This is a genomic window from Nocardioides ginsengisoli (genome assembly GCF_039537225.1).
Classification (GTDB): Bacteria; Actinomycetota; Actinomycetes; order Propionibacteriales; family Nocardioidaceae; genus Nocardioides; species Nocardioides ginsengisoli.
In genome coordinates this window covers 195,792-251,620 of the sequence record NZ_BAABAC010000024.1, presented here as the reverse complement: position 1 = coordinate 251,620, position 55,829 = coordinate 195,792, and the positions used below count along the sequence as shown (strand labels likewise).

At 73.1% G+C, this 55,829-nt stretch carries 56 protein-coding genes and 1 pseudogene (1 of these 57 only partly in view); 32 read left to right on the top strand and 25 right to left on the bottom strand.

The genetic code is table 11. The features are described from left to right. The 6 genes in view from AB4880_RS14450 to AB4880_RS14425 are tightly spaced (at most 24 nt apart) and all read left to right on the top strand, a layout consistent with a single transcriptional unit that may run on beyond the window. Positions 1–1,836: the 3' portion of a PEP-utilizing enzyme gene (locus AB4880_RS14450; RefSeq protein ID WP_367919912.1), read on the top strand. Its footprint begins 15 nt before the window's first position; the window shows 1,836 of its 1,851 coding nt (coding positions 16–1,851); its start codon lies off the left edge, out of view; the stop codon is at positions 1,834–1,836. A 4-nt stretch (positions 1,837–1,840) separates the two neighbouring features. Further along, positions 1,841–2,644 (top strand): SDR family NAD(P)-dependent oxidoreductase, encoded by an 804-nt coding sequence (locus tag AB4880_RS14445; protein ID WP_367919911.1) that lies wholly within the window; start codon positions 1,841–1,843, stop codon positions 2,642–2,644. Positions 2,645–2,668: 24 nt separating this feature from the next. Then, on the top strand, positions 2,669–2,989 hold the full coding sequence (locus AB4880_RS14440; RefSeq protein ID WP_367919910.1) for a 2Fe-2S iron-sulfur cluster-binding protein: 321 nt from the start codon (positions 2,669–2,671) through the stop codon (positions 2,987–2,989). Positions 2,990–2,992: 3 nt separating this feature from the next. Continuing rightward, positions 2,993–4,270 carry an NAD(P)/FAD-dependent oxidoreductase gene (locus AB4880_RS14435; protein WP_367919909.1) on the top strand — a complete coding sequence of 426 codons (1,278 nt, stop codon included), beginning with the start codon at positions 2,993–2,995 and terminating at the stop codon, positions 4,268–4,270. Then, the gene (locus AB4880_RS14430; protein ID WP_367919908.1) at positions 4,267–4,947 is read left to right on the top strand and encodes an HD domain-containing protein; all 681 of its coding nucleotides are present in this window, start codon (positions 4,267–4,269) and stop codon (positions 4,945–4,947) included. Before AB4880_RS14435 ends, AB4880_RS14430 begins: the two co-directional genes overlap by 4 nt. After that, positions 4,944–6,410, top strand: coding sequence for an aldehyde dehydrogenase (locus AB4880_RS14425; RefSeq protein WP_367919907.1), 1,467 nt, complete (start codon positions 4,944–4,946; stop codon positions 6,408–6,410). The genes AB4880_RS14430 and AB4880_RS14425 overlap by 4 nt, the downstream gene beginning before the upstream one ends. 15 nt (positions 6,411–6,425) lie before the next feature. Here AB4880_RS14425 and AB4880_RS14420 read toward each other — a convergent pair whose 3' ends face one another. Next, complete coding sequence (locus tag AB4880_RS14420; RefSeq protein ID WP_367919906.1) at positions 6,426–7,181, bottom strand: IclR family transcriptional regulator; 756 nt, start codon at positions 7,179–7,181, stop codon at positions 6,426–6,428. A gap of 67 nt (positions 7,182–7,248) precedes the next feature. Between AB4880_RS14420 and pcaH the strand changes: the two genes are divergently transcribed. The 6 genes from pcaH to AB4880_RS14390 are packed head-to-tail and all read left to right on the top strand — an operon-like array spanning position 7,249 to position 12,068. Next, positions 7,249–8,028, top strand: coding sequence for a protocatechuate 3,4-dioxygenase subunit beta (gene pcaH / locus AB4880_RS14415; protein ID WP_367919905.1), 780 nt, complete (start codon positions 7,249–7,251; stop codon positions 8,026–8,028). Further along, positions 8,021–8,578: a protocatechuate 3,4-dioxygenase subunit alpha gene (pcaG, locus tag AB4880_RS14410; RefSeq protein ID WP_367919904.1), complete on the top strand. Its 558-nt coding sequence runs from the start codon at positions 8,021–8,023 to the stop codon at positions 8,576–8,578. The genes pcaH and pcaG overlap by 8 nt, the downstream gene beginning before the upstream one ends. Beyond that, positions 8,575–9,723 (top strand): lyase family protein, encoded by a 1,149-nt coding sequence (locus tag AB4880_RS14405; RefSeq protein ID WP_367919903.1) that lies wholly within the window; start codon positions 8,575–8,577, stop codon positions 9,721–9,723. The genes pcaG and AB4880_RS14405 overlap by 4 nt, the downstream gene beginning before the upstream one ends. Then, positions 9,716–10,462, top strand: a complete 747-nt coding sequence (locus AB4880_RS14400) for an alpha/beta fold hydrolase (RefSeq protein ID WP_367919902.1) — start codon at positions 9,716–9,718, stop codon at positions 10,460–10,462. The genes AB4880_RS14405 and AB4880_RS14400 overlap by 8 nt, the downstream gene beginning before the upstream one ends. Next, entirely contained in the window at positions 10,459–10,893 is a 435-nt protein-coding gene (gene pcaC / locus AB4880_RS14395) for a 4-carboxymuconolactone decarboxylase (protein WP_437440503.1), read from the top strand. The genes AB4880_RS14400 and pcaC overlap by 4 nt, the downstream gene beginning before the upstream one ends. Next, the gene (locus AB4880_RS14390; protein WP_367919901.1) at positions 10,890–12,068 is read left to right on the top strand and encodes a 4-hydroxybenzoate 3-monooxygenase; all 1,179 of its coding nucleotides are present in this window, start codon (positions 10,890–10,892) and stop codon (positions 12,066–12,068) included. The genes pcaC and AB4880_RS14390 overlap by 4 nt, the downstream gene beginning before the upstream one ends. On the opposite strand, the gene AB4880_RS14385 is transcribed toward AB4880_RS14390, so the two are convergent. Genes AB4880_RS14385 through AB4880_RS14370 form a run of 4 tightly spaced genes read right to left on the bottom strand, consistent with a single transcriptional unit; the run spans position 12,047 to position 14,994 of the window. Next, positions 12,047–12,277 (bottom strand): YgaP family membrane protein, encoded by a 231-nt coding sequence (locus tag AB4880_RS14385; protein WP_367919900.1) that lies wholly within the window; start codon positions 12,275–12,277, stop codon positions 12,047–12,049. The genes AB4880_RS14390 and AB4880_RS14385 overlap by 22 nt on opposite strands. Beyond that, positions 12,274–12,450, bottom strand: a complete 177-nt coding sequence (locus AB4880_RS14380) for a DUF8730 family Cys-rich protein (protein ID WP_367919899.1) — start codon at positions 12,448–12,450, stop codon at positions 12,274–12,276. The genes AB4880_RS14385 and AB4880_RS14380 overlap by 4 nt, the downstream gene beginning before the upstream one ends. A 3-nt stretch (positions 12,451–12,453) precedes the next feature. Then, positions 12,454–12,843 (bottom strand): carboxymuconolactone decarboxylase family protein, encoded by a 390-nt coding sequence (locus tag AB4880_RS14375; protein WP_367919898.1) that lies wholly within the window; start codon positions 12,841–12,843, stop codon positions 12,454–12,456. 24 nt (positions 12,844–12,867) lie between these two features. Further along, the gene (locus AB4880_RS14370) at positions 12,868–14,994 is read right to left on the bottom strand and encodes an MMPL family transporter (RefSeq protein WP_367919897.1); all 2,127 of its coding nucleotides are present in this window, start codon (positions 14,992–14,994) and stop codon (positions 12,868–12,870) included. A 106-nt stretch (positions 14,995–15,100) separates the two neighbouring features. Between AB4880_RS14370 and AB4880_RS14365 the strand changes: the two genes are divergently transcribed. Continuing rightward, positions 15,101–15,520 (top strand): DUF302 domain-containing protein, encoded by a 420-nt coding sequence (locus tag AB4880_RS14365; RefSeq protein ID WP_367919896.1) that lies wholly within the window; start codon positions 15,101–15,103, stop codon positions 15,518–15,520. After that, the gene (locus tag AB4880_RS14360; RefSeq protein ID WP_367919895.1) at positions 15,517–15,777 is read left to right on the top strand and encodes a metal-sensitive transcriptional regulator; all 261 of its coding nucleotides are present in this window, start codon (positions 15,517–15,519) and stop codon (positions 15,775–15,777) included. The genes AB4880_RS14365 and AB4880_RS14360 overlap by 4 nt, the downstream gene beginning before the upstream one ends. Positions 15,778–15,865: 88 nt before the next feature. Here the strand turns inward: AB4880_RS14360 and AB4880_RS14355 are convergent, their stop codons facing one another. The 6 genes from AB4880_RS14355 to AB4880_RS14330 all read right to left on the bottom strand — a co-directional run bounded on the left by AB4880_RS14355 (position 15,866) and on the right by AB4880_RS14330 (position 23,898). After that, positions 15,866–16,489 carry an alpha/beta hydrolase gene (locus AB4880_RS14355; RefSeq protein ID WP_367919894.1) on the bottom strand — a complete coding sequence of 208 codons (624 nt, stop codon included), beginning with the start codon at positions 16,487–16,489 and terminating at the stop codon, positions 15,866–15,868. Continuing rightward, positions 16,482–17,771, bottom strand: a complete 1,290-nt coding sequence (locus tag AB4880_RS14350; RefSeq protein ID WP_367919893.1) for a cryptochrome/photolyase family protein — start codon at positions 17,769–17,771, stop codon at positions 16,482–16,484. Before AB4880_RS14350 ends, AB4880_RS14355 begins: the two co-directional genes overlap by 8 nt. 33 nt (positions 17,772–17,804) lie before the next feature. Next, on the bottom strand, positions 17,805–19,217 hold the full coding sequence (locus AB4880_RS14345; protein ID WP_367919892.1) for a phytoene desaturase family protein: 1,413 nt from the start codon (positions 19,215–19,217) through the stop codon (positions 17,805–17,807). Positions 19,218–19,323: 106 nt separating this feature from the next. Further along, complete coding sequence (locus AB4880_RS14340) at positions 19,324–20,589, bottom strand: PucR family transcriptional regulator (protein WP_367919891.1); 1,266 nt, start codon at positions 20,587–20,589, stop codon at positions 19,324–19,326. A gap of 64 nt (positions 20,590–20,653) precedes the next feature. Beyond that, the gene (locus AB4880_RS14335) at positions 20,654–22,123 is read right to left on the bottom strand and encodes a class I adenylate-forming enzyme family protein (RefSeq protein ID WP_367919890.1); all 1,470 of its coding nucleotides are present in this window, start codon (positions 22,121–22,123) and stop codon (positions 20,654–20,656) included. Continuing rightward, complete coding sequence (locus tag AB4880_RS14330) at positions 22,120–23,898, bottom strand: DUF3556 domain-containing protein (RefSeq protein ID WP_367919889.1); 1,779 nt, start codon at positions 23,896–23,898, stop codon at positions 22,120–22,122. The genes AB4880_RS14335 and AB4880_RS14330 overlap by 4 nt, the downstream gene beginning before the upstream one ends. Before the next feature lie 192 nt (positions 23,899–24,090). Here AB4880_RS14330 and AB4880_RS14325 point away from each other — a divergent pair, with 192 nt between their 5' ends. The 5 genes from AB4880_RS14325 to AB4880_RS14305 all read left to right on the top strand — a co-directional run bounded on the left by AB4880_RS14325 (position 24,091) and on the right by AB4880_RS14305 (position 31,434). Continuing rightward, entirely contained in the window at positions 24,091–25,158 is a 1,068-nt protein-coding gene (locus AB4880_RS14325) for a glucose 1-dehydrogenase (RefSeq protein ID WP_367919888.1), read from the top strand. Next, positions 25,152–27,023 (top strand): glycoside hydrolase family 15 protein, encoded by a 1,872-nt coding sequence (locus tag AB4880_RS14320; protein ID WP_367919887.1) that lies wholly within the window; start codon positions 25,152–25,154, stop codon positions 27,021–27,023. Before AB4880_RS14325 ends, AB4880_RS14320 begins: the two co-directional genes overlap by 7 nt. Positions 27,024–27,151: 128 nt before the next feature. Then, a complete protein-coding gene (locus AB4880_RS14315) occupies positions 27,152–28,663 on the top strand; it encodes an MFS transporter (protein WP_367919886.1) in 1,512 nt (503 codons plus the stop codon). Positions 28,664–28,720: 57 nt separating this feature from the next. Next, a complete protein-coding gene (locus AB4880_RS14310) occupies positions 28,721–30,175 on the top strand; it encodes a DUF1800 domain-containing protein (RefSeq protein ID WP_367919885.1) in 1,455 nt (484 codons plus the stop codon). 5 nt (positions 30,176–30,180) lie between these two features. Further along, on the top strand, positions 30,181–31,434 hold the full coding sequence (locus AB4880_RS14305) for a DUF1501 domain-containing protein (RefSeq protein WP_367919884.1): 1,254 nt from the start codon (positions 30,181–30,183) through the stop codon (positions 31,432–31,434). A 930-nt stretch (positions 31,435–32,364) separates the two neighbouring features. On the opposite strand, the gene AB4880_RS14300 is transcribed toward AB4880_RS14305, so the two are convergent. Genes AB4880_RS14300 through AB4880_RS14275 form a run of 6 tightly spaced genes read right to left on the bottom strand, consistent with a single transcriptional unit; the run spans position 32,365 to position 36,604 of the window. Continuing rightward, positions 32,365–32,748 (bottom strand): DUF1304 domain-containing protein, encoded by a 384-nt coding sequence (locus tag AB4880_RS14300; RefSeq protein ID WP_367919883.1) that lies wholly within the window; start codon positions 32,746–32,748, stop codon positions 32,365–32,367. Next, entirely contained in the window at positions 32,745–33,581 is an 837-nt protein-coding gene (locus tag AB4880_RS14295) for an SDR family oxidoreductase (RefSeq protein ID WP_367919882.1), read from the bottom strand. The genes AB4880_RS14300 and AB4880_RS14295 overlap by 4 nt, the downstream gene beginning before the upstream one ends. Next, positions 33,578–34,486: an ABC transporter substrate-binding protein gene (locus tag AB4880_RS14290; RefSeq protein WP_367919881.1), complete on the bottom strand. Its 909-nt coding sequence runs from the start codon at positions 34,484–34,486 to the stop codon at positions 33,578–33,580. The genes AB4880_RS14295 and AB4880_RS14290 overlap by 4 nt, the downstream gene beginning before the upstream one ends. After that, complete coding sequence (locus AB4880_RS14285; RefSeq protein ID WP_367919880.1) at positions 34,483–35,151, bottom strand: ABC transporter permease; 669 nt, start codon at positions 35,149–35,151, stop codon at positions 34,483–34,485. Before AB4880_RS14285 ends, AB4880_RS14290 begins: the two co-directional genes overlap by 4 nt. Beyond that, on the bottom strand, positions 35,148–35,795 hold the full coding sequence (locus tag AB4880_RS14280; RefSeq protein ID WP_367919879.1) for an ABC transporter permease: 648 nt from the start codon (positions 35,793–35,795) through the stop codon (positions 35,148–35,150). The genes AB4880_RS14285 and AB4880_RS14280 overlap by 4 nt, the downstream gene beginning before the upstream one ends. Then, on the bottom strand, positions 35,792–36,604 hold the full coding sequence (locus AB4880_RS14275) for an ABC transporter ATP-binding protein (RefSeq protein WP_367919878.1): 813 nt from the start codon (positions 36,602–36,604) through the stop codon (positions 35,792–35,794). The genes AB4880_RS14280 and AB4880_RS14275 overlap by 4 nt, the downstream gene beginning before the upstream one ends. Positions 36,605–36,825: 221 nt before the next feature. Here AB4880_RS14275 and AB4880_RS14270 point away from each other — a divergent pair, with 221 nt between their 5' ends. Next, the gene (locus AB4880_RS14270) at positions 36,826–37,305 is read left to right on the top strand and encodes an SRPBCC family protein (RefSeq protein ID WP_367919877.1); all 480 of its coding nucleotides are present in this window, start codon (positions 36,826–36,828) and stop codon (positions 37,303–37,305) included. Positions 37,306–37,317: 12 nt separating this feature from the next. On the opposite strand, the gene AB4880_RS14265 is transcribed toward AB4880_RS14270, so the two are convergent. From AB4880_RS14265 to AB4880_RS14250, 4 genes are all read right to left on the bottom strand, one after another. Then, on the bottom strand, positions 37,318–37,725 hold the full coding sequence (locus AB4880_RS14265; RefSeq protein ID WP_367919876.1) for a nuclear transport factor 2 family protein: 408 nt from the start codon (positions 37,723–37,725) through the stop codon (positions 37,318–37,320). Continuing rightward, positions 37,722–39,764, bottom strand: coding sequence for an FAD-dependent oxidoreductase (locus AB4880_RS14260; protein ID WP_367919875.1), 2,043 nt, complete (start codon positions 39,762–39,764; stop codon positions 37,722–37,724). The genes AB4880_RS14265 and AB4880_RS14260 overlap by 4 nt, the downstream gene beginning before the upstream one ends. Continuing rightward, positions 39,761–40,354: a PadR family transcriptional regulator gene (locus tag AB4880_RS14255; RefSeq protein WP_367919874.1), complete on the bottom strand. Its 594-nt coding sequence runs from the start codon at positions 40,352–40,354 to the stop codon at positions 39,761–39,763. Before AB4880_RS14255 ends, AB4880_RS14260 begins: the two co-directional genes overlap by 4 nt. Before the next feature lie 98 nt (positions 40,355–40,452). Further along, positions 40,453–41,304 carry an SDR family oxidoreductase gene (locus AB4880_RS14250; protein ID WP_367919873.1) on the bottom strand — a complete coding sequence of 284 codons (852 nt, stop codon included), beginning with the start codon at positions 41,302–41,304 and terminating at the stop codon, positions 40,453–40,455. A 104-nt stretch (positions 41,305–41,408) separates the two neighbouring features. Here AB4880_RS14250 and AB4880_RS14245 point away from each other — a divergent pair, with 104 nt between their 5' ends. The 6 genes from AB4880_RS14245 (at position 41,409) to sigJ (ending at position 47,185) form a co-directional block, all read left to right on the top strand. Then, positions 41,409–41,732, top strand: coding sequence for an ArsR/SmtB family transcription factor (locus AB4880_RS14245; RefSeq protein ID WP_367919872.1), 324 nt, complete (start codon positions 41,409–41,411; stop codon positions 41,730–41,732). Beyond that, complete coding sequence (locus tag AB4880_RS14240) at positions 41,729–42,712, top strand: TIGR03086 family metal-binding protein (protein WP_367919871.1); 984 nt, start codon at positions 41,729–41,731, stop codon at positions 42,710–42,712. Before AB4880_RS14245 ends, AB4880_RS14240 begins: the two co-directional genes overlap by 4 nt. A gap of 10 nt (positions 42,713–42,722) precedes the next feature. Continuing rightward, on the top strand, positions 42,723–43,169 hold the full coding sequence (locus tag AB4880_RS14235; RefSeq protein WP_367919870.1) for an SRPBCC family protein: 447 nt from the start codon (positions 42,723–42,725) through the stop codon (positions 43,167–43,169). 171 nt (positions 43,170–43,340) lie between these two features. Beyond that, positions 43,341–45,497 carry a DEAD/DEAH box helicase gene (locus AB4880_RS14230; RefSeq protein ID WP_367919869.1) on the top strand — a complete coding sequence of 719 codons (2,157 nt, stop codon included), beginning with the start codon at positions 43,341–43,343 and terminating at the stop codon, positions 45,495–45,497. 43 nt (positions 45,498–45,540) lie between these two features. Then, entirely contained in the window at positions 45,541–46,284 is a 744-nt protein-coding gene (locus AB4880_RS14225; protein WP_367919868.1) for an SDR family oxidoreductase, read from the top strand. Between the two features lie 4 nt (positions 46,285–46,288). Next, on the top strand, positions 46,289–47,185 hold the full coding sequence (gene sigJ, locus AB4880_RS14220) for an RNA polymerase sigma factor SigJ (RefSeq protein WP_367919867.1): 897 nt from the start codon (positions 46,289–46,291) through the stop codon (positions 47,183–47,185). On the opposite strand, the gene AB4880_RS14215 is transcribed toward sigJ, so the two are convergent. The 3 genes from AB4880_RS14215 to AB4880_RS14205 are packed head-to-tail and all read right to left on the bottom strand — an operon-like array spanning position 47,172 to position 48,842. After that, positions 47,172–47,591, bottom strand: a complete 420-nt coding sequence (locus AB4880_RS14215; RefSeq protein ID WP_367919866.1) for a globin domain-containing protein — start codon at positions 47,589–47,591, stop codon at positions 47,172–47,174. The genes sigJ and AB4880_RS14215 overlap by 14 nt on opposite strands. Before the next feature lie 4 nt (positions 47,592–47,595). Further along, the gene (locus AB4880_RS14210) at positions 47,596–48,255 is read right to left on the bottom strand and encodes a Pr6Pr family membrane protein (protein WP_367919865.1); all 660 of its coding nucleotides are present in this window, start codon (positions 48,253–48,255) and stop codon (positions 47,596–47,598) included. After that, complete coding sequence (locus AB4880_RS14205; protein ID WP_367919864.1) at positions 48,255–48,842, bottom strand: TetR/AcrR family transcriptional regulator; 588 nt, start codon at positions 48,840–48,842, stop codon at positions 48,255–48,257. Before AB4880_RS14205 ends, AB4880_RS14210 begins: the two co-directional genes overlap by 1 nt. Positions 48,843–48,918: 76 nt before the next feature. Here AB4880_RS14205 and AB4880_RS14200 point away from each other — a divergent pair, with 76 nt between their 5' ends. The 3 genes from AB4880_RS14200 (at position 48,919) to AB4880_RS14190 (ending at position 52,161) form a co-directional block, all read left to right on the top strand. After that, positions 48,919–50,346: an MFS transporter gene (locus AB4880_RS14200; RefSeq protein ID WP_367919863.1), complete on the top strand. Its 1,428-nt coding sequence runs from the start codon at positions 48,919–48,921 to the stop codon at positions 50,344–50,346. 194 nt (positions 50,347–50,540) lie between these two features. Next, positions 50,541–51,800 carry a DUF445 domain-containing protein gene (locus AB4880_RS14195; RefSeq protein ID WP_367919862.1) on the top strand — a complete coding sequence of 420 codons (1,260 nt, stop codon included), beginning with the start codon at positions 50,541–50,543 and terminating at the stop codon, positions 51,798–51,800. Between the two features lie 127 nt (positions 51,801–51,927). Beyond that, a complete protein-coding gene (locus AB4880_RS14190) occupies positions 51,928–52,161 on the top strand; it encodes an RNA-binding S4 domain-containing protein (protein ID WP_367919991.1) in 234 nt (77 codons plus the stop codon). 65 nt (positions 52,162–52,226) lie between these two features. Here AB4880_RS14190 and AB4880_RS14185 read toward each other — a convergent pair whose 3' ends face one another. Then, positions 52,227–52,598: an FKBP-type peptidyl-prolyl cis-trans isomerase gene (locus AB4880_RS14185; protein ID WP_367919861.1), complete on the bottom strand. Its 372-nt coding sequence runs from the start codon at positions 52,596–52,598 to the stop codon at positions 52,227–52,229. A gap of 139 nt (positions 52,599–52,737) precedes the next feature. Between AB4880_RS14185 and AB4880_RS14180 the strand changes: the two genes are divergently transcribed. The 3 genes and pseudogenes from AB4880_RS14180 to AB4880_RS14170 all read left to right on the top strand — a co-directional run. Next, complete coding sequence (locus AB4880_RS14180; RefSeq protein WP_367919860.1) at positions 52,738–53,556, top strand: PP2C family protein-serine/threonine phosphatase; 819 nt, start codon at positions 52,738–52,740, stop codon at positions 53,554–53,556. After that, positions 53,553–54,728, top strand: coding sequence for an FHA domain-containing protein (locus tag AB4880_RS14175; RefSeq protein ID WP_367919859.1), 1,176 nt, complete (start codon positions 53,553–53,555; stop codon positions 54,726–54,728). Before AB4880_RS14180 ends, AB4880_RS14175 begins: the two co-directional genes overlap by 4 nt. Further along, positions 54,725–55,829 (top strand): annotated as a pseudogene (locus AB4880_RS14170) (serine/threonine-protein kinase); the annotation flags it as partial. The gene AB4880_RS14175 and the pseudogene AB4880_RS14170, both read left to right, overlap by 4 nt.

Here is a 55,829-nt window from a genome sequence, read left to right as displayed (position 1 = left end):
CCGACCCCGGGAATGGGCACCGCCCCCGCGATGAAGTCCTTCCCCAAGCCGTCCGAGCTGCCCGTCCCCGAGGGCGCCGAGGGCTGGGAGAAGCTCTACCCCTACAACCTGGTCTTCCAGAACCTGAGCGGCGCCGAGGACGAGAAGTTCTGGTTCTGCGACAGCCAGCACTGGCCGACGGTTTTCAAGCCCTTCGAGACCATCGGCGGCGAGTTCGCGGTCAAGTGCCTCGGGCAGTACAACACCCGCCACCTGCTCATCCCGCCGGCCAACGGCATCGAGTTCAAGATCCACCTCGGCTACCTCTACATGTCGCCGGTCCCGGTGCCGGAGGAGCAGATCCCCGCGCGGGTGCCGGAGTTCGAGCGCCGGGCGGGCCACTACTTCCAGAACTGGAACGAGCTCCTCGACGCGTGGCGGGTCAAGGTCCGCGGCACGATCGACGAGATGGAGGCGCTGCGCTTCGAGCCGCTGCCCGCCATGGTGCCCTTCGACGACATCGTCGCCGGCGTCGCCAAGGACGGCTCCGAGGTGCTGATGGAGAGCTATGACCGGCTGATCCAGCTCTGCTACCAGAACTGGCAGTACCACTTCGAGTTCCTCAACCTCGGCTACCTGGCCTACCTCGACTTCTTCGGCTTCTGCAAGGAGGCCTTCCCCGGCATCCCCGACCAGGCCATCGCGAAGATGGTCCAGGGCGTCGACATGGAGCTCTTCCGGCCCGACGACGAGCTCAAGAAGCTCGCCACCCTGGCCGTGGAGAAGGGCATGCAGGCGGCCTTCGCCGACACCGACGACGTGGCCGGCACGCTCGCCCGGGTCGGCGAGCACGACGGCGGCCCGGCCTGGCTGGCGGCGTACGAGGCGGCGCAGGACCCGTGGTTCAACTTCACCGTCGGCAACGGCTTCTACGGCCACGACAAGTACTGGCTGGAGCACCAGGAGATCCCGCTCGGCTACATCAAGGACTACATCCGGCGGCTCGACGAGGGCCAGGAGATCATGCGCCCGGTCGCCGAGCTGACGGCCGAGAAGGACCGGATCGTCGCGGAGTACCGCGAGCTGCTGGACGGCGAGGCGCTCGCGACCTTCGACGCCAAGCTGGGCCTGGCGGCGACGGCGTACCCGTACGTCGAGAACCACAACTTCTACATCGAGCACTGGACGATGGGCGTCTTCTGGCGCAAGGTCCGCGAGCTCGGCCGGGTGTTCGCCGCGGCCGGCTTCTGGGCCGACGAGTCGGACCTGCTCTACCTGACCCGCGGCGAGGTCCGCGACGCGATCTTCGACCTGGTCACCGGCTGGGCGGTCGGCGCCGAGGCGACCGGTCCGCACTACTGGCCCGCCGAGATCGAGCGTCGGCGCGGGATCTTCGAGGCGCTCGCGACCCAGCGGCCGCAGCCTGCGCTGAACACGCCGCCGGCCGAGATCACCGAGCCGTTCACGATGATGCTCTACGGCATCACCACCGAGCAGGTGCAGCAATGGCTGGCCGGCGACGAGAGCGCCGAGGAGGGCGTCATCACCGGCATGGCCGCCTCGCCGGGCGTCGTCGAGGGCATCGCCCGCGTCGTGCACAGCGCCGACCAGCTGGGCGAGGTGCAGCAGGACGAGATCCTCGTCGCGACCATCACCGCGCCGTCGTGGGGCCCGATCTTCGGCAGGATCAAGGCGACCGTCACCGACATCGGCGGCATGATGAGCCACGCCGCGATCGTGTGCCGCGAGTACGGCCTGCCCGCCGTCACCGGCACCGGCAGCGCGTCGACCACGATCCGGACCGGGCAGCGGATCCGGGTCGACGGCGGCACCGGCCGCGTCGAGATCCTGGACTGACGCCGTGCCCGAGTCCAGCACCGAGTCCAGCACCGAGTCCAGCACCGACTCCAGGAGTGCCGAGGGAACCGGCCGGACCGTCCTCGTCACGGGGGCGGCCGGCGGGCTGGGCCGGGCGTTCGCCCTCGGCTTCGCCGGCCGCGGCTACCGGGTCGCGGTCGCCGACATCGACGAGGCCGGCGTGGCGGAGACCGCCACGCTGCTCCTCGACGCGGGCGCCGAGGCGTGGCACGGGCCGGTCGACGTCACCTCGGCGGAGTCGACGTCCGAGCTCGCGGCCGCGGTCGCGGAGTTCGGCGGCGGCACGATCGACGTCCTGGTCAACAACGCCGCGATCTACGGCACCGTCACCCGCGCGCCGCTCGAGGACATCGACCCGGCCGAGTGGGACCTGGTGATGGGGGTCAACCTCAAGGGACCCTGGCTGATGGCCCGTGCCTGCAGCCCGTTCCTGCCCGAGGGCGGCCGCGTGGTCAACCTGTCGTCGGCGACCGTCTACAGCGGCTCCGAGAACTGGCTGCACTATGTCGCCTCCAAGGGCGGCGTGATCGCCCTGACCCGGGTGATGGCCAAGGAGCTGGGCCGCCGCTCGATCAACGTGAACGCGATCGCCCCGGGCTTCACCCTCACCGACGCCAGCCTCGGCCTGATGGAAGACGCCGCCCGGTACGGCGTCGACCGCGGCGCCCTGCGGCGCGCCAGCCGGCCCGACGACATCGTCGGCGTCGCCCTCTTCCTCGCCGGCCCCGACGCCGGCTTCGTCACCGGCCAGACCGTCGTCGTCGACGGCGGCCGCCAGTTCATCTGAGCCCTGCGCCCCAAGGAGCACCCCATGCCCACGATCACCTACACCGACGCCACCGGCGCGGCCCGCTCCGTCGAGGCCACGGTCGGCGACTCCGTGATGGAGACCGCCGTCCGCAACGGCGTGCCCGGGATCGTCGCCGAGTGCGGCGGCTCGCTGTCGTGCGCCACCTGCCACGTCTTCGTCGACGCCGACGACTTCGCGTCGCTGCCGGCGATGGAGGAGATGGAGGACGAGATGCTCTGGGGCGCCGCCGTCGACCGGCAGGACACGTCCCGGCTGTGCTGCCAGATCAAGGTCACCGACGGCATGGACCTGCACGTGACCACGCCGGAGACGCAGGTCTGAGCCATGAGCACCCCCGTGTCCGACAACGCTGCCGGCCTGCTGATCATCGGCTCGTCCCAGGCGGGCGTGCAGCTCGCGGTCTCGCTGCGCGCGCTCGGCTACGAGCCGCCGATCACCCTGCTCGGCGACGAGAACCACCGGCCCTACCAGCGCCCCGCGCTCTCGAAGGAGTTCCTGCAGGGGGCGATCACGAAGGAGTCGCTGATCTACCGCACCCAGGACTACTGGGACGAGCACCGGATCCGCGTCGTCCGCAACGAGCGGATCATCCGGATCGACAAGCGGGACGACGGCAGCGGCGTCGCGCACTCCATGTCGGGCGCGGAGATCCCGTTCGACCGGCTCGCGCTCACCGTCGGCGCGCGGGCGCGGCGGCTGCTGCTGGAGGGCGTCGACCTGCCGGGCGTGCTCTACCTGCGCAATGCCGACGACGCGCTCGAGCTGAAGGCCCGCGTACCGATGGTGAAGGACGTCGTCGTGATCGGCGGCGGCTTCATCGGCATCGAGGCCGCCGCCAGCCTCAACAAGATGGGCCGCACGGTCACGCTCCTGGAAGCCGGTCCGCGGCTGGTCGGGCGCGCGGTCGGTGAGGAGACGTCGGCGTACCTGCTGGCGCACCACCGCGAGCACGGCGTCGACGTCGTCCTCGACGCGGAGGTACGACGCATCGTCGGCGCAGGCGACCGGGTGGCAGGCGTCGAGCTCGCCGACGGACGGGTGATCACCGCCGACCTGGTGCTGATCGGGGTCGGCGTCATCCCCAACACCGAGCTGGCCGAGTCGATCGGGCTCGCCTGCGACAACGGGATCCGGGTCGACGAGCACGCGCTCGCCTCAGACGGGGTGACCGTCGCGGTGGGCGACGTGGCCAACCTGCCCAACCCGGTGCCGGGTGCGCCGGTGGGCGACCGGATCCGCTTCGAGAGCGTCAACAACGCGGTCGAGCAGGCGAAGGTCGCGGCCTACGCGATCGTCGGGCGCCCGGAGGAGTACGCCGGCGTCCCGTGGTTCTGGTCCAACCAGGCCGACCTCAAGCTGCAGATCGCGGGGCTGTCCGCGGGCCACGACCGGACCGTCGTACGGAGCGACCCGGCGAAGGGCAAGCACTCGGTCCTCTACTACCGCGGCGGGGCGATCATCGCCGCCGACTGCGTCAACGCGCCACTGGACTTCATGGCGGTCAAGGCCGCGATCGCCGCAGGTGCGGCGATCCCGGCCGACGAGGCGGCCGATCCCGCCGTCCAGCTCAAGGCGATCACGATCACGAGGGAGCAGTCATGATCCACGAACTCACCGCCACGCCCGTGGCGCCGTCCGGACCGGTCGACACCTCGCCGATCGCGCTGACCCCGGCCGCGGGGCTCGACCTCGACCCGGTGTGGCGCTCGGTGGTGCCGGAGACCCGGGCGCGGAGCAACGACATCCACCTGCCGATCTCGCTGGCCTACGCCGAGCGGCTGTGTCGCGCCTACCCGGAGGCCAATGCCGAGCTGGTGCGGGTGTCGATCCTGCTGCACGACACCGGATGGGGGCGCGTCGACGAGGACCGGATCATCTCCGAGGGCTTCACCGGCGACTGGCGCAAGGCCGAGATCCGCTTCGAGCACGAGCGCCAGGGCTGCCTCATCGCCCGCGAGGTGCTGCCGCCGCTGGGCTACACCGAGGAGTTCGTCGCGGCGGTGTGCGCGATCATCGACGGGCACGACACCCGCAAGGAGGCCCACTCGCTGGAGGACGCGCTGGTCCGCGACGCCGACCGGCTGTGGCGCTTCGACCACGCCGGCATCGCGCTCGCCTCGGGCTGGTTCGGCCTCGACCCGGCGACCTACTGCGACCGGCTGGCGCGCGAGATCGTCCCCGAGCTGCTCACCGAGGCGGCGATCGCGATGGCCAACGCCGACCTGACTCGCTCCAACCGGCTGCTCAAGACCGACGTGCTGCGCGAGGAGACCCCGTGACCGACCCGCGCCCCTCCCTCGACCTCCCGTGGACCCACGTCGACGACCTCTACGTCGACGGCGCCTGGCGGCCTGCCCACGGCACCGGCCGGCTGCCCGTCGTCGACCCGGCGACCGAGGAGACCTGGGGCAGCGTGCCGGACGCCTCGGCGCAGGACGTCGACGACGCGATGGCCGCGGCGGTGCGGGCCTTCCGGTCCGGGCCGTGGCCGCGGATGACGCCGTCCGAGCGGGCCGAGGTGCTGCTGCGGATGGCCGACGAGGTCGAGAAGCGCGCCGAGGCGCTGGCCCTGACCAACACCCGCGAGAACGGCTCGCCGATCGCCGAGACGTCCGGCGCCGCGGCCAATGCGGCCGGGATCCTGCGCCACGTCGCGTCGCTCGCAGCGTGGCTGGAGGCCGAGGACGTCCGACCGTTCCCAGCGGGCGGCGCCGAGACCGTCGTACGACGTGACCCGGTCGGGCCGTGCGTCCTGATCGCGCCCTGGAACTTCCCGATCAACCTGATGGTGATCAAGCTGGCGCCCGCGCTGCTCGCCGGCTGCACCGTCGTCCTCAAGCCGGCGGAGTCGACGCCGCTGTCGATCCGGTTCGTGGTCGAGGCGGCCGAGGCGGCCGGCGTCCCGGCCGGTGTGGTCAACCTGGTCACGGGCGGCGGAGCGGTCGGCGAGGCGCTGGTCCGCCACCCCGACACCGCGAAGGTCGCGTTCACCGGCTCCACGCCGGTCGGACGGCGGATCGGCGCCGCGTGCGGCGAGCTGCTCAAGCCGGCGACGCTCGAGCTCGGCGGCAAGTCGTCGGCGATCGTGCTGGAGGACGCCGACCTCGACGCGATGGCCCAGGTGCTGGTGCGGTCGTCGATGCGCAACACCGGCCAGACCTGCTACATCTCGACGCGGATCCTCGCCCCGGCCTCCCGCTACGACGAGGTGGTCGACATGGTGACGGCGACGATCGCGGCCGGCCGTCAGGGCGACCCGCTCGACGCCGACACGGTCTTCGGCCCGCTCGCGACCGAGCGTCAGCGCGACGTGGTCGTCGGCTACCTCGACTCCGCGCGGGCCGAGGGGGCGCGGGTCACGACGGGCGGCGCGGCGGTCGACGGGCCGGGCTACTTCGTGCAGCCGACCGTCCTCGCCGACGTGACGCCGTCGATGACCGTCGCGCGCGAGGAGATCTTCGGCCCGGTCGTCGCGGTGTTGCGCTACGAGACGCTCGACGAGGCGATCGCCCTCGCCAACGACACCTCCTTCGGGCTGGGCGGGCTGGTCTTCTCCGCCGACCCCGCGCGGGCGCTCGAGGTCGCCGAGCAGATGGACACCGGCTCGGTCGGGCTCAACTTCTTCGCGTCCAACCACGCCGCGCCGTTCGGCGGCCGGCACGACTCCGGCCTCGGCGTGGAGTACGGCGTCGAGGGGCTCGCGGCGTACCTGACGTTCAAGTCGATCCACCGCCGCGCCTGAGGCCGGCCACCTCGCTCAGCCCAGCGACCGCCCGATGCCCTGGGCGGCGACCTGCAAAGCCGCGACCAGGCGCGGCCGGTCGCGCTTGAGCGACGGGACGACGATGCCGACCGCGGCCACGACCCGCCCCTCGGCGCCGCCCGCGCGGATCGGGACGGCGACCGAGCAGGCGCCGAGCGTCATCTCCTCGACCGTGGTGGCGTAGCCGTCGCGCCGGATCCGGTCGAGCTGCTCGCGCATCCGGGCCGGCTGGGTCACCGTGTACGGCGTGACCCGGCCCAGCTGCGCGAGCGCGGCCTCGACGACGTCGTCGGGCGCGTGCGCGAGCAGGACCTTGCCGACGCCGGTCGCGTGCAGCGGCAGCCGCGAGCCGACGGTGCTGACGACCGGCACCGACGCGCGGCCGGACAGGCGCTCCAGGTAGAGCACCTCGGTCCGCTCGCGCACCGCCAGATGGACCGTGGCGCGGGTGGCGGCGTGGATGTCGTTGAGGAAGGGCGCGGCGACCTCGCGCAGGCCGGTCTCGACGGGCGCGAGGAGCCCGACCTGCCACAGGCGGCGGGCGACGACGTACTCACCGCTGCCGCGGCGGACCAGGGCGCCGCCCGCGACCAGCTCGCCGACCAGGCGGTACGCGGTCGGGAGCGGCAGGTCGGCGCGACGGGCGAGCTCGGAGAGGGTGAGCCGGCGGTGCTGGTCGTCGAACGCGAAGAGCAGCGCCAGGCTGCGCGAGACGACGCTCGCCCCGGGGACGGAGGTGTTGCCGGCCATGCGAACCCTTTCACTGAGCGAAAGGAGTCTATCGCGCCGGCCGGCCGCCTCGGCCTAGCGTGTGAGCGTGCTCACGACCACCTCAGCAGCGCCGCCGGCGCTGGACCCCCAGGAGCGGATCACCGCCGAGATCACCGAGGCCCACGCGGCCACGCCGCCCGGCGCCGCGCAGCCGCGGATCGACTTCCCGCCCTACCGCAGCTCCGTCCTGCGGCACCCGACCAAGGACCTCCGCCACGCCGACCCCGAGGGGATCGAGCTGGTCGCGCCGGTGTTCGGCCACTCCGACGTCGACCCGGTCGAGGCGGACCTCACCATCCAGCACGGCGGCGAGCCGATCGGCGAGCGGATGCTGCTGACGGGCCGCGTGCTCGACGGCGACGGCCGGCCGGTCCGGCACCAGCTGGTCGAGATCTGGCAGGCCAATGCGGGCGGGCGCTACATCCACAAGCGCGACCAGCACCCGGCGCCGATCGACCCCAACTTCACCGGCGTCGGCCGCTGCCTGACCGACGGCGACGGCGTCTACCGGTTCACCACGATCAAGCCGGGGCCGTACCCGTGGCGCAACCACACCAACGCCTGGCGGCCGGCGCACATCCACTTCTCGCTGTTCGGCACCGAGTTCACGCAGCGGCTGGTGACCCAGATGTACTTCCCGGGCGACCCGCTGTTCGCGCTCGACCCGATCTACCAGTCGATCACCGAGCAGTCGGCGCGCGACCGGCTCGTCGCGGCCTACGACCACGACCTGACGACGCACGAGTGGGCGACCGGCTACCGCTGGGACATCGTGCTCACCGGCACCCACGCGACGCCGCTGGAGCGGGAGGACCATGATGCCTGAGACGCTGCAGCCCACGCCCGGCCAGACGATCGGCCCGTTCTTCCACTACGCGCTGCCCTACGCCGGCGACAGCCTCCTGGTGCCGCCGGGCTCGGCCGGTGCGATCCGCCTGCACGGCACCGTGTACGACGGCGCGGGCGCGCCCGTCCCCGACGCACTGCTCGAGATCCGGCAGGCCGACGCCACCGGGCGGGTGCCGCAGGTCGAGGGCTCGCTGCGCCGCGACGGCCGGTTCACCGGCTGGGGGCGCGCGGCCACCGACGCGTCGGGGCGCTACGCCTTCACGACCGTGCTGCCGGGCGGCGTCGCCGGCGCGGAGGACCGTGGGGCCGCCTTCTTCGGGGTGACCATCTTCGCGCGCGGCCTGCTCGACCGGCTGTTCACCCGCGCCTACCTGCCGGGGGAGTCCGACGACTTCCTGGCCGGGCTGCCCGCCGACGAGCGGGCGAGCCTGCAGGTGGTGGCCGACGACGACGGCTACCGCTTCGACATCCACCTGCAGGGCGACCGCGAGACGGTCTTCCTGCGCTACCCGCGGCATCCGCGATGAGCGGGCTGCTGCGGCCGGGAGCGCATCGCGCCGCCGGGATCGCGGACGACGCGGCCGTGCTCGCGGCGCTGCTGCGTGTCGAGGTCGCCTGGGCGCGGGCTCGTGCGGCCGCGGGCGCGGTGGGCGAGGCGGCGGCGGCCAAGGTCGCGGAGGCCGCGGGCGGTCTCGACATCGACGTCGCGGCGCTCGCCGTCGCGTCGGAGGCCGCCGGCAACCCCGTCGTACCGCTGGTCGCGCTGCTGCGCGAGGCCGCGGGCGACGCGGCGGACGCCGTCCACCGCGGGCTGACCAGCCAGGACGTCGTCGACACCGCGCTCGTCCTGCTCGCGCGCGACGCCGTCGTCCGGCTGCGGGCCGACCTGGTCGCGACCGGCGACGCCCTCGCCGGGCTCGCGCGCACCCATCGCGACGACCCCGCGGTGGCCCGGACCCTCACCCAGTGGGCGGTCCCGACCACCTTCGGGCTGCGCGCCGCGCAGTGGCTCGCGGGCGTGGCCGACGCGCTGGCGCGGCTGGACGCGCTGACCTTCCCCGTCCAGTACGGCGGCGCGGCCGGCACTCGTGCGCTCCTCGCCGACCCCGCCGCGACGTCGACCCTGGCCGCCGAGCTCGGCCTCGACGCGGCGGACCTGCCGTGGCAGACCCGCCGCGCGCAGGTCACCGCGATCGGCGACGCGCTCACCACCGCGACCGACGCGCTCGGCGTGCTGGCCGCCGACGTGCTGCTGCTCGGGCGGCCCGAGATCGCGGAGGTCCGCGAGGGCGCCGCGCCCGGCCGGGGCGGGTCGTCGACGATGCCGCACAAGCAGAACCCGGTGTTGTCGGTCCTCGTCCGCGCCGCCGCACAGCAGGCCCCCGGCCTGGCCGCGCAGCTCCACCTCGCCGCGGCCGGGGCCGTCGACGAGCGTCCGGACGGCGCCTGGCACACCGAATGGCCCGCACTGGCGCGGCTCCTGGAGCTCGCGGTCACCGCGGGGAGCCAGGCGGCCGAGCTGGTCGCGGGGCTCCAGGTCGACCCGGCCGCGATGGCCGCACGGGTCGCCGCCGCGACGGAAGCCGGCACGCTCGACGTGCGCGGCGACCTCGACGAGGCGGGGCGACTGGTCGACGTCGCGCTCGCGCGATGGGAGGAGATCCGTGGTTGAGCTCGTGTTCAGCCGGCTCGCGGGCGCCGACAGTGCCGACGGGGAGCGGTTGCTCGTCGTCGGGCCGTCCCTCGGCACCGGCGTCGCCGACCTCTGGAGCCGCAGCGCCGCGCTGCTCCCGGCATCCTGGGAGGTCGTCGGCTGGGACCTGCCCGGCCACGGCGCCGGCGTCCCCACCACCACGGCGTTCACGGTCGACGATCTCGCCGCCGCCGTCCGCACCCGGGCCGGCGAGCTCGCGGCGGGCCGCCCGGTCGCCTACGCCGGGGTCTCGCTCGGCGGCGCGGTCGGCTTCCTGCTGGCGGCCGATCCGGGCGCCTTCGACGCGGTCGCCACGATCGCCTCGGCCCGCCTGATCGGCACGCCGGACGGCTGGTGCGAGCGGGCGGCCTACGTCCGCCAGGCCGGGACCGCCGCCATGGTCGAGGGCTCGGCCACCCGCTGGTTCGCGCCCGGCTTCCTCGAGCGCGACCCCGACGCCGGCAGCAACCTGCTGCGGGCGCTGCAGGACGTGGACGACGAGTCCTACGCCCTCGCCTGCGAGGCGCTCGCGACCTTCGCCGCGGCCGACCTGCCCGCGCGGGTGCCGCTGCTCGTGGCGGGCGGCGCCCACGACGTGGTCGTGGCGCCCGCGGCGGTCGACGTCGTCCTGGACGGCGTCGCGCACCTGCCGCCCGCCGAGGACCCGGCCGGCACGGCCGCCCTCCTCACCGACTTCCTCGAAGGACGACCCTCATGACCGATCAGCCCGACCAGCCCGGCCAGCCCGGCCAGCCCGACCAGCCCGGCCAGCCCGATCCCTACGCCGACGGCATGCGCGTGCGCCGCGAGGTGCTCGGCGACGCCCACGTCGACCGCGCCGAAGCCGGCAAGACCGCGTTCACGCAGGACTTCCAGGCGCTGATCACCCGCTATGCCTGGGGGAGTGTCTGGACCCGGCCCGGGCTCGACCGCCGCAGCCGGTCGGTCGCCGTCCTCACCGCGATGATCGCGCTGGGGCACTGGGACGAGTTCGCCATGCACGTGCGCGCGGCACGCACCAACGGGCTGAGCGTCGACGAGATCGGCGAGGTCATCCTGCAGGCCGGCATCTACTGCGGCGTCCCCGCCGCCAACCACGCGTTCGCCGTCGCGCAGCGCGTGCTCAACGAGCTCGAGGAGTCCCGATGATCACCTCGACCACCGACGTCGCGATCGTCGGCGGCGGCCCCGCCGGGCTGATGCTCGCGCACCTGCTGCACAAGGCCGGGATCGACTCGGTCGCGATCGACGTCCGCACCCGCGAGGAGATCGAGAACACCCACCGGGCCGGGATCCTGGAGCAGGACAGCGTCAAGCTGCTCACCGACTCCGGGGTGTCCGACCGGGTGCTGCGCGACGGCTACCGGCACGCCGGCATCGACCTGGCGTTCGGCGGCGGCGGGCACCGCATCGACTTCACCGCGCTGGTGGGGGCGAGCGTCCAGCTGTACCCGCAGACCGACGTCTTCATCGACCTCGCCGACGCCCGCGCGCGCGACGGGGGCGACGTCCGCTTCGGGGTCTCGGACGTCTCGGTCGCCGACCTGACCACGGACCGCCCGGTGATGCGCTTCACCGACGCGGACGGCGTCCGGCACGAGGTCGCCGGCCGGATCCTCGTCGGGGCCGACGGCTCGCGCAGCATCTGCCGCCACGAGTTCCCGGAGTCGCTGCGGCGGCAGTTCTTCCGCGAGTACCCCTTCGCCTGGTTCGGGATCCTCTGCGAGGCGCCGCCCAGCAGCGAGGAGCTGATCTACAGCCACTCCGAGCGCGGCTTCGCGCTGATCAGCCAGCGCACCGAGACGCTGCAGCGGATGTACTTCCAGTGCGACCCGGCCGAGGACGTCGCCGACTGGTCCGACGACCGGATCTGGGAGGAGCTGCAGGCCCGCGTCGGCGCCAACGGCTACGTGCTCAAGGAGGGCCCGATCACCTCGAAGACCGTGCTGCCCTTCCGCAGCTTCGTCCAGGAGCCGATGCGCCACGGCAACCTGGTCCTCGCCGGCGACGCCGCCCACACCGTCCCGCCCACCGGCGCCAAGGGCCTCAACCTCGCCCTCGCCGACGTCCGGGTTCTGGCCGAGCAGCTCGAGCGGCACCTGCGCGGCGGGGCGCCCGACGCCCTCGACCAGTACGCCGAGCGGGCGCTGCAGCGGGTGTGGAAGGCGCAGCACTTCTCGTACTGGATGACCACGATGCTGCACCGGCTGCCGGACGCCAGCGACTTCGACGTCCGGCGGCAGGTGGGCGAGCTGACCTCGGTGGTCGGCTCGACGGCGGGCTCGACGTACCTGGCGGAGGGCTACACCGGCTGGCCGTCCTGACCGGGGGCGCGGAAGGCGCAGCCCGTCGGGACGCCGAGCCGGCGCAGCACCACCGCTGCGGGGCAGAAGCCGGTCACGCTCGACTGGAGCAGGTTGGCGCCCACGAAGGCGGTGAGCAGCAGCCACCAGCCCGACACCAGCGCGGCGAGGGCCGCGCCGGCCAGCACCAGGGTGCCGGCCAGCGCGAGCACGAGGCGGTCGACGTTCATCGCCACCACCGCTTCGGCCTCTGCTGCGCCTGAGCGCTCTGCTCGGGCCCGCCCTGCTCGTGCCCGCCGCACCACTGGTCGGCGGGCACGGTCGCCTTGACCGCGGCCACGTGCTGGCCGCAGCCGGACCAGGTGGTCTTGCCGCAGGTCCGGCAGCGCACGGGACGGCACATCGCTCAGGCCTCCGCGGCGGCCGCGGCCGCGGGCTCGAGCGCGTCGGCGAACGAGCAGAACGCGTCGTACGCGCGCGCGCCGTGGATGGTCGCGGGGCCACCGTGCATGAGGAAGGTGACGCCGATGGCCTCGGCGGCCTCCTGCTTCGTGGCGCCGGCGCGAGCCGCGGCCTGGGCGTGCGAGGCGATGCAGCCGTCGCAGCCCTCGACGACGCCGATGGCCAGCGCGATGAGCTCCTTGGTGGACTTCGGCAGCGCGCCCTCGGCGAAGGACGCGGCGGACAGCGCGCCGAAGCCCTGGTAGACGTCCGGGATCGCCCGGCGCAGGTTGCGGTGCAGCGGCGACAGCTCGTCGAGGACGGGCTTGCCGTGGGGGGAGGTGTGCTCGGTCATGGTGATTCCTCTCGGTGGTGGGGGTCAGTCGTGGGCGAACGTGATGTTGGGGAGGACCCGGCGCAGCCAGGCGGGCGTCGCCCAGGCGGCGCGGCCGGAGAGGCGCAGCAGCACGGGCAGCAGCACCAGGCGGATCAGGAAGGCGTCGAGCAGGACGGCGACGCCGAGGATCACGCCCATCTCCTTGGGCGGCAGCGGGCCGGAGAGCGCGAAGGTGAAGAACACCGCGACCATCACGCCGCCGGCGGCGAAGATCACCCGTCCGGAGTGGGCGACCGCGCCGACCATCGCCTCACGCGGGTCGCCGGAGCGCTCCCAGTGCTCCTTGGCCGAGGCCAGCAGGAAGACGGTGTAGTCCATCGCGATCGCGAAGATCATCGCGAAGAAGAACACCGGCGCCCAGGCGTCGAGGAAGCCCTGGTGCTCGAAGCCGAGCAGCCCGGAGCCGTGGCCGTCCTGGAACACCAGCCGCGCCACTCCGAACGCCGCGGCGGTCGAGAGCAGGCTGGCCAGCGTGCCGAGCAGGGAGATGAGCGGCGCCTGCAGGGCGAACAGCAGGAGCAGGAACCCCAGCAGCAGGACGACGCCGATCACGATCGGGGTCGAGGAGTCGAGCTGGTCGGTGAGGTCGAGGTTCTCGACCGCCGCACCGCCCACGAGCGCGGACGACGGCAGGTCGGCGCGCAACCGGTCGACGGTCGCGGGCAGGGCCGGGTCGGACGGGTCGACCGTCGGCATTGCCTGGATCATCGCCAGGTCGCTGCCGTCGGCCGCCGGCATGGCGGGCAGCACGGCCTGGATTCCGGCGTCCTCGCTCAGGACCGCTGCCGCGCGCTCGGCGTCCGCACGGTCGACGACGACCTGCAGCATGCCCGGCGCGCCGGGCCCGAAGGCGTCCTTGACCTGGGCGTAGCCGACCCGGGCGCTGGCGTCCTCGGGGAGCACCTTGATCGACGGCATGCCGGTCTTCAGGCCGAGGATCGGCGCGGCCAGCACCAGCAGGACGACGGTCGCCCCGACGCCCCAGGCGACCGGACGACGCCACAGGTGCGCGCCCCAGCGCTCGAACAGGGGCGAGCGGTGCTCGCCCGTCTTGACCCAGGGCAGCGCGAGCCGGTTGATCCTGTGGTCGAGCTTGAAGAGCACCAGCGGCAGCAGGGTCAGCGTCGCGGCGAGCACGAAGACGACGGAGATCATGATCCCGCCGGCCATCGAGCGGAACGACGGCGACGGCACCAGCATCACGGCCGACAGGGAGACCAGCACCGTCGCGCCGGAGAGCAGGACGGCCTTGCCGGCGGTGTCCATGGTCTCGGCGACGGCCCGGCGTGCCGAGTCGTGCTGGCCCATCCGCGCGGCGCGGTAGCGGACGACGAGGAACAGGGCGTAGTCGATGCCCAGCGCGAGCGCGAACATCATCGCGAAGTTCATCGCCCAGATGGAGACCGGCACCAGCTCGTTGATGAGCACCAGCGAGCCGGCGGAGGCGACGAGCCCGGCGAGGGTGAGCAGCAGGGGGAGCCCTGCGGCGACGAGCGCGCCGAAGGCGAGCACGAGGATCGCCAGCGTCACCGGCCAGGAGAACATCTCCGAGGTCAGCATGGCGTCGAGGTTGGCCTCGTTGAAGTCCGACCACAGCAGCGACGAGCCGGTCGGGTTGACCTGCACGGTGTCGGTCGAGAGCTGCTGCAGCTCCGCCTTGAGGTCGGTCGCGACACGGACCATCTCGTTGGTGTCGACGCCCGCGCCGGCCAGGACGACGGCGGTCCGGCCGTCGGGGGAGAGGCTGGCGCCCGGCATCGGCGGCACCACCTCGGCGAGTCGCGGCTCGGTCTCGAGCACCCGCGTCACCTGGGCGATCACGCGCGCGCCCTCGCCGCTGGACAGCGGCCCGTCGGTGCTGTGGACGACGACCTGGATGGCATGGCTGGCGTTGCCGCCGAAGTGCTCCTGCGCGAGGTCGCGGACGGCGACGGACTCCGAGCCGTCGGCCTGCCAGCCGGCGCCGGAGAGGTTCTTCTCGACGGACGGGGCGAAGATCCCGAGTCCGATCACGATCGCGATCCACGCGATCCCGACGATGCGGCCGTGCTCGGTGACCCAGACGCCGAGGCGTCCGAGCGGACCGGGCCGCGAGGTGTGCTGCGCCACGGTGGCTTCTCCTTTCGTTTGATCCCCCTGGGGGGATACGATCGAAACCGTAGCAGATCCCCCCGGGGGGATATCGAATCGACAACGAATCCACGAAGGAGAACCCATGAACACCACCGACTTCACGCTCACCGCGACCATCGCGGCGTCGTACCACGACACGGTGGCGCGGGTGCGCGAGCTGCTCGGCGAGGCCGGGTTCGGCGTCCTGACCGAGATCGACATCCGGGCGACGCTCAAGGCCAAGCTCGACGAGGACGTGCCGGCGCAGGTGATCCTCGGCGCCTGCCGGCCGCAGCTGGCGCACCGCGCGCTGCAGGCCGAGCCGCGGATGGCGACCCTGCTGCCGTGCAATGTCGTCGTCGCCGACGCGGGGGAGGGGCGCACGCGCGTGGAGGTCCTCGACCCCGGCTTCATGGCGACGCTGACGGCCGGCGCGGAGGTCGCCGAGGTGGCCGCCGACGCGCGCGTCCGGCTGACCGGGATGATGGAGGCCCTGACCGGACAGACGGGAGCGATCCGATGAAGCTGGAGCCTGACGAGATCAAGGCGATCATCACCCGCCTCAAGCGGGCCAACGGCCACCTGGCATCGGTGATCCGGATGCTCGAGGAGGGCACGGAGTGCGAGGACGCGCTGATGCAGCTCGCCGCGGTCAACAAGGCCGTCGGCCGGGGCGGCTATGCGCTGGTCGCGACCGGGCTGCAGAAGTGCCTGGTCGAGGGCGGCCCCGACAGCGTCGACGCGAAGAAGATGGAGAAGCTCTTCCTCGCGCTGGCCTGATCTTGGGCCGGTCCTCGCGTCTCACCCGGCATTTCCGTCGCCGATCCGGCGGATCTACGACGGAGATGCCGGGTGAGACGCAGGACGGTCAGCCGAGGATCTCCCGCACCGCCGCGGCGGTGAACGCGTCCCACAGCGGAGCCCGCCGCAGCATGTAGTGGCCGACCGGTCCCATGTCGGTGTAGTCGGCGTCGGCGATCGTCGCGGCGTGCTCCACGAAGCGCCGGGTGGCGCGCGGCGAGGTGACCTTGTCGCGGCGCCCGTGCGCGGCGCGCAGCACCTTGCCGGTGAGCGGCGCGATCGGGTCGTCCGGCGGCAGCCACGGGGCGAGCGCGACGACGCCGCGCACCGACGGGTGGTCGGCGACGGCCACGCCGGTGCGTGCGCCCATCGAGTGGCCGACGACGGCGACCGGGAGGTCGCCGTACGTCCGGACGATCTCGTCGAGCGCCCACCGCGCGTCGGGGACGGGCGAGGGCAGCACGTCGGCGGCCGCGTTCCAGCCCTTCATCCGGTAGCGCAGCACCGCGACCCCGACGCCGTCGGCGACGAGCGCGGGCGCGATGTGCTGGCCGAGGGTGCGCATCCGCCGCCAGGCCAGGCTGCGACCGTCGACCGGCGTCTGGGCGTGCTCGGCGCCGCCGTGCAGGAGGAGGGTGAGCGCCCGCATCCCGTCGGGCGTCCAGCGGTCGGTGAGCTGCGGATCAGGCACGGTTTCCTCGGATCAGCTGGTACGCCGTCAGCGCCTCCGCGCGCTGTGTCGCGTGGTCGACGATCGGCTCGGGGTAGTCGGGGCTGTCGAGCTCGGGGATCCAGCGCCGCGCGTAGACGCCGTCCGGGTCGAACTTCCGGCCCTGCGTGGTCGGGTTGAAGATCCGGAAGTACGGCGCCGCGTCGGTGCCGCATCCCGCCACCCACTGCCAGTTGTGCTGGTTGCTCGCCAGGTCGCCGTCGACCAGGTGCCGCATGAAGTGGCGCGCGCCGTAGGTCCACTCGACGTGCAGGTCCTTGACGAGGAAGGACGCGGCGATCATCCGCACCCGGTTGTGCATCCAGCCCTCGGCGAGCAGCTGGCGCATGCCGGCGTCGACGATCGGATAGCCGGTCCGGCCGGCCGTCCACGCCGCCAGCCGGCGCTCGCGCTCGGTGCCGGTGACATAGGGCAGCGCCCGCAGCTCGGGGCGGAAGTAGGAGCGCGCGGACTCCGGCCAGGCGTGCAGCACGTGCGCGTAGAACTCGCGCCAGGCCAGCTCGCGGCGGAAGGTCTCGTCGTGCGGCCTGCGCAGGTCGAGCCCGGCGAGGACGGTCCGCGGGTGGATCTCGCCCCACCGCAGGGCGGGGGAGAGACGGGACGTCTCGTCGAGGTCGGGCCGGTCGCGGATGTCGTCGTACGGCGTGCCGCGGAAGGCCTCCCAGCGCTCCCGCGCGGCCGCCTCGCCGACCGGCTCGTCGCCGGACGCGGCCTCGGGCAGCGCGACCCCGGACGCGCCGACCCAGTCGACCGCCGCCGGGTCGGACGCGGCCGGCGCCCGCCAGCCGTGCTCGACCCAGGCCCGGTAGAAGGGCGTGAACACCTGGTAGGGCTTGCCGCCGCCGGTCCGCAGCCGCCCCGGCCCGACGGCGTACGGCGAGCCGGTGCGCGTGAGGGGGACGTCGAGTGCCTCCTCGACGCGGGCGTCGCGCGCGGCGCCGTAGGGACCGAAGTCGGCACTGACGTGCACCGCGCCCGCGCCGATCTCGGCGGCGAGCTCGGGGACGACCTGTTCCGGCCGCCCCTTCCGTACGACGAGCCCGGGGCCGTGTGCGCGCAGGTCGGCGTCGAGTGCCCGCAGCGACCGGAACAGGTAGTCGCGGCGTGGCCGGCCGGACGGCCCGAGCAGCGCGTCGTCGAGCACGAACAGTGGCAGCACCGGCCCCTGCTCGGCGGCGGCCAGCAGAGCGGGATGGTCGCCGAGCCGGAGATCCCGGCGGAACCAGAGGATGGTCGGCGTCACCCCGCCATGCTGGCAGACGGCTGGCTGCGGCCGTCAGCGCAGCCCGAGGTCGCGGAGCGCCAGCTGTGCGGCGCGGTAGCCCGCCATCCCGTGGGCGCCCGGCCCCGGGGGAGCGGCGGCCGAGCAGAGGTAGACGCCGCGCGCGCCGGTCCGGTAGGGGTTGCGGCCCGGCCGCGGCCCGAGCAGCAGCGCCGCGGGCGACTTGGCGCCGGTGAGGATGTCGCCGCCCACGTAGTTGGCGTTGCCCGCGGTGAAGTCGCCCGGCCGGGTGACGTGGACGTCGACGATCCGCTCCCGGAAGCCCGGCGCGAAGCGCTCGATCTGCGCGGTGATCGCCGCGGTGGCGTCGCCGTCGAAGCCGGCCGGGACGTGGGCGTAGCTGTAGACCGGGTGCACGTCGCCGCGGGAGCGCGACGGGTCGGCGAGGTACTGCTGGCCGAGCAGCACGAACGGCTGCTCCGGCATCCGGCCGCGGGCGACCGCCCGCTCGTTGGCGATGATCTCGGCCGGGCCGCCGCCGAGGTGCACGGTGCCGGCGCGGCCGACCGCCGCGTCGCGCCACGGGACGCCGTCCTGGACCGCGAAGTCGACCTTGAAGGCGGCCGGTCCGTAGCGATAGCGGCGGTAGGCCCGGCGGGTGCCGGCGGGGAGCTGGTCGTCGTACAGGCGCAGGGCGGACTGCGGCGCCAGGTTGAGCAGGACGGCGTCCGCGCGCGGCAGCTGGGAGACCGCGGTGACCGGCACGCCGGTCTCGATCTTGCCGCCGAGGTCGGCCAGCGCGGCCGCCATCGCGTCGGTCAGGGCCTGGGTGCCGCCGACGACGACCGGCCAGCCGTCGTGGTGGCCGGCGGTCAGGATCCCCATGCCGATCGCGGAGGAGACGACCTCGGTGAGCGGCCGCATCGCGTGGGCGGTGGTGCCGAGGAAGAGCGCGCGCGCCTGCTCGGTGCGGAAGATCCGGGCGAGCAGCGCGGCGGGCAGCACGGTCGGCGCGCCGAACCGGCCCATCAGCAGCGGGTGACGGGGGAGGTGCACGACCGGGCCGAGGATGTCGCCGGCGAAGGTGGCGTAGCTCTTCGACGGTCCGCCGAAGAGCATCCGCCAGCGGCGGCCGTCGGCGCCCAGCCCGGCGGCGGTCTCGGCGACCGAGCGGTGCAGCAGCGCGGCCGGGCCGTCGTCGAGCGGGTGGGCGGCGTCGATCTCGGGCCAGGCCCACTGCAGGCCGTAGCGGTCGAGCCCCTCGAGCACCGGCGACTGCAGCGCCATCGGGTGGAAGGCCGCGCAGTGGTCGACGAGGATCCCGTCGCCGAAGGGCTGGGTGGTGCGGGTGCCGCCGCCGATCTCGTCCTGCGCCTCCAGCACGGTGACGCTCACGCCGGCGCGGGCCAGGGTCAGGGCTGCGGCGAGGCCGTTGGGCCCGCTGCCGATCACGATGGCGTCGGTCATGGCACGACGGTAGGGCGTGGACGGGGTCTGATCCCATGTCCCGCGGGGCCGGAGTTGCGGCGGTGACTTTGGTCTTCGCGCACAAGTCCCGGCGTGGGCGTCGCCCTCACGCGGACGCCGCCAGCACCGCCCGGCCGAGCCAGTGGCAGGCGGTCAGCGCGAGCTCGATCGCCTGCCGGTCGCTGCTGATCGAGCGGCCCAGGGCCTTCTCGGCGGACGCGATGCGGTACTTCACCGAGTTCTTGTGCATGAGCATCGCCTCGGCGGTGGCGGTGTAGCTGCTGTCGTTCTGGAAGAACAAGAGCAGCGTGTGGCGCAGCCGCTCGTGCTGCTCGTCGTCGCGGGCCAGGTCGCCGAGCGTCTCCCGCACCCACGCCCGCGTGGTGTCGAGGTCGTGGGTGAGCAGCGCGGCCACCTTGAGGCCCGGCTCGTCGAAGCCGGTGACCGCGCGCGGGTCGTCGCCGACCATGGCCACCTGCTGGGCGTCCAGCGCCTGGCGGTGGGTACGGCGGAAGCCCTCGACGCCCGCGGCCGCGCGGCCGAGCGCGACCCGCGGCACGGGAGGCCCGCCGGTCTGCGCGAGCACCGCCGCAATGCCCGTCAGGTCGGGGACGACGTCCTCGGCGACGGCGAACCACGCCCATGCGGTGGCCCGGTCGCGCGGGATCACCAGCGGCGACCGGGTGGAGCCGAGCTGCTCGGCGATGACCGTGGCGGCCCGGGTGAACCGGGCCAGCTGGTCGCCCTGGGTGCCGGTCTCGTGCACCCACAGCACCGCGCCCAGGTGGGTCACCCGCAGCCGGTAGCCGAGCGTGGTCTCGGCGGCGTCGACGTCGCTCACCGTGCCGGCGATCAGCTCGTCGACCCGGCCGACGCGGGCGCTGTTGCGCTCGGCGAGCCAGCGCTCGCGCTCCTCCTCGTAGACGGTGATGACCCGCTGCGAGATCCAGTCGATGTAGTCGAAGGTCACCTGGACGACGCGCTCGTACGCCGACGTCCGCGCCTCCGGCGGCGCCGGGATCCGCTCGCACTCGGCGAAGACCAGCTCCAGCAGGTTCTGCTGTCCCAGCCGGTAGGCGCGGACCAGGGCGCTGACCGGGACGCCGCGCTGCGCGAGCCGTCGCGCGTACTCGAACGCCGCCGACGGCGGCTCGATCTTGTCGAGCGCGATGTCGTGGCGCAGCGCGTTGAGGATGTTGTCGATATTGCCCTCGATGCTGGCGTAGAGCAGGTCGATGATCGCCGCGTCGCCGTCGAGCTCCTCGATCCTCGTCGCCAGCCGGTCGCGCAGCGCGCCCGTCAGGTCGGGCAGGCGCGGCTGCAGGGCGGCCGCGACCGTCTCGACGAGATCGGCGCCGGATCGCTCAGCCACGCCCGCATCCTCGCAGACCGGGAGCGACGCGGCGCGTGGATGGGCGCGGGGATCGGCGCGCGGCTCAGACCGGGCTCGGCTCACGCAGCAGCCCCTTGACCAGCTTGCCGACGGAGTTCTTGGGCAGCTCGGCCCGGACCTCGACCTCGGCCGGCACCTTGTAGCGCGCCAGCGACGCCGCGCAGTGGGCGAGCAGCTCCTCCGGCGTCACGACCCGGCCGGGCCGCGCCGCGACGTACGCGACCGGGACCTCGCCGAGGACGGCGTCCGGCCGCCCGACGACGGCCGCCTCGAGGACCGCGGGGTGCCCGTACAGGCACTCCTCGATCTCCTTCGGATAGATGTTCTCGCCGCCGCGGATGATCATGTCCTTGATCCGGTCGACGATCCGCAGATAGCCGTCCTCGTCGATGATCCCGACGTCGCCGGTGTGCAGCCAGCCGTCGCGGACCACCCGCGCGGTCTCCTCCGGGCGACCGAGATAGCCGCGCATCACGTTGGCGCCGCGGATCACGACCTCGCCGCGCCGGCCGCTCGGCAGCGGGGAGCCGTCTGCCGCGACCACGGCGACCTCCTGGCCCGGCAGCGCGATGCCGACCGTACCGGCCTTGCGGACGCCGGCGACCGGGTTGATGGTCGACGCGACGGTGCCCTCCGAGAGCCCGTAGCCCTCGACCAGCGGCACGCCGAACCGCTCCTCGAAGCGGGCGATCAGCTCGGCCGGCATCGGCGCCGCGCCGCAGATGACGAAGCGCAGCGAGGAGGTGTCGGCCTCCCGCTCGGTGCGGGCGTCGAGGACGGCGTAGATCGTCGGCACCGCCGAGAAGTACGTCGGCCGGTGCGTCTCGACCAGGTCCCAGAAGGTGTCCGGCGAGAACCGCGGCGCCACCACCACGTCGCCGCCGGCCCGCAGCGCCGACAGCACGCCCGCGACCAGGCCGTTGCAGTGGAACAGCGGCAGCACCAGCAGGCTGGTGTCGGCGGGCGAGAGCGTGAAGTGCTCGATCAGCGAGGCGCTCATCGCGTCGACGTTCGCGTGGTCGAGCAGCACGCCCTTCGGCTTGCCGGTCGTGCCGCTGGTGTAGATCACCAGCGCGAAGTCGTCGGCCGCGGCCACCGGATCCCGCTCCAGGAGCGGGCTCTCGTCGCAGGCGTGGACGTCGGCCACGTCGACCCACGCGATGCCCAGCGCCGTGGCCAGGTCGCGCGACCGCTCGTCGCCGACCAGCACCGCGGCGGCCGAGTCCTCCAGCTGGTAGCGCACCTCGTCGTCGGTGAGCACCGGGTTGACCGGCGTCAGGGCCGAGCCGCGGAACCAGGCGGCGAACATGGTGGTGACGATCTCGCCGCAGTTGGGGAGCAGGACGGCGACCGTGTCGCCCGGCGCGACGCCGAGGTCCTCGAACCTCCGGGCAAGACGTCGTACGGCGTCGGCGAAGGCGGCGTTGTCGAGCACCCGCTCGCCGTCCCGCAGGCAGGACCCGGTCGGGTCCTGCGCCGCGCGGACGAACGGGATCCGGGCCAGGGGGCTCATGCGCGCACCGCCGGCGTCGGGGCGTCGCTCCGGCGCCAGGTGACGGTCGTCGGGACCGGGCCGTTCGGCAGCCACGGCTGCTCCTTCACGCAGTCGGCGACCAGCCAGGTGCCGCGCTCGACGATGCCCAGGGCGGCGTCCATGACGAAGTACTCCTGCGTCCGCTTGTGGATCGGCTGCGACTCCACCCAGACCACGACGAACTCGCCGGGCTCGAAGCCGACCCGTCGCTGGATCGCCTCGATGAGCTGGTCGTCGTGCAGGTGGCCGTCGCCGAAGTTCCAGCCGATGACCGAGTTGCAGCAGAACTCCGCCTCGCGCAGCGAGTAGGTCTCGTAGTCGGCGCCCAGGTGGTTCTGCAGCACCGAGAACAGGCCACGGCCCTGGCTGTGCATCGAGCGCCAGGCCAGCGTCATCTGCATGGTCATCTCGGCGACGTCGGGGTCGTAGCCCATGCCCTCGACGAGCTGGTCGATCTGGTTCTTCGCCGGCCGGGTGAGCTGGTTGAGCTTGGCCTCGGCGCCGGGGGCGAACGCCCAGGTGGCCGACGCCCAGTTGCCGGCGTACTGGCGCATGGAGGGGAGGAAGGAGACCAGGTCGGGACGCAGGTTGCCGAGGACCGGGAAGAACAGCAGGGCCGCGACGAACGCCGGGAGCATCCACGGGGCGCTGAAGTCGGTCACGCCGTAGCCGTCGCCCGCGAAGTGGCCGGCGAACAGGAACACCGTGATGTAGGCGAAGAGCAGGTTCCACTCCAGTGGCACCGCCAGTGGGAAGGTCTGCGTGATGAACAGGTGGAAGAGCACCATCGCGCCGACCGCGAGCAGGGTGATCGTCCAGTCGGTGCTGAACAGCAGGACCAGCGGGACGACCAGCTCGGCCGTCGTACCGAGGACGTGGGCCATGAACCAGGCGGTCCGCGACGGCAGGAGGTCGTCGGGCAGCGAGCGGTAGTGCGCGCGCTTGACGAGCTTGGGCGCGAAGGGGGCGTTCGACACCATCGGCGGGACGACGTTCTCGAAGTGCGGGTTCATCTTGGAGATCGCGGCGCCCACCCAGACGAGGACGATGATCAGCTTGGCGGCGACGATGAAGTCGGTGAACGTGAGCACCGGGCCGGTGAGCGCCGAGATGACGAGGATCGGCAGGTACTGCTCGCCGCGGGCGGCGAGGAAGAGGACCTTGTCGCGCAGGCCGCAGAGCACCAGCAGCACCGCCGGGATCGCCATCAGCACGGGGTCGACCAGGTCGACACCGGCGCCGTCCATGCGGACCCCGCCGGACGCGGCGGCGTACAGGAAGCTGGCGAGGGTGGCGAGATAGAGCAGGACGTCGAACGGGCTGCGGTTGTCGCCGCGGGTGAAGGGCACCTTGGCCGGCCACGGTGGGAGCCGGATGGTGTCCGGTCGCGCCCAGTAGCTGATGCCGCCGGTCATCGGCTTGAAGTGCGCCGCGAGCGGACCCCACGTGCCGCCGATGCCGAACAGTTCGAGGAAGAGCGTCCAGAGCACGAGCTTCTGGTAGATGATCGGCTGGTCCCACCAGCTCGCGACGTCGAGCGGGCCGCCGACGTCGGAGGTGAGGGTCGCGAGCGCGACGCCGCCGCCGATGGAGAGCACCAGCAGCTTCACGATGTAGATGGTGTGCACCATCTTCGGGGTGCCGAATCCGTACTCGGACCAGAAGGTGGCGAGGAGGCGGATCCGCTCCTGGCGCCGGCGGGTGAGGAACTCCGCCGGGTCGACGGGCGGGACGTCGGGGGTGAGGAAGGGCATCGGTCTGGCTCCCTGCTGGCGATGGGTCGGTACGGACCGCTCGGCGATCCGGATCGACGGTAGGTCCGCCGCTGTGGCCGGGGTCACGGCCGCGACGACCGAAGATCCGGGCCGGCTTCGGTCGTCGCCGACAAGGGCCGTCCGACCCGCGGACGTCGTATGGAGGCCGCTCCCGACGGGTACGCCTGGCAGGTGAGGGCATTGACCGTCGAGCCGGGCGCAGCAGACTCCCTGCGCGTCGACACGGTGCCGGACCCCGAGCCCGGCCCGCACGAGCTGCTCGTCGAAGGCCTCGCCCTCGGCGTGTGCGGCACCGATCGCGAGATCGCGAGCGGCGCCTACGGGACGGCACCGCCCGGCCGGGACCGGCTGGTCCTCGGCCACGAGTCGCTCGGCCGGGTGCTGCAGGCGCCCGACGGCAGCGACTTCGCCGAGGGCGACCTCGTGGCCGGGATCGTGCGCCGCCCCGACCCCGAGCCGTGCGGGGCGTGCGCGCGTGGCTTCTGGGACATGTGCCGCAACGGCCGCTACACCGAGCGCGGCATCAAGGAGCACGACGGCTACGGCAGCGAGCGGTGGACGGTACCGACCGAGTACGCCGTCGCCGTCGAGCAGGGGCTCGGGCTCGCCGGCGTGCTGCTCGAGCCGACCAGCGTGGTCGCGAAGGCATGGGAGCAGGTCGACCGCACGGGAGGGCGCAGCTGGTTCGAGCCGAAGCGCGCCCTCGTCACGGGCGCCGGGCCGATCGGTCTGCTCGCTGCCCTGATCGGCGTGCAGCGCGGGCTCGACGTACGGGTGCTCGACGTGGTGTCCGGCGGGCCCAAGTCGGACCTGGTCGCGACCCTCGGCGCGACGTACGTGTCCGACGGGATGGCGGCCGCGACCGACCGCTGGGAGCCGGACGTCGTCATCGAGGCGACCGGTGTCGGCCGGCTCATCGTCGACGCGATCGCCGCGACCGGGCCGTACGGCATCGTCTGCCTGACCGGCGTGTCGTCCGGGGGACGCCGGATTCCCGTCGACATGGGCTCGATCAACCGCGAGCTGGTGTTGGAGAATGACGTCGTGGTCGGCTCCGTCAACGCCAACCGCGACCACTATGCGGCCGCGGCGCGGGCGCTCGCCGCGGCTGATGCCGACTGGCTGCGGCGGGTGATCACCCGGGTCGCTCCGATGGCCGATCCGGCGCAGGCGTTCGCGCGCCGCGACGGCGACATCAAGACCGTGATCGCCCTCGCCGACGAGGTCACCGGGTGGTGAGCGGCCCCGCGCGGCCTCGGCCGATCGAGGACTACGCGATGATCGGCGACCTCCACACGGCCGCGCTCGTCTCGCGCACCGGCTCCATCGACTGGCTCTGCCTGCCGCGCTTCGACTCACCGGCCTGCTTCGCCGCGATCCTGCACGACGAGCGCGCCGGCAGCTGGCGGCTGCGGCCCGACGGCGCCACGGAGGTCACCCGCCGCGAGTACGTCGGCCACTCGCTCGTACTCCGCAGCCGCTGGGAGCAGGACGACGGCGTGGTCGAGGTCCTCGACTTCATGCCGCCGCGTGGCGAGGCGGCCGACGTGGTGCGAATCGCGACCTGCGAGCGCGGGCGGGTCGCGATGACCTCCACGCTGCGGCTGCGGTTCGACTACGGCAACGTCGAGCCGTGGATCAGCGGCGAGGAGGCCGACCTGACCGCGATCGCCGGCCCCGACACCGTCCGTGTGTTGGCGGACGTACCGATGATCGTCGACGACGGCACACTCCACTGTTCGTTCACGCTCGACGAGGGCGAGAGCGTCGCCTTCGTCGCGACGCACCAGGCGTCGCACCGCAGTCACGCCAAGCGGGCCGAGCCCCGGGCCGCGCTCGACGACACGCTCCGGTTCTGGGAGGACTGGGTCGGCGACTGCGCCTACGACGGCCGCTGGGAGGCCGAGGTGCGGCGCGCGCTGGTCCTGCTCAAGGGGCTCACCTATGCGCCGTCCGGCGGCATCGTCGCCGCCGCGACGACGTCCCTGCCCGAGGAGCTCGGGGGAGTGCGCAACTGGGACTACCGCTACTGCTGGCTGCGCGACGCCGCGTTCACGCTCCAGGCGCTGCTCGGCGCGGGCTTCGTGTCCGAGGCGAAGGCGTGGCGGCAGTGGCTGGTGCGCGCGGTCGCGGGCGACCCGGCCCAGCTCCAGATCATGTACGGCGTCGACGGCACCCGCCGGCTGCCCGAGCTCGAGCTGCCGTGGCTCGCGGGCTACCACGGGTCCGCGCCGGTGCGGCAGGGCAACGAGGCGGTCCGCCAGCTCCAGCTCGACGTCTGGGGCGAGGTGCTCGACGGTCTGCATCTGGCGCGGGAGACGGCGCTGGAGCCCACGGACACCGCGTGGAACCTGCAGGTCGCGCTGCTCGACTGGCTCGAGAAGCACTGGCACGAGCCCGACAACGGGCTCTGGGAGGGCCGCGGTCCGCGCCGCCACTACGTGCACTCGAAGGTGATGGCGTGGGTCGGGCTCGACCGCGCGGTGCTGAGCGTCGAGGAGCACGGGCTGCCCGGGCCGGTCGACCGGTGGCGCCGGCTCCGCGACGAGATCCACGACGACGTCTGCCGCCACGGCTTCGACGAGGAGCGCGGCACGTTCACCCAGTTCTACGGCTCCGAGGGCCTCGACGCGGCGTTGCTGCTCATCCCGCGCGTCGGCTTCCTGCCGTGGGACGACCCGCGGGTGGTCGGCACCGTCGACGCCGTCCGGCGCGAGCTGTGCCACGACGGGTTCGTGCGGCGCTACGACCCGCGCGCCGACGGCGGCGCCGACGGGCTGCCCGGCACCGAGGGCGTCTTCCTGGTGTGCAGCTTCTGGCTGGTCGACGCGCTCCACGGCATCGGCCGTGTCGACGAGGCCGAGGAGCTCTTCGAGCGCCTGGTCGCGCTGCGCAACGACGTCGGCATGCTGAGCGAGGAGTACGACCCGGCGCACCGCCGGCATCTGGGCAACACGCCCCAGGCGTTCAGCCTGGTCGGCCTGGTCAACTCGGCCCGGCTGCTGAGCGGCGGCACCACCCAGACCGGTCACCGTCGTACCCGGCAGATCTGTCGTGAAACGGCCGGTACGACGACAGATCTGCCGGGTGCGACGAATCGGTGAGGTTTCTCGATCCCGTTCTACGGGAGCAGCCGTCCGGCGTCGTCCGCCGCTGCCCTGTGATGTGCGGCACGTCCGGCGCCGCCGGGCTGGCGCCGAGCCCGCTCGGCCTTCCGGAAGGAACTCACCCGATGGTCACCGTCCCCGACAGCGCCGTGCCGCCGTCCGGCCACAGCGCCGCCGCGCCGGAGCGGTGGACACCGCGTCTGGTGTTCTCCCTCGTCTCGATCGTGCTGCTGCTGGAGATGCTCACGATCAGCTACCTGATGATCTCGATGGCACTGCCGACGATCGCCGCGCACTACCAGACGAACCAGGTGGCCTGGCTGCTCACGGCGTTCCTGCTCTTCGGCGCCGTCGCCGCGCCGCTCGTCGGCCGGCTCGCCGACCTGCACGGCAAGCGCCGGATGCTGCTGGTCTGCGTCGCCGGCGCCGCACTCGGCTCGCTGATCTCGGCGGTCGCGGGCAGCTACGGGATGCTGATCGCGGGTCGCGCGCTCACCGGCCTGCTCGTCCCGTGCCTGTTCCTCAGCTACTCGCTGATCCGCGACGTCTTCCCGCCCCGCACGGTCGCGCTCGCGGTCAGCGTCGCGACCAGCGGCATGGGCCTGATCGCCATCCCGGCGCCCTTCCTGACCGGCTGGCTGATCGACAACCACGGCTTCCGCAGCATCTTCTGGTTCGCCCTGATCGGCCTCGCCGTGCTCGGCGTCCTGATCGCGCTCACCACCGACGAGTCCCCGCTGCGCAGCAAGGCGCGGCTCGACTTCGTCGGCGCGATCCTGCTCGGCGGCGGCATCGCCGGCGTCCTGGTCGCGGTCAGCTTCGGCCCGACGTGGGGCTGGACCGACGCCAAGACCCTCACCTACCTGCTCGGCGGCGCGGCCCTCGTGGTCGGCTGGCTGGTCTCCGCCCGCACCGTCCGCGAGCCGCTCATCGATGTCGACGTGCTGCGCCGTCGCCCGGTTCTGCTCACCACGATCAGCGCCGGCTTCGTGTACGGCGCGAGTGCGCTCTTCACCATGCTGCTGCCGATGATCGCGATGACGCCCGCCATCCTCGGCCTCGGCTACGGCTTCGGCCTGACCGCCGAGGGCTACGCCGTCTTCCAGGCGCCGATCGGCGCGATGGGCATGGTCGGCGGTCTCGTGATGGGCCTGCTGGTCAGCCGCAAGGTGCGCCCGCAGCCGCTGCTCGTCGCGGGCCTGGTCACCATGGCCGCGGGCTTCTTCGTCGTCGGCGTCGCCCACGACAGCAAGGGCCTGCTGGTCGTGCTCGCCGGCGTCTTCGGCTTCGGCCAGGGCCTGGGCTACGCCGCCGTCCCGAACCTGCTCATCGCCGCGGTCCCGCCGCAGCTGCAGGCCTCGACCGCGAGCATCGTCGGCGTCTTCCAGAGCGCCTTCCCGGCCATCTTGCCGGTCATCGTGTTCGCCGTCCTCAACAACTCCTACGTCGCCCCGCTCCCGCCGGAGATGACCGGTGGCGCGGTGCTCTACACCAACGACGGCTACCTGACGGCCTTCCTGATCAGCGCCGGTGCCACGGCCATCGGCGCGGTCGTCGCGCTGATGCTGCCCCGCACCATCCAGCAGGTCGAGACCGACGCGGTCGCGGTCGACGGATCGGTCGCCCTGGCGCACTGACCCTCCCCATCCCGTCACCCTGCTCAGGAGGGCGCCGTACCGGCCGATCTGAGCAGGGTGACGGCTTCTCGGAAGACGAAGGTCCCGAGCCGCGCCACGCTGCACGCGCTGCAGCGGCTCACGGCCGGCTACACGCCGGCGCTGCGCCAGCAGGTCGAGGCGGCGGGCGGCTTCACGCGCTGGTTCGACCGCCAGCTCACCGGTGGGTACGACGACCGCTGGTACGCCCAGACCGCCGCCTGGTGGACCTCCGTCAATGCCACGCCCGCGCAGCTGTGGCAGCGCGACCGGGACGACGTCGAGGGCCTCTGGCGCGCGGACGCCAACTACCAGTGCTGGACGCTGGCCCGCCGGATCGGCTCGCAGCGCCAGGTGCTGGAGACGATGACCGACTTCTGGGAGCACCATCTGCACGTCCCGGCGAACGGTGAGGTCGGGCCGTTCCGGACGTCGTACGGCAAGACGGTGCGGGCGCACGCCCTCGTCAAGTACGCCGACCTGCTCGAGGCCGCGATCACGCATCCGGCGATGGCGGTCTACCTCACCAACGCCAACTCCTCGAAGCGCGCCCCCAACGAGAACCTCGGCCGTGAGCTGCTCGAGCTGCACACCGTCGGCCGCGGCCAGTACGGCGAGGCCGACGTCAAGGCGTCCGCGAAGATCCTGACCGGCTACCGGGTCGGCCTCTGGACCGACTGGGCCTTCTCCTACGACCCCGCGCAGCACTGGACCGGACCGGTCACGGTGATGGGCTTCAGCCACCCCAACAGCGCCCCCGACGGGCGGCCGGTGCTGGCGGCCTACCTCGGCTATCTGGCGCGCCACCCCGCCACCGCGCGGCGGATCGCGACCAAGCTGGCGATCCGGTTCGTCTCGGACACCCCGCCCGCCGCGCTGATCGGCCGGCTGGCCGCGGTCTACCTGAGCAATGACACCGCGATCGTGCCGGTGCTGCGGGCGCTGGTGGCGTCGCCGGAGTTCGCGGCGGCGCGCAACGTCAAGGTCCGCACGCCCGCCGAGGACGTCGTCGCGACCTGGCGCGCGCTCGGCGTGCGGATCACGCGGGCGCCGCGCAACGGCATGGGCGAGGACGAGACCGGCGCCAACGAGATCCTGTGGCAGACCACGGGCCTCGGGCTGGCGCCCTTCGCCTGGCAGCGACCCGACGGCCGGCCGGACAGTGCGGCGGCCTGGTCGTCGACGTCCCGCTTCCTGGCCTCGCTCGACGTGCACTACACGCTGGCGGGCGGCTGGTGGCCGAAGCAGGGACTGGCCTATCCGGCGGCCCGCGCCTGGCTGCCGAAGAAGCAGGTCCGCTTCGCGGCGCTCGTCGACCACCTGGCTCGGACCATCCACGGCCAGCCCGCGAGCGCGCTGCTGCAGCAGGTCGCGCGCGAGGCGACCGGCTGTCGTGCCGGCGAGGTGATCACCCCCAAGCACCGGATCGTGCGCTGGGAGATGGCCCGGCTGCTCACGGTGTTCCTCGACAGCCCGATCCACATGACGAGGTGAGCGCGATGACCGAAGGCTCGCACGACTGCGCGGAGTACGCCGGCCTCAGCCGCCGCGGACTGATCCGCGGCGCGCTCGCCGTGGGCGCCGGCCTGAGCGTCGCGACGGCGTACGGCGGCGCCTTCGTCGAGACGTCGTACGCCGCGACCCGATCGGCGCCGGCCGTCCTCGTCGTCCTCTCGCTGCGCGGCGCGGTCGACGGGATGAGCCTGGTCGTGCCCCACGCCGACCCGGCGTACTACACGGCGCGGCCGCGGATCGCCGTCCCGGCCGCGAGCCTGCTCGCCAAGGACTCCTTCTTCGGGCTGCACCCCAACCTCGCGCCGCTGCTCCCGCTCTGGAACGCGGGCAAGGTCGCCGTCGTCCACGCCGCGGGGCTGCCCGCCCCCAACCGGTCGCACTTCGCGGCGATCGAGGAGGTCGAGGACGCCGACCCCGGCTCCGCCGCGCGGATCGGCTGGCTCAACCGGCTGATCGGCCGCGACGCCTACGCGCACCCGTTGCAGGCGGTCCAGCTCGGCGAGTCGGTGCCGCCGGTGTCGCTCGCGGGGCCGCAGCCGAGCGTCGCGGTCGAGAGCATCGCGGACATGCGGCTCTCCGGTGCGGACAAGTGGGACACCGCGGGACGTCGGCCCCGCTCGATGCGGACGATGTGGTCCGGCGTCGGCGGCCCGCTCGGCGCGGGCGCCCGCTCCGCGATGCAGGCGGTGGCCGACTTCGGCCCGGTGCGGGCGACGTCCGCGACCCCGGCCAACGGCGCGCACTACCCCGACGGCGACCTGGGCCGCGCGCTCTCCGCCGCGGCCCGGACCATCCGCGGCGACGTCGGCGCCGAGGTGATCACCGTCGATCACGGCTCCTGGGACCACCACTCCGGGCTCGGCACCCTGGAGTGGGGCGAGATGCAGCGGATGGCGACCGAGCTCGCCTCGGCGCTGGCCGCCTTCTTCACCGACCTCGGCCCGCTCGGCGAGAAGGTGACCCTGGTGACCGTCTCCGAGTTCGGCCGGCGCACCAAGGAGAACGCCAACTACGGCCTCGACCACGGGTTCGGGACGGCGATGCTGCTGCTCGGCGCCGGCGTGCGCGGCGGCTATCACGGCCGCTGGCCGGGCCTGGTCGACGACGCGAACGCCGACCTGACCGTCACCACCGACTATCGCAGCGTCCTTGCCGAGGTCGCCGTCCGGCGGATGGGGGCGTCGGCCGCGCAGGTGTTCCCGGGCTTCCAGCCCGAGGCGGTCGGCGCGATCGTCTAGATGTGAGAGCAGCAGGTTCGCCATGAGGTCGACGCGTCGGTCGAGGCAGAGGCGGAATAGGTCACTGTCCCGATGGTCACCGTCTGCACAGGCTGGCTTGTCGGCAAGATCCACTCACACCTGGTGCCCAGGTCGGCGTTCATGACGATTGTCGCCTCGTGCACATCGAACGCGGGCTCAGTTGTCAGGCCAGCAAACGGGGCCAGGGTGTCTACTGCACCGATCCCCAGGACACGCACGCCGGTCTCCCAGAACTCGACGGCGTAGATCACGACCGTAGATGCGCCCAGGGTCACCTGGTCGTGAACAGGCTTGACGAATGGCGGAGACGTCAATGGAAGGAGACCGTCTTCGAGTCGGTGTCGGAGCCGCCTGGCCCCGTCGCAGTGGCTGTCATCTTGGCCCCCCGATCATACGTTCCGACATTCGGACAAGTGCCAAAACTGCCCCGTCTCGAATGATCCGGTGCCGCACTTGCGTCCCGACTTCACCTGCGTCCACTCCGTCGTTCCGTTTGGGCCGCTGCTCTTGCCGTAGAACAGCTTCCAGTCAATGCACGTAGTACCTGTCCGTGCCCATCCCGTCGCGTTGGCCTCATAAGTCAGGCTCACCCCGACATAGGTCATTCGCACGGTGACTGATCCGGGGTAACCGACCGTTGGAATCGTCGGTTCGGCTTGGCTCGGCGCTGTGACCGGGGCGCTCACTAGCGTGAATGCCAGGACGGCACCCAAAGCACTCAGCCGAGCAGCGAGACGACGACCAGGAAAACGAACTTCGACATTAGATGTGACCACGCCCGACCACCTCCGAGATGGACAAGATCGGTTGGTCCACTATGGTGCATTCGAAGTCATACAAAGACAAGTGGTCGGCGGATCGGTGGTCAGCGGTCGCGGCTCCATCGGCATTCGCGGTCGGCGCGATCGTCTAGAGCGCGATCGCGAGCAGCACCACCGCGACCGCCGGGAACGCCAGCTGGGTGATCGCGGCGCGCGCCTTGTCGGGCGACGACAGCAGCAGCACCAGCCCGGCGGCGACCATCGAGCCGGCGCCGGTGAAGACGAGGGTCGCGCCGACCCGGTCGTCGTCGGCCGCTGCGACGCCGACGATGCCGGCCGCGGTGACGACGGCGAGGAAGAGGTTGTAAAAGCCCTGGTTGAAGGCGAGCTCCTTGGTCGCCTCGGCCTCGGCCTGGCTGGTGCCGAAGGTCGCGCGGGTGCGCGGGCTGGTCCAGGTCAGCGACTCCATCACCCAGATGTAGAGGTGCAGCAGGGCGGCGAGCCCCGCGAACACCAGCGCCACGGCGGTCATGTCGGGTTCTCCTCGAGGTAGGCCGTCAGCCCGGTGGGCGGGCGGCCGGTGAGCCGTTCGACGTGGTCGGTCACGCCGGCCATCTCGCCGTGGGCGATCGCGGTGTAGGTGGAGACCCAGGCGTCGTACTGCCACGGCGGCGCCTCCCACCGCAGCCGCGAGGCGTAGGCCTCCTCGACGGTCTCGTCGTGGTAGGTCACGGTGCGGCCGGTGTGGAGGGTGAGGATCGCGGCGATCTCGGTGAAGGTGAGTGCCTCGGGCCCGGTCAGGTCGTAGGTCAGCCCGGCGTGCGGCGCGGGGTCGAGCAGCACCGCGACCGCGGCGGCCGCGATGTCGTCGCGGGTGACGGCGGCGACCCGGCCGTCGCCGGCAGGGCCGCGGATGACGCCGTCGTCGCCGACCAGGTGGGGGATGAAGTCGAGGTAGAAGCAGTCGCGCAGGAAGGTGAACGCCATCCCCGAGGCGCGCAGCGCCTCCTCGGTCGCCCAGTGGTCACGGGCGAGGGTGAACGTCGCGTCGGGCGCGGCGCCGTAGAAGGACGTGTAGACGACGTGCGCGACCTCCGCCTCCGCCGCGGCCGCGACGAACGCGAGGTGCTCCGCGCGCCGCTCGGCGGTCTCGGCGGCGGACACCATGAGCAGGGTCCGCACGCCGTCGAGCGCGGCGACGGCGGCGTCGCGGTCGTCGTAGTCGGCGACCGCGACGGTGGCGCCGGGCAGCTGCGGCGCGCGGGACGCGTCGCGTACGACGAGCCGCTGCGCGACGCCGCGCTCCGCGAGGGCCCGGGCGACGCGTCCCCCGAGCCCTCCCGTCGCGCCGGTCACGCCGATCACGAGACGAGGCCCTCCTTCTTCAGCCAGTCCTTGGCGATCGTCGAGGCGGGCAGCTTCTCGTCGACGCTGCGGGAGTCGAGCTCGACCAGGTCGTCGGGCGACATCGCGGCGCTCACCTTGTTGATGATGCCGGCGGCCTTGTCGTCGACGTCCTTGCTGGCGACGGGGACGACGTGCGAGGCGAGGAAGAGGCCCTTGGTGTCCTCGAGGGTGACCAGGTCGTTCTTCTTGATCGACGGGTCGCCGGTGTAGATGATCGCCAGCTGGATGGTGTTGTCCTTGAGCGCCTTGACGGTGAGCGGGCCGCCGCTGTCCTCGATCGGCGTGAACTTCACGTCGACGCCGTAGGTCTTCTTCAGCCCCTTCGGCCCGTTGGGGCGGCTCTCCGCCTCGGAGTTGGCGCCGAAGGTCATCGGCTCGGTGACCTTGGCCAGGTCGTCGATCGTCTTCAGGCCGTACTTGTCGGCGAAGGCCCGGGTGACGACGTACGAGTCCTGGTCGGTGGCAGGGGACTCGTCGAGCACGTGCAGCCCCTTCGCCTCGGCGGCGGGCACCAGCTCCTGGTAGACGTCCTCGTCGAGACGGGCCGTGGTGTCGGGCTTCCAGACCTGGAGCAGCGGACCGGTGTACTCGGGGAAGAGGTCGATCGAGCCGTTCTCGATGTCCGGCAGGTAGGCCTCGCGCTGGCCGATCTGGAACTGCCGGTCGACCTTGAAGCCGCCGGCCTCGAGGGCCTGGGCGTAGGTCTCGGCGATGATCTCGTTGGAGTAGTAGGCCTGCGAGCCGATCACGATGGTGTCGCCGCCCTTGTCACCCGAGCTCAGCGGGTCGGAGTCTCCTCCGCACGCGGTGAGGCTGAGGGCGGCGGCAGCGATCAGCGTGAGTCCGATGCGGGTGGGATTCATGACGGAACCTTTCCTTGAGTGGGTCGGCTGGCGCGTTGGAGCGCAGCCAGGGTGAGGTCGAGCACGAGCGCCAGCGCCGCCACGAGGAGGGCGCCGGCGAGCATCTGGGCGTAGTCGCGGGACTTGAGGCCGGCGAAGAGGTAGCGGCCGAGACCGGTGTCGGAGATGTACGCCGCCAGGGTGGCGGTCGCCACGATCTGCAGCGTCGCGGCGCGGATCCCGCCGAGCAGGACGTCGGCGCCGAGCGGGATCTCGACCCGGGTGACGATCTGCCACTCGCTCATCCCGACCGCGCGGGCGGCGTCGACCGCGCCGGCGTCGGCGGCCTCGACGCCGGCATAGGCGCCGGCGAGCAGCGACGGGAAGCCGAGCGCGACCAGCGCCAGCAGCGGGGCCTCGATGCCGATGCCGAGCGCCAGCCCGAGCAGGGTGAGCAGGCCGAGGGTGGGCACCGCGCGGACCGCGCCGGCCAGCGCGACGACGACCAGCCGGCCGCGTCCGGTGTGGCCGATCAGGACGCCCAGCGGGATCGCCAGGACGGCGGCGATGCCGACCGCGGCGAAGGTGACCGCCAGGTGCTGCAGGATCCGCGTGTCGATGCCGCTCGGACCGCCCCAGTGGGCGCCGTCGAGGATCCAGCCGATCGCGTCGCCGAAGAGGCTCATCCGGTCGCCTCCGCGGTGCGGCGCCAGGGCGTGAGCACCGCGCCGGTCGCGACGAGCAGCGCGTCGAGGACGATGGCGAGGAGCATGGTGCCGATCAGCCCGGTGAGGATCTCCTCGCGGATGCCGCGCTGGAAGCCGTCGGTGAGCAGGTTGCCGAGGCTCGGGATGCCCACCAGGGCGCCGATGGTGACCAGGCTGACCGTGCTGACCGTGATCACCCGGACCCCCGACAGCAGGACCGGTACGGCGAGCGGCAGGTCGACCTTCCAGAACAGCCCCATCGACGAGAAGCCCATCGCCTCGGCCGCCTCGCGCACCCGCGGGTCGACCGAGCGGAAGGCGTCGGCGGCGGTGCCGGCGAGGAGTGCGGTGCCGTAGACAGCCAGCGCGACGATGAGGGTGAGGCCGGAGCGGAGCGGGATGCCGAGCACGACCGGGATCACGATGAGCAGGGGCAGCGCGGGCACCGAGTAGAGCAGACTGGCGCCGCCGAGCACCGCCGTACCGACCTTCGGCCAGCGCCACGCCACCCGCCCGAGCACGACCGCGACCAGCACGCTGATCGCGATCGCCGGCACCGCGAGCCGGACGTGCTGCACCAGCATGTCGACCGCATAGGAGCGGTTGAGGTCGAGCCAGGTCACGACAGCACTCCGACGGGGCGCCCGTCGCCGTCGACGACGATCGTGCGCCCGGCGACGTCCCGGACCGACAGCGTGCGCTCCGCGCGGCCGGCGCCGACGAAGTCGCGGACGAAGTCGTCGGCCGGCTCGGCCAGGATCTGCTGGGGCGTGCCGGTCTGGGCGACGATGCCGCCGGTGCGGAGGAGGACGACCTCGTCGCCGAGCTTGAACGCCTCGTCGACGTCGTGGGTGACCAGCACGATCGTCTTGCCGAGCTCGGCCTGGATCGCGAGCAGCTGGTCCTGCAGGTCGCGGCGCACGATCGGGTCGACGGCGCCGAACGGCTCGTCCATGAGCAGGATGTTGGGGTCGGCCGCGAGCGCCCGTGCGACGGCCACCCGCTGCTGCTGGCCGCCGGACAGCTGCGCCGGATGCCGCTTGCCGAGCGCCGGGTCGAGCCCGACCAGCTCGAGCAGCTCGAGCGCGGCCGTGCGCGCGGCGCGCTTGGCCGTGCCGTTGAGGAGGGGGACCGTCGCGACGTTGTCGACCACCCGCCGATGGGGGAGCAGCCCGCCGGCCTGCGGGACGTAGCCGATGGATCGGCGCAGCGCGACCTTCTCGAGGGCGTGCACGTCCTGCCCGTCGATGAGCACCGTGCCGGCGGTCGGCTCGACCATCCGGTTGATCATCCGCATCAGCGTGGTCTTGCCCGACCCGGACGTGCCGACCAGCGCGAGCGTGCGGTGGGACGGGACCGTGCAGGAGAAGCCCGTGACGGCGACGGTGCCGTCGGGGTAGGTCTTGCCGACGTCGCGGAACTCGATCCCCATGCGGGCACCCTACGGGTCCGCGGGGACAACGGCGCGGACCTGCGTGCGAGCGACGCACGGGCACCGTGCCAGGCGGCTCCGCGGTCGTACCGGACGAACTGGTCGCGAATCGGTGGATACGACGACCACAACGTCCGGTACGACCGGCACTGTGACCAGGTCGCCGGGTTTCAGACCGAGTCGTCGGGTACTGCGGGGGCGACCGACGAGAGGAGCTGAGCATGAGCACGATCGAGAAGACCGTCACCGTGGACGTACCGGTCCGGACGGCCTACGACCAGTGGACGCAGTTCGAGTCCTTCCCCCGATTCATGGAGGGCGTCGAGGAGGTGCGGCAGCTCGACGACAAGAGACTGCACTGGCGTGCCGAGATCGCCGGAGTACGGCGGGAGTGGGACGCCGAGATCGTCGACCAGACGCCCGACGAGCGGATCACCTGGCGCGCGCTCGACGGCACCAAGAACGCCGGCACCGTGTCCTTCGCACCGGTCGAGTCCGGCCGGTCCACCCGCGTGACGCTGCGGATGGAGCTCGAGCCGGAGGGCGCCGTCGAGAAGATCGGCGACGCGCTGAAGATCATCGACCGCCGTACGGCGGGCGACCTCGACCGCTTCAAGGACTTCATCGAGGCCAGGGGCGCCCAGACCGGCGGTTGGCGCGGGGACGTGTCCCCGACGGATGTCGACGACCCCCGGCTGTAGCCCGACGGCGCCCTACGCGGACGCCTCGCTCGCCATGGCGACGATCCGCTCGAACCGCGCGCTCATCGCCTCGGCGAGGGCCTGCGCGCCCTTGAGCGGGCGCACCATCACCATGAAGTCGGTGATGAGTCCGTCGCCGTCGAGCACGAGGAAGTCGCAGCCCGTGAGCTGGAGGCCCGAGACCTTGGCCTCGAAGACCAACGCATGGCCGTCGTCGTCGGCGAGCTCTCGGACATAGCGGAAGTCCTCGAACACCTCGACCACGTGGGCGAGGATCGCGCCGGTGATCGCCTTGCCGGCGTAGGGCTTGTGGGCGACGGGACTGCGAAAGACCACGTCGTCCGCCAGCCACGCCCGCATTGCGGGCACGTCTCCCGCCTCGACAGCGGCTCGGAAACCGCTGCTGCCGGGGCGGGTCACAGCGTCGCCGCCAGCTCGGTGCCCTGCTTGATCGCACGCTTGGCGTCGAGCTCGGCGGCGACGTCGGCGCCGCCGATCAGGTGCACTCGCCCGGCGTACGACGACGCGAGCAGCTCGTCGTAGAGCCCGCGGACCGACTCCTGCCCGGCGCACACCACGACGTGGTCGACGTCCAGCACCTGCCGGGCGCCGTCGATGGTGATGTGCAGGCCGGCGTCGTCGACCTTGTCGTAGGTGACGCCGCTGAGCTGGTGGACGCCGAGGTCCTTCACGACCGCGCGGTGCACCCAGCCCGACGTCTTGCCGAGCCCCTTGCCCTGCGCGGACTCCTTGCGCTGCAGCAGCCAGACCTCGCGCCGCGGCGTGCGCGGCGCCTTGTCGGTGACGCCGCCGCGGACGACGGCCGGGTCGGCGACGCCCCAGTGCGCCTTCCACTCCGCGACCGTCTCGGGGGTGTGGGTCCTGGCGGAGCCGGCGGGGAGCGGAGCGACCGACGCCAGCAGCTCGGTGACGTCGAACCCGATGCCGCCCGCACCCATCACCGCGACCTTCGCGCCGACGGCCACCCGGCCGGTGATCGCGTCGGGGTAGGAGACCACCTTGGCGTGGTCGATGCCGGGGATCCGCGGCGTGCGCGGCTCGACGCCGGTCGCGACGACCACCTCGTCGTACCCGCTGAGGAGGTCGGGGGTCGCACGGGTGGCGAGCTTGACGTTGACGCCGAGGACCTCCATCCGGCGCCGGTAGTAGCGCAGCGTCTCGGCGAACTCCTCCTTGCCGGGGATCTGCATCGCCAGCCGGAACTGGCCGCCGAGCTCGTCGGCGGCCTCGAAGAGCGTGACGTCGTGGCCGCGCTCGGCCGCGCTGACCGCGGTCGCCAGGCCGGCCGGCCCGCCGCCGACGACGGCGACGTGCCGGGCGTGCCGGGTCGGGCTGAGGACGAGCGTGGTCTCGTGGCAGGCGCGCGGGTTGACCAGGCAGGAGGCGCGCTTGGCCTGGAAGGTGTGGTCGAGGCAGGCCTGGTTGCAGCCGATGCACGTGTTGATCTCGTCGGCGCGGCCGTCCCGTGCCTTCGCGACCAGGTCGGCGTCGGCGAGGAACGGGCGCGCCATCGAGACCAGGTCGACGCCCTGCGCGAGCACCGCCTCGGCGACGTCGGGGGTGTTGATCCGGTTGCTCGCGCAGACCGGGATGCCCAGCTCCTGCTTGATCCGCAGGGTGCTGTCGACCCACGCGCCGCGCGGGACGCTGGTGACGATCGTGGGGACGCGCGCCTCGTGCCAGCCGATGCCGGTGTTGATGACGCTCGCGCCGGCCTCCTCGATGCGGTGGGCGAGGTCGACGGTCTCGTCCCACGTCTGGCCGTCGGGGACCAGGTCGAGCAGCGACATCCGGTACATCACGAAGAAGTCGGGCAGCTCCTGGCGGATCCGGCGCACGATCTCGACCGGGAAGCGCATCCGGTTCTCGGCGGAGCCGCCCCACTTGTCGGTACGGCGGTTGGTGCGCGCCGCGAGGAACTGGTTGATCAGGTAGCCCTCGGAGCCCATGATCTCGACGCCGTCGTAGCCGGCCTTCTTCGCCAGCCGGGCGCTCGCGACGAAGTCGTCGATGGTCCGCTCGACGGCCCTGCCCGACAGCGCGGAGGCCTTGAACGGCGTGATCGGCGACTTGGTGGCGCTCGCCGAGACGCTGAACGGCGTGTAGCCGTAGCGGCCCGCGTGCAGCAGCTGCAGCGCGATCCGGCCGCCGTCCGCGTGGACCGCCTCGGTGACCCGCCGGTGGCGGTGCGCGTTGAGCCGGGTCGTCATCTGCGAGCCGAACGGCAGCAGCCAGCCGCGGACGTTGGGGGAGTAGCCGCCGGTCACGATCAGGCCGACGCCGCCGCGGGCGCGCTCGGCGAAGTACGCCGCCAGCTCGTCGATGTGCCACGGACGGTCCTCGAGCCCGGTGTGCATCGAGCCCATCACGGCCCGCGACTGCAGCGCGAGGCCGCCGATGACCGTGGGGCTGGTGAGCAGGGGGTAGGACGTCGTCATCGGGGGAGCTCCTTGGCGTGGGTGCGGTCGGTGCAGTCGGTGCGGTCGGTGCGGTCGGTGCGGGTGTGGGCGGCGAGGTACTCGGTCAGCCAGCGGATCCAGAACTCCTCCATGAGGAGTCCGCCCCGCAGCACGAGGTAGATGTCGAGGTCGGCGTCGTCGAGGACGTCGGGGTCGGGGAAGTCGCGCGCGGCCAGGAACTCGTAGAGCGAGAGCCGCTTGGTGTGCTCGTCGAGCTGGGTGCGCAGGTCGTCGAGCAGCGCGGCGCGGTCGCCGTACGACGCGCCGCGCATCTTCACGCCGAGCGTGCTGCGGACCGGGTCGGGCGTGGTCGGCTCGGCGATCCACCGCCGCAGCTCGGCGCGGCCGGCGTCGGTCACGGCGTACACCTTCTTGGCGGGGCGGTCGGCCTGCGGCACCACCTCGGCGGTGATCCAGCCGTCGACCTCCATCCGCCCCAGGACCCGGTAGATCTGCTGGTGCGTCGCGGTCCAGAAGTAGCCGATCGAGGCGTCGAAGCGCCGGGTCAGGTCCGATCCGGACGCCGCGCGCTCGCGCAGGGACACGAGGATCGCGTGCTCCAGGGCCATGGCAGGAGCATGCCCCGGATCACGACGCTATGCAACTAGTTGCAATCTGGGTCACACGGCGGCGGCGCGCGCCGTGCATTCGTCGCGCCCGCCGGTGCCTAGGGGATCGCCCGGTAGGCCTTCATCTGCGCGAGGTACGACCCGATCCGGCGGGCCGGGACGGGCCGCGGCCAGTCCTCGGCGCGGAACCACGCGTCCGAGCCGCCGTCGACGAACAGGACGCTGCCGCACAGGAAGTCCGCGGCGTCCGACAGCATGAACACCACCCACCGCGCGAGCTGTCCGGCGTCGCCGAAGCCGCCGATCGGGACCGGGAACGCCTTGATCCGCTTGGCCTCGGCGGGCGTCGCGAGCTGCTGCTCGAGGAGGGGAGTGAGGATCGCGCCGGGTGCGATGGCGTTGAGCCGGATGCCGGCGCCCGCCCACTCGCGGGTGACCGCCTCGCGCCGTACCCACTGGCTGATGGCGATCTTGCTGGCGCCGTAGGCGAACGAGGGCGCCATCTTCCCGAACAGTCGCAGGGTCTTGAGGGCCTTGGGGACGTCGCGCTCGAGGAGCGCCCGGACGGCGCGGCGCGGCACCATCGGCATCGTCGTCGTGGAGTTGCTGGAGAAGACGACGACCTTCGCCTTGTCGGCCGCGGCGAGCGCCGGGCGCCAGGCTTCGAGCAGCTCGACCGCCCCGAGGAAGTTGACCTCCGCGATCAGGCGCGCGCGGTCGCGGCCCGGCGCCGGGCCGAGGCCGGCGGCGAGCACCGCCCCGTCGAGGACGGCGGCCCGGTCGAGGACCTCCTGTGCCGCGGCGCGGCGACCACCCGCGGTCGCCAGGTCGGCGACGACGTCGGCCTCCTTGATGTCGACCGTGATGACGGTGTGCCCGTCGGCGCGAAGCTGCTGGACGACGGCCGCGCCCATGCCGGAGGCGGAGCCGGTGACTGCGTAGGTACCCACGGGGGGACTCTAGAACGTGTTCTCGCCGGCGCGGGCGGTGCTCCCGCCAGGTGGCCGATGCGTGAGTGTTGACTAACGCGTTAGTGATGCCTAACGTATTCGCCATGACCGACCCGTTCAGCGCCGCGGCGGAGCCCAACCGGCGCCGCCTGCTGCAGCTGCTCGCGGCCGGTCCGATGAGCGTCGGCGAGCTGGCCGAGCAGTTCCCGGTCACCCGGTCCGCGATCAGCCAGCACCTGCTGGTCCTGGCCGAGGCCGGGCTGGTCACGGCCGAGAAGGCCGGCCGGCAGCGCATCTACCGCGTCGACCCCGGTGGGCTGCGGCAGCTGCAGGCCCAGATCGACCTGTTCTGGACCACCGAGCTCGACCTGCTCGTCGCCGATGCCGACGAGCTCCAGCGTCCCACCGAGCACCAGGAGAAGCCATGACCTACACCAAGACCGTCACCCTGCCCGTCTCACCCGACGACGCCTTCGCCCTGGTCACCCGGCCCGAGCGGCTGCGCCGGTGGATGGGCGTCACCGCGCGCATCGACCTGCGCGCGGGCGGCGACTGGCGCTGGACCGTCACGCCCGGCAAGGTCGCCGCCGGCACGGTCGTCGAGGTCGAGCCGGGCCGCCGCGTCGTCCTCGACTGGGGCTGGGACCAGATGCCCGGCGACGACGGCGCGCTCGGCACGGTCACGATCACCATCGAGCCGGTCGCCGACGGCTCCGCGGTCACGCTGGTCCACGACGGCCTGACGGCGGAGCAGGAGGTCAGCCACGCCGAGGGCTGGGACCACTTCCTCGGCCGGCTCGAGCTCGCCGCCGCCGCGGGCGACGCCGGTCCCGACGCCTGGGCCGCCGCGCCCGACCCGATCGACGAGATCGTCGCCGGCGAGGCCGCGCTCGCCGTCGTGCAGCAGGTGCTGCGCCAGATCGGCCCCGCCGACGCGACCCGCCCGACCCCGTGCGCCGACTTCACCGTCGCCGAGCTGGCCGACCACCTGCTCGGCTCGCTGGTCTCCTTCGGCGCGATGGCCGGCGTCGAGCTGAGCAGGCCCGCCACCGACCTCGACCGCCTCGAGGACGTCGTCTCCACGCTCGCCGCCGAGGTCCTCGAGGCGTGGCGCCGCCGCGGTCTCGACGGCGTCGCGACCAGTCAGGTGGGCGAGGCGCCGGCCGCCGTCCTGGCCGGCATCGTGCCGATCGAGCTGCTGCTGCACGCCTGGGACCTCGCGCAGGCCACCGGCGCGACGCTCACGGTGAGCGACCCGCTCGTCGACTACGTCGCCGTCCTCGCCGAGCGGGTCGTCCCCGGCGCCCGTGGCCGGGCCTTCGCCGACGAGGTGATGCCGGGCGCCGACGACGACGCGCTGACCCGGCTGGCGGCCTACAGCGGCCGCACGCCGCTGGCGCTGGTCTGAGGCGGCGGCGGTGGACGTCGACGTCACAGTCGAGCGGGTGATCGCCCGGCCGCGCGCGGAGGTCGCCGCCTTCGCCGGCGACCCGACGAACGCGCCGCGCTGGTACGCCAACATTCGCTCGGTCGACTGGCGCACCGAGCCGCCGGTGCGCGTCGGCTCGCGGATCGACTTCGTGGCCCACTTCCTCGGTCGGCGGCTGTCCTACACCTACGAGGTCGTCGAGCTGGTCGAGGGCGAGCGGCTGGTGATGGCGACTGCCGACGGCCCGTTCCCGATGCGCACGACCTACACCTGGGCCGACGCGCCCGGCGGCGGCACCCGGATGACGCTCGCCAACACCGGCAGCCCGAAGGGCTTCGCGGGGGTGGCCGCGCCGGTCATGAGCGCGGCGATGCGGCGGGCGACGACGAAGGACCTCGCCCGCCTCGCCGCGATCCTCGAAGGCCCGAGAGGGTGATGCCGCACCCGGCGGCGAGCGGGGTGCGCTAGTCTGGACGCACCACCGCGTGTCGTCGTTCTTCGACGCCGGCGGTGATGGAACACGTGATCGGCGCACTCCCGCAGCAGCGCGAGCCGCCGGCGAACCCTGAGGAGTCGGCCCGTTCGGCTCCCCATCGGAAGGACACCTGTGGGTCGTGGAGGCCAGCGGGGGGCGACGCAGCAGCGTCGTGGCTCCGGGGCGGCGCGGGCGCGTCGCAATGAGGAGGGCATCATCCCTCAGCTCGCGCGGGCGGTGCGCGAGGTGGAAGCGGCGGTCGCGCGGCGCTCGGCGATGCCGGAGGTGCGCGCGAAGTTCCAGGTCGTCGCGCTGCTGGCGCGTGAGGAGCGGGCTCGGGTCAAGAGCGACACCACGCTCTCCGAGAGCCGGCGCGGCGAGGAGCTGAAGCGGCTCGACGGGATCGCGACGATCCTGGCGCAGACCGCGGCGCGCGACAGCACCCTGTTCACCCTCCTCGACGAGAAGGCCGAGATCTCCGAGTCCGCCAAAGCGATGCGCCGCGAGCTGCTGCGCAAGGCCGGCGTCGACGAGCCGGAGCCCGAGCCGGAGCCCGTGGTCGAGGACCCGGAGGCCGCCGCGCTCCTCGACAAGCGGGTCATCCCGCTGTCGGTCCAGGCGCGCCAGCTGGCCAATCCGTTCCTCGCGCCCGACTTCGCCCACGCCCGCACCAAGGTCCGTCCGCGGCGGCTGGCCGGGTGGGAGCTGCTCGAGCCGCTGTTCCGCTCCTTCGAGCGGGCCGCGCCCGACGCGCCGGCCTGCATGAAGCTGCCGGACGCCGACCAGCTCACCTCGCTCACCGGTCGCCACGACCCGATCGGCCGTGAGCTGATGCCCCACCAGGCCCAGCTCGTCGCCTCGGCCGCCTCGGGCCACCGCACCTACCTGCTCGCCGACGAGCCCGGCCTCGGCAAGACCGCCCAGGCGCTGCTCGCGGCCGAGGCGGCGGGCGCCTTCCCGCTGCTCGCCGTCGTCCCCAACGTCGTGAAGACCAACTGGGCGCGCGAGGTCGAGATCTGGACGCCGCACCGCAAGGCGACCGTCCTGCACGGCGACGGCATGGACGCCGACGGCTTCGCCGACGTCTTCGTCGTCAACTACGAGATCCTCGACCGCCACGTCGGCTGGCTCGGCACCCACGGCTTCCGCGGGATGATCGTCGACGAGGCCCACTACATCAAGAACAAGTCCTCGCAGCGCTCCCAGAACGTCCTGGAGATCTCCGAGCGGATCCGGGCGCGGATCGCCCGCCCGCTGATGATGGCGCTGACCGGCACCCCGCTGATCAACGACATCGAGGACTTCCGCGCGATCTGGCAGTTCCTCGGCTGGATCGACGACGTGGTCCCGCAGGGCGACCTGATGGAGGCGCTGGAGGAGACCGGGCTGACCCCGGCCGACCCGGCCTTCTACCCGGCCGCGCGCCGCGCCGTCATCGACCAGGGCATCGTCCGGCGCCGCAAGATCGACGTCGCCGCCGACATCCCGGCCCGCCGGATCGCCGACATGCCGGTCGAGCTCGAGGGCGAGGCCGGCCGCTCGATCCGCAAGGCCGAGCGCGAGCTCGCCCGCCGCATGACCGAGCGCTACGACGCCGCGATCGCCACCCGCCGTACCGGCGCCGTGGTCGAGGGCATCGACCACCGCCTGGTCCGCCAGGTGGCCGGCTGGGAGCGCGAGGACACCTCGACCAAGACCGGCGAGAACGTCTTCGAGATGATGCGCCGCATCGGCCAGGCCAAGGCCGGCCTCGCCGCCGACTACACCGCGCAGCTCGCGCGCAACGTCGGCAAGGTCGTCTTCTTCGCCAAGCACATCGACGTCATGGACCAGGCCGAGAAGACGTTCGCCGAGCGCGGGATCCGCTACAGCTCGGTGCGCGGCGACCAGTCCTCGACCACGCGCCAGCGCGAGATCGACGCCTTCGTCAACGATCCCGACGTCCAGGTGGCCGTCTGCTCGCTCACCGCGGCGGGCGTCGGCCTCAACCTCCAGGTCGCGTCCAACCTGGTGCTCGCCGAGCTGTCCTGGACCGACGCCGAGCAGACCCAGGCGATCGACCGGGTCCACCGGATCGGTCAGGCCGAGCCGGTCACCGCGTGGCGCGTCATCGCGACCCAGACCCTCGACACCCGCATCGCCGAGCTCATCGACAAGAAGGCCGGGCTCGCCGCCCGGGCGCTCGACGGAGCCGGCGAGGAGGTCGAGGGCGGCGCCATCGACCTGCAGACCGAGGCCCTGGTCGCCCTGCTCACCGCGGCGCTCGAGGCGCGCGGAGACGCCGCCTAGCGGCCCGATGTCACACTCCGCCGACCCGTCTCGTCCTCCTGTCATGAGCAAGGTGATCGCCGTGGCAGGCGGAACGGGACTGGTCGGCGCGATGACGGTCGAGGAGGTGCGGCTCGCGGGTGCGAGCCCGGTCGTCGTCTCTCGCTCGCACGGCGTCGACCTCACCACCGGCGACGGCCTGGCGGCCGCGCTCGACGGCGTCGACGCGGTCATCGACGCGAGCAACGTGACGACGATGAGCGGGCCTGCGTCGATCGCCTTCTTCGAGGCGGCGACCTCGCACCTGCTCGCAGCGGGCGCCGCGGCCGGCGTCCGTCATCACGTGGCGCTGTCGATCGTCGGCTGCGACGTGGTCGACCTGCCCTACTACCTCGGCAAGCGCCGCCAGGAGGAGCTCGTCGCCGCCGGTCCGGTGCCGTGGTCGGTGCTGCGGGCGACGCAGTTCCACGAGTTCGCCGGGCAGCTGGTCGAGCGCAGCCCGCGGCCGTTCGCGATGGCACCCCGGATGCGCACGCAGCCGATCGCCGCCCGCGAGGTGGCCGCCGCGCTGGTCGCCACGGCGCTCGGCGATCCGGCCGGGCTGCTGCCCGATCTCGGCGGGCCGCGGCCGGAGCCGATGGACCAGATGGTCCGGCGGGTGGTGCGCACGCGCGGGCCGCGCCGGCTCGTCGTACCGATCCCGATGGCGGGCAGGGTGGGCCGCCAGGTCAAGGCCGGTGGCCTGCTGCCGGGCCGCGGTGCGACGATGGGCGTCGAGACCTTCGACGAATGGCTCGCCCGTGTGTGATCCCGTGAAGAGGGTGCAGGCCCTCGCCGACGACTACGACGCGCTGCGTCCGCGGATGGTCCGCGTCGCCTACGCGATCCTCGGCTCGCGCGCCGACGCCGAGGACGTCGTCGCCGACTGCTGGCCCCGCCTGGTCGAGGCCGACGCCCGCGAGCCGATCCGCGACCTGGCCGGCTGGCTGACCGTCGCCGTCGCGCGGGCCGCGACCGACGTGCTGCGCTCGGCGCGCGTGCGCCGCGAGACGTACGTCGGCCCATGGCTGCCCGAGCCCTACGTCGCCGCCGCGGGTGAGCCGGGCGACCCGGCCGACCGGGTGACCCTCGACGAGACGGTCAGCTATGCGCTGGCCGTCGTCCTGGAGTCGCTGTCGCCCGCCGAGCGGACCGCGTGGGTGCTGCACGACGTCTTCGGCATGGGCTTCGCCGAGGTCGCGGCCGTCGTCGGCCGCACGCCCGCCGCCGTCCGCCAGCTCGCCTCCCGGGCGCGGACGCACCTGGCCGCGCAGTCCCCGCGCTACCAGGTCGACCGCACCGCCCACGACGCCGTCCTCGGCCGCTTCCTCGCCGCCGCGGCCGGTGGCGACCTCGACGCGCTGATCGCCACCCTCGACCCCGACGTCGTCCTCACCGCCGACGGCGGCGGCGTGGTCAGCTCGGCCCGCCGTCCGGTCCACGGCGCCGACCGGGTCGCGCGCTTCATCGCCGGCCTCGTCGCCAAGTACGACGGCCAGGTCGAGGTCGACCTGGTCGAGGCCAACGGCGCGCCGGCGATCGCGATGCGTGCCGACGGTGAGCTCATCCTCCTCGTCGTGCTGACCGTGGTCGGCGACCGCGCCACCCGCGTCGACATGCTGCGCGCGCCCGCGAAGCTCGCCGCGGTCGACGTCCTCAGGCGTGGTTGAACCGCAGCCCGTCCGGCACCTGGTCGGCGCTGTCGGCGTAGGCGGTCATCCGCTGCGTCGCCCGCCGGAAGTACGCCGAGATCGACACCGCCGTGTGCCGGTCGATGCCGACGTCGGCCAGCGCCTGGTCGAACAGCTCGAGGCACGCCTCGTCGAGCTCGGCATGCTCGCCGTGGCCGGCATGGAGGCGCTGCATCGACGACTCGTCGCCGTACCCGGCGGTGTAGAGCGGCGGGCCGCCGAGCGCCTCGGCGAGATAGGCCGCCAGCCGCTCGTCGTGACGGGGATGCATCCCGTGCTCGAACGGGTGTGCGGCGACGTCGTCGGCGAGGCACAGGTCGTGCCAGCGGCGGCACAGGTCGAGCAGCGCGTCGAAGCCGCCGGCCTGCTCGTAGAGCGTGGTCACGCGATCAGGGTGCCGCGACGGGCTCCGGCTGTCGAGAGGCAGCGAGCCGCCGGTCCGCCCACCGGTAGCCGCCGATCAGCGCCGCGAACAGCGCGGTGATCGCGACGCACACCACGATCACGTGCGCCCAGCCCTCCTCGCGGAAGTCGAGGAACGGATAGGGCACCCACCGCGTCGCGCCCGCGACGACGAGCGTGACCGCGAGCCAGGCGACCGGCCAGGCGAAGGCGACGGCGATCGCGCGGCCGTCGACCCGCGGCCGGGGTCCGAATGCGAGCCAGCCGATCACCGCGATCAGCGGCACCGCCATGTGCAGCATCTTGTCGGCGACCCAGCTCGCGCCGTGCAGATCGAGCAGGGGGCGGAGCAGGAGGAAGTGGACGAGGCCGGTGACGGTGATGCCGACCGTTCCGGCCAGCCGCAGGGCGCGGAAGGCGGGGCCGTCGCGGAGCGGGTCGCGGGTGAGCAGGACGGCGGCGACGACGACGAGCAGGTTGCTCTGGATGGTGAAGTAGGCGACGAACCGCGCGAGCCGGATGCCGAGCGAGGGCGGGTCGTCGTCGGCGAGCACGGCGGCGCCGTCGACGACCAGCCAGAGCTGGAGGCCGAGGGCGGCGAGGGTGACGACGGCGGTGAGGCCGTGCCAGGCACGGGCGGGGGACATCAGGCGGCGGACTCGGGCGTGAGCAGCCGCTGGATGGCGTCGCCGTAGATGGCGATGACGGTCTCGGGGTCGGCGCCGCTGACGATCGGGTCCTCCTGCACGAAGAGCAGGTTGAGCAGGCCGGCGAGCTGGGCGACGGCGAGAGCGGCCCGCAGCTCGCGGTGCTCGCCGGTGAGTCGCGGGACGAGGGGGGCGACGTAGGTCTCGGCGGTGTGGCGGACCATCTCCTCGCGGACCTGGTCGTGGTGGGCGGCCTGGGCCAGCGCGACGAAGCGCTTGCGGAGGCCGGGCAGGGCGGGGTCGAGGAAGTAGGCGACGAGCCGGCGGCCGACGGTCTCGAGGGGGCCTTCGATCACCGAGCCGATGCCGAGCGAGGTGTCGACGGTGCGCAGGAAGAGCGCCTCCTTGGAGCCGAAGTGCCGGATCACCAGCGCGGGGTCGACCCCGGCCTCCGCGGCGATGGCGCGGACCGAGGCGCCCTCGAAGCCGCGGTCGGCGAACAGCACGCGCGCGGCCGCCTCGATGGCGGCGCGGGTCGCCCGGCCGGCGGGCCGCAGCTGGTCCGGGGCGGGGGAGGTCTTGGTCACACCGCAACCGTAGGGCATCGGCGGTTTCGGTCAACGGTGTTGACACTCCCAGGTCAACGCCGTTGACTCAGTGCTCGTGACCACGACCTCCCCGGCCCCCGCCGGCCCCGCGGCCGGTACGACGGGCGGCGGCTCGCCGCTGCTGACCGTCGCCGTCCTGTGCTTCGGCGGCCTCGTCGCCGCGCTCACCCAGACCATGGTGATCCCGATCCAGGGCGAGCTCAGCGGCCTGCTCCACACCACCGAGGCCAACGCCTCGTGGGTCGTCACCGCGACCCTCGTCGCCGGCGCCGTCGCGATGCCCATCTCGGGGCGCCTCGGCGACCTCTTCGGCAAGCAGCGGGTGCTCGCGGTCAGCGCGGCCACGCTGGTGATCGGCTCGCTGGTCTGCGCGCTCAGCAGCAGCCTGGTCCCGATGCTCGCCGGCCGCCTGCTCCAGGGCTTCGCGATGGGCTTCATCCCGGTCGGCATCGCGCTGATGCGGGAGGTGACCCCGCCGCAGCTGACCGCGACCGCGATGGCCGCGATGAGCGCCACGCTCGGCGTCGGCGGGGCCGTCGGCCTGCCGCTCTCGGCCTGGATCGTGCAGGACCTCAGCTGGCATGCGCTGTTCTGGGTCGCCAGCGCGCTCGCCGTCCTGGTCGCGCTCGCGGTGGTCGTCCTCGTGCCGCACGTGCGCGACGCCGTACCCGGTCGCTTCGACGTCGTCGGCGCGCTCGGCCTCGCGCTCGGCCTGGTCGCCGTCCTGGTCGCGGTCTCGAAGGGCAACGAGTGGGGCTGGGGTCACGGCCGCACCATCGGCCTGCTCCTCGCCGGCGTCCTGGTCCTGGTCGCGTGGGGCAGCTACGAGCTGCGCGTCGCCGACCCGCTCTGCGACCTGCGGGTCACCGCCCGCCGTCCGGTCCTGCTCACCAATGTCGCCGCCGTCGCGATCGGCTTCGGCATGATGGCGCAGGCGATCGTGATGCCGCGGCTGCTGCAGTCGCCGGAGATCACCGGCTACGGCCTCGGCCAGAGCCTGCTGCACACGGGTCTGTGGATGGCGCCCGGCGGCCTGGTGATGATGGCGTTCTCGCCGGTCTCCGGCCGGATGATCCGCGTCCTCGGCGCCCGGACGACGCTCATGGTCGGCGGCACCGTGCTCGGCCTGGGCTACGTTCTGGCGTTCTTCCTCACCGACGCGCCGTGGGAGCTGATGGTCGCCAACTGCGTCACCTCCGCCGGCGTCGGCATCGGCTACGCCGCCATGCCCACCCTGATCCTCGAGTCGGTCCCGCTGACCGAGGCCGGGTCCGGCGTCGGCATCAACGGCCTGATGCGCTCCATCGGCACCAGCGTCTCCTCGGCCGTCATGGCCGCGATCCTGACCGCCTCGACGATCACCCTCGGCGGCCACGAGCTGCCCAGCGAGCGGGCGTTCGGGATCTGCTTCGTGGCCGGCGCGGTCGCCGCCTTCCTCGGCGTGATCCTCGCCGGCTTCGTCCCGCGCCGCCGCGCCGCTTGAGCGCCCACCGGGTTGCCGTGACAACACGGCACGGTTAACCGGAACCTCCGAGGCCGACCGTCGTTGAAACGACACCAGGACGACCTCGGGGCCGGCTGGAGCGTTGTGGCGGTGGCTGGGGGGTTTCGCGACACGACAGGAAGGCCCCGGGTCCGACGGACCCGGGGCCTCTCCTGGTGCGCAAGGATGGGCGCGTGTCCGGGCCCCTCATCCCCTCCGACCCCACCGCCGACGCGGTACGACGCAGCGCGCTGCGGCGGATGCGGACCGTCGCGGTCTCCCTGCTCCTGCTCGCCGCCGCCGTCTACGTCCTCACCCTGGGTGGGGAGGGCGCGTGGGGCTTCGTCAACGCGGGCGCCGAGGCGTCGATGGTGGGCGCGATCGCGGACTGGTTCGCCGTCACCGCGCTCTTCAAGCACCCCCTCGGCCTGCCGATCCCGCACACGGCGCTGGTGCCGAAGCGCAAGGACGACCTGGGCAAGGGCCTCGAGCAGTTCGTGGGGGAGAACTTCCTGCAGGAGGACATCATCCGCGAGCGGGTCCTCGGCGTGCAGATCGCGGCGCGGGTGGGCGCCTGGCTCGCCGTACCGGCGAATGCGGAGCGGGTGGTCACCGAGGGCGCCGAGCTCGCCGCGCTGGCGCTCGGCAAGGTCCGCGACGACCACATCGAGGCGCTGGTGACCGAGGCGCTGGTGCCGCGGTTCCGGGAGGAGCCGATCGCGCCGCTGCTCGGGGGCCTGCTGTCGGAGGCGATCCGCGACGACCTGCACCACGGGCTGGTCGACCTGATGCTCGAGGAGATGCACGCCTGGCTGCTCGCCAACCCCGAGACGGTGCACGAGGTGCTGGGGGAGCGGGCGCCGTGGTGGGCGCCGGACTCGGTCAACAGCTATGTCATCAACCGGCTGCACCTGGAGATGGTCCGCTGGCTCGCCGAGATCCGCGGCAACCCCGACCACCGGGCCCGCCGTGCGCTCGACTCGATGCTCGGCCAGCTCGCCGACGACCTGCTCGCCAACCCCGACACCCAGGCGCGGGCGGAGCGGCTCAAGGACCGCATCCTCGACCACCCGGCCGTCATCGCGAGCGCGGTCTCGCTGTGGAAGGCGCTGCGCAAGGCGCTGCTGTCGTCGCTCGGCGACCCCGCGGGCGCCGTACGCCGTCGGCTGCTGGTCGAGGTCGAGGCCGCCTCCGCCCGGCTGCGCTCCGACGCGGCACTGCGCGAGCGGCTCGACAAGCTCGCGGCGGACGCCGCCGTCTTCACCGTCGAGCGCTACGGCGCCGAGCTCACCGCGGTCATCACCCACACGATCGAGCGGTGGGACGGCAAGGAGGCCGCGCGGCGCATCGAGCTGCACGTCGGCCGCGACCTGCAGTTCATCCGGATCAACGGCACCATCGTGGGCGGCCTGGTCGGCGTCCTCATCCACACGGTGTCGGTCGCGATCGGCTGAGCTTCGGGCGGCTCGTCCGGGCGCGGGGTCGGCGTCGTACCGGACGAAATCGTCGTCCCCCGGCCCCGTCCGCGACCGATTCGTCCGGTACGACGGCGCTGACTAGGCTGACGCCGTGCCCGAGCTGATGGACGTCCCGATCCGCGACGAGTCGATCCGGCTCGGCCAGTTCCTCAAGCTCGCCAACCTCGTCGAGTCCGGCGCGGAGGCCAAGCCGGTGATCGCCGACGGGCTGGTGCGCGTCAACGGCGAGGTCGAGACCCGCCGTGGTCGCCAGCTCGTCGTCGGGGACGTGGTCGAGCTGGCCGGGCAGGCCGCCCGGGTGTCGGATGAGGACGTCCCGGACAACCTGCCCTGGTGATGGAGGCCGAGCGCGTCGCTCGGCGCCACCGCGGTGACCGGCTCACCTCACGTGAGCTCGGCGGCTCACTTCACGTCGAGCAGGTCCACCACGAAGATCAGCGTCTCGCCCGGCTTGATGACGCCGCCGGCGCCACGGTCGCCGTAGCCGAGGTGTGGCGGGATGACGAGCTGGCGGCGGCCGCCGACCTTCATGCCCTGCACGCCGGTGTCCCAGCCCTGGATGACCTGGCCGATGCCGAGGCGGAACTGCAGCGGGGTGCCGCGGTTGTAGGACGCGTCGAACTCCTCGCCGCTGGACAGGGCCACGCCGACGTAGTGGACGGACACGGTGCTGCCGGCGGCGGCCTCGGCGCCGTCGCCGACGGTGAGGTCGGTGATGACGAGGTCGGTGGGCGGGGTGGGGTCGACGAAGTCGATCTCGGGCTTCTGGGTCATGGGGACGAGCCTATGCCCGCGCCTCGGGCCGCGCGGATTGGCGAGGGCTCGGTGGACGGGGGAGGGCCGTTATAGGCTGCGCGCGAGCGTGCCACCGGCTCCGGAGGGCGGCACATGGGGTGGTCTCGGGGGGACGACGGTGCGGGTCAACGCGACAGGTGCGGAGACGTGGACGTCGGCGGACAGCGCGACGCGGCTCTCGTACGCCGCCGGCAGCCATCCCGGACGCGTCCGCGAGGTCAACGAGGACTCCTCCCTGGTCGCGCCCCCGGTCTTCCTCGTCGCCGACGGCATGGGCGGCTATGCGCGCGGTGACGTCGCGAGCCGGCTGGTCGCGGAGTCCTTCGAGCCGCTGGTCGCGCTCGCCGACGTCCAGCCCGGTGACGTCGAGGCCGCCATCGCCGCCGCGCAGCAGCGGGTGGGCGCGCTGGCCGCCGAGTTCACGACCGCGCCCGGCTCGACGCTGGTCGCCGCGGCGCACGTGCTCGAGGACGGCCGCGGCTACTGGCTGCTGGCCAACATCGGCGACTCCCGCGCCTACCTCCACACCGACGGCCGGCTGGAGCAGATCTCCAAGGACCACTCCGTCGTCCAGGAGCTCATCGACGCCGGCCGGCTCACCCGCGAGGAAGCCCTCGGCCACCCCGAGCGGCACGTCATCACCCGCGCGATCGGCGCGCTGACGGCGTCCCAGGCCGACTTCTCGCTGGTGCCCGCCGAGCCCGGCTCCCGGCTGCTGCTGTGCTCCGACGGGCTGACGACCGAGCTGTCCGACACCGCGATCCTGCACATCCTGTCCGAGGGGATGCCCGCCGACCGCACCGTGCTCACCCTCGTCGACGCGGCCGTCGCCGCGGGCGGCCACGACAACGTCACCGTCGTCGTGGTCGACGTGGTCGACGGTGCCGGGTCGCCGCCGCGCGAGAACACCAGCCCCGCGCCCTGGGAGCGCCGATGACGACCCCCGCCACCACGTACGTCGCCGGCGAGCTCGCGACCCTCGTCACCGACGAGGGCGTCGTCGTCTCCGGACCCGACCGGCTCGCCGAGGTCGTCGCCCTCGGTGGGCGTGGCCTCGAGACGCTCACCGTCGCCGACGTCCTCTCCCGTGGCTCGCTCACCGACCTGCCCGCCTTCGCCGCGGCCCGGATCGACGGAGCCGAGCTGCGTGTCGTCGTCCGCGGGCCCTATGCCGTCCGGGTCGGCGCCTTCGTCGTCGACGGTCGCGACGCCACCACCTGGAGCGAGACGTCCACGCCGATCGCGCCGGGCGCGGTGGTCGAGATCGGCCCGTTCGGTACGGCGCCCGCCGGGCCCACGCTCCCGCTGACCGCCGGGGTCGTCCGCAGCGCCGGCGTCTCCTGGTGCCCCGCCGTCACGGCCGTTCCCGCGGCCGCCCCCGAGCCGCCGGCGCCGGAGTTCCCGCCCGCGCCGGAGTACACCGCCGTCCGCCAGGCCCTCAGCCCGGCCGCCCCGCCGGCCCCGCAGCCGCCGCCCCCTCCGGCGATGCCCGCGGCCCCGATGCCGACCGCCCCGATGCCGACCGCCCCGATGCCGACCGCCCCGATGCCGACCGCCCCGATGCCGACCGCCCCGCCCCCGGACTGGACGCCGGTCGAGGCGGCCGACCCCGACCACGACGGCCGCACCATCACCCCCGCCCAGCTCCAGGCCCTGCGCGCCGCCCGCGGCGCCGACCCCGCACCCGCGCCGACCCCGTTCTCGGCGCAGATCCCCGCGCAGATCCCCGCGCAGATCCCCGGGCCCGCTCAGCCGCGCCCCCAGGTCGCGCTGCAGCTCTCCACCGGCCGCACGGTCCCGGTCCGCCGCCGCGTCCTGATCGGCCGCAGCCCGCGCGTCCAGCAGGTCGGCGGCAGCGCCAACCTGCCGGCGCTGGTGACGGTCGACGACCCCTACGTCTCCGGCACCCACCTGGAGATCTCCGCCGACGGTCTGCGGGTCACCGTCACCGACATCTCCACCAACGGCACCCTGCTGGCCCGGCGCGGCGGCGTCCCCGTCCAGCTCGACCGCGGTGTGGCCACCGAGATCGCCGTCGGCGACGTCCTCACCCTGTCGAAGGGGCTGACCGCGACCCTGGTCCGCGCACCCGAGGGGGAGGGCCGATGAGCAGCCCGGCGCCGCACATCCCCGGCTTCTCCTTCGTCGACCTGGTCGGCGAGGGCGGCTTCGCCGACGTCTTCCGCTACGTGCAGGAGCTGCCGACCCGGCAGGTCGCGATCAAGGTCCTGCGCAGCGGCACCGACCTGGCCTCGCTCGAGCTGTTCCGCGCCGAGGCCAATGTGATGGCGCAGCTGTCCAACCACCCCTCGATCGTGCCGATCTACCAGGCCGGGGTGAGCTCCGACGGCCGCGCCTTCCTGGTCATGGAGTTCTGCCCGCCGCCGCACGTGGCGCAGCGCTACCGGGCGCAGCCGCTGGCCGTCGACGAGGTGCTCGACATCGGGGTCAAGATCGCGAGCGCGGTCGAGACCGCCCACCGGGCCGGCATCCTGCACCGCGACATCAAGCCCCACAACATCCTCACCAGCACCTTCGGCGTCCCGCTGCTCACCGACTTCGGCATCGCGTCGGTGGTGGGGGAGTCCGGCGCCGGCGGCCAGGCGCTGTCGATCCCATGGTCGCCGCCGGAGGCGCTGAGCGCCGACAGCCACGACGTCCGCAGCGACGTCTACTCGCTGGCCGCGACGCTCTACTCGCTGCTCATCGGCCACCCGCCCTACGAGCGCCGCGACGCCCCCAACGACAACGCCACGATGATCACGCGCATCGAGCGCGGTCAGCTGACGCCGCTGCGGCGTCCCGACGTGCCGGCGTCGCTCGTCGACATCCTGCGTCGCGCGATGTCGGTCGAGATCGAGAAGCGGCCGGTCTCCGCGATGGTCCTGGGCCGCCAGCTGCAGGACGTCCAGATCGAGCTGCGCCAGTCGCCGACCCGGCTCGAGGTCATGGACGCCTCGCCGTCGGCCCTCGTCGAGGAGCACCCCAACGACGCGCGCACCCTGGTCCGGCCGGTCTCGGTGATCGTCCCGGCGGCCGTCAACGAGCGGCCCGCGCCGCTGCGTCCGGCGGTCGACGAGCAGACCCGGCGCCCGGGCGCCGAGCCGGCGACCGGCGAGTCGGCGCGCTCCCAGAGCGCGCCGCGCCGCGCCGAGGGCGGCCCGGGCCCGCGCGCCCGGATCGCGATCGGGGTCGTGGCGGCGGCGCTCG

Coding starts and splice junctions, on each gene's coding strand:
- AB4880_RS14380 (WP_367919899.1), bottom strand. CDS start 12,450: ATGTGCCGTCCCGTGCGCTGCCGGACCTGCGGCAAGACCACCTGGTCC.
- AB4880_RS14440 (WP_367919910.1), top strand. CDS start 2,669: ATGCCCACGATCACCTACACCGACGCCACCGGCGCGGCCCGCTCCGTC.
- AB4880_RS14435 (WP_367919909.1), top strand. CDS start 2,993: ATGAGCACCCCCGTGTCCGACAACGCTGCCGGCCTGCTGATCATCGGC.
- AB4880_RS14290 (WP_367919881.1), bottom strand. CDS start 34,486: ATGAATCCCACCCGCATCGGACTCACGCTGATCGCTGCCGCCGCCCTC.
- AB4880_RS14315 (WP_367919886.1), top strand. CDS start 27,152: ATGGTCACCGTCCCCGACAGCGCCGTGCCGCCGTCCGGCCACAGCGCC.
- AB4880_RS14260 (WP_367919875.1), bottom strand. CDS start 39,764: ATGACGACGTCCTACCCCCTGCTCACCAGCCCCACGGTCATCGGCGGC.
- AB4880_RS14420 (WP_367919906.1), bottom strand. CDS start 7,181: ATGGCCGGCAACACCTCCGTCCCCGGGGCGAGCGTCGTCTCGCGCAGC.
- AB4880_RS14275 (WP_367919878.1), bottom strand. CDS start 36,604: ATGGGGATCGAGTTCCGCGACGTCGGCAAGACCTACCCCGACGGCACC.
- AB4880_RS14270 (WP_367919877.1), top strand. CDS start 36,826: ATGAGCACGATCGAGAAGACCGTCACCGTGGACGTACCGGTCCGGACG.
- AB4880_RS14385 (WP_367919900.1), bottom strand. CDS start 12,277: ATGAACGTCGACCGCCTCGTGCTCGCGCTGGCCGGCACCCTGGTGCTG.
- pcaC (WP_437440503.1), top strand. CDS start 10,459: ATGACCGATCAGCCCGACCAGCCCGGCCAGCCCGGCCAGCCCGACCAG.
- AB4880_RS14190 (WP_367919991.1), top strand. CDS start 51,928: ATGGACGTCCCGATCCGCGACGAGTCGATCCGGCTCGGCCAGTTCCTC.
- AB4880_RS14300 (WP_367919883.1), bottom strand. CDS start 32,748: ATGACCGCCGTGGCGCTGGTGTTCGCGGGGCTCGCCGCCCTGCTGCAC.
- AB4880_RS14305 (WP_367919884.1), top strand. CDS start 30,181: ATGACCGAAGGCTCGCACGACTGCGCGGAGTACGCCGGCCTCAGCCGC.
- AB4880_RS14375 (WP_367919898.1), bottom strand. CDS start 12,843: ATGACCGAGCACACCTCCCCCCACGGCAAGCCCGTCCTCGACGAGCTG.
- AB4880_RS14210 (WP_367919865.1), bottom strand. CDS start 48,255: ATGTCCCCCGCCCGTGCCTGGCACGGCCTCACCGCCGTCGTCACCCTC.
- AB4880_RS14245 (WP_367919872.1), top strand. CDS start 41,409: ATGACCGACCCGTTCAGCGCCGCGGCGGAGCCCAACCGGCGCCGCCTG.
- AB4880_RS14255 (WP_367919874.1), bottom strand. CDS start 40,354: ATGGCCCTGGAGCACGCGATCCTCGTGTCCCTGCGCGAGCGCGCGGCG.
- AB4880_RS14285 (WP_367919880.1), bottom strand. CDS start 35,151: ATGAGCCTCTTCGGCGACGCGATCGGCTGGATCCTCGACGGCGCCCAC.
- AB4880_RS14405 (WP_367919903.1), top strand. CDS start 8,575: ATGAGCGGGCTGCTGCGGCCGGGAGCGCATCGCGCCGCCGGGATCGCG.
- AB4880_RS14390 (WP_367919901.1), top strand. CDS start 10,890: ATGATCACCTCGACCACCGACGTCGCGATCGTCGGCGGCGGCCCCGCC.
- AB4880_RS14360 (WP_367919895.1), top strand. CDS start 15,517: ATGAAGCTGGAGCCTGACGAGATCAAGGCGATCATCACCCGCCTCAAG.
- AB4880_RS14345 (WP_367919892.1), bottom strand. CDS start 19,217: ATGACCGACGCCATCGTGATCGGCAGCGGGCCCAACGGCCTCGCCGCA.
- AB4880_RS14185 (WP_367919861.1), bottom strand. CDS start 52,598: ATGACCCAGAAGCCCGAGATCGACTTCGTCGACCCCACCCCGCCCACC.
- AB4880_RS14225 (WP_367919868.1), top strand. CDS start 45,541: ATGAGCAAGGTGATCGCCGTGGCAGGCGGAACGGGACTGGTCGGCGCG.
- AB4880_RS14335 (WP_367919890.1), bottom strand. CDS start 22,123: ATGAGCCCCCTGGCCCGGATCCCGTTCGTCCGCGCGGCGCAGGACCCG.
- pcaG (WP_367919904.1), top strand. CDS start 8,021: ATGCCTGAGACGCTGCAGCCCACGCCCGGCCAGACGATCGGCCCGTTC.
- AB4880_RS14175 (WP_367919859.1), top strand. CDS start 53,553: ATGACGACCCCCGCCACCACGTACGTCGCCGGCGAGCTCGCGACCCTC.
- AB4880_RS14430 (WP_367919908.1), top strand. CDS start 4,267: ATGATCCACGAACTCACCGCCACGCCCGTGGCGCCGTCCGGACCGGTC.
- AB4880_RS14365 (WP_367919896.1), top strand. CDS start 15,101: ATGAACACCACCGACTTCACGCTCACCGCGACCATCGCGGCGTCGTAC.
- AB4880_RS14330 (WP_367919889.1), bottom strand. CDS start 23,898: ATGCCCTTCCTCACCCCCGACGTCCCGCCCGTCGACCCGGCGGAGTTC.
- AB4880_RS14240 (WP_367919871.1), top strand. CDS start 41,729: ATGACCTACACCAAGACCGTCACCCTGCCCGTCTCACCCGACGACGCC.